45 protein-coding genes (2 of these 45 only partly in view) are annotated in these 57,671 nt (G+C 36.5%); 21 read left to right on the forward strand and 24 right to left on the reverse strand.

All coding sequences use genetic code 11. The annotated features are described in order from the left end of the window. Positions 1-535: the 3' portion of a NifU family protein gene (locus IPI65_10180; protein ID MBK7441879.1), read on the forward strand. It extends 47 nt beyond the left edge of the window; the window shows 535 of its 582 coding nt (coding positions 48-582); its start codon lies beyond the left edge, outside the window; it ends in the stop codon at positions 533-535. Between the two features lie 64 nt (positions 536-599). Here the strand turns inward: IPI65_10180 and IPI65_10185 are convergent, their stop codons facing one another. From IPI65_10185 to rlmN, 5 genes are all read right to left on the reverse strand, one after another. Beyond that, the gene (locus IPI65_10185; protein MBK7441880.1) at positions 600-860 is read right to left on the reverse strand and encodes a hypothetical protein; all 261 of its coding nucleotides are present in this window, start codon (positions 858-860) and stop codon (positions 600-602) included. A 20-nt stretch (positions 861-880) separates the two neighbouring features. After that, positions 881-2,731 (reverse strand): alkaline phosphatase D family protein, encoded by a 1,851-nt coding sequence (locus IPI65_10190; protein MBK7441881.1) that lies wholly within the window; start codon positions 2,729-2,731, stop codon positions 881-883. Continuing rightward, positions 2,728-3,645 carry a DoxX family protein gene (locus IPI65_10195; GenBank protein MBK7441882.1) on the reverse strand — a complete coding sequence of 306 codons (918 nt, stop codon included), beginning with the start codon at positions 3,643-3,645 and terminating at the stop codon, positions 2,728-2,730. Before IPI65_10195 ends, IPI65_10190 begins: the two co-directional genes overlap by 4 nt. A gap of 2 nt (positions 3,646-3,647) precedes the next feature. After that, positions 3,648-3,866 carry a hypothetical protein gene (locus IPI65_10200; GenBank protein MBK7441883.1) on the reverse strand — a complete coding sequence of 73 codons (219 nt, stop codon included), beginning with the start codon at positions 3,864-3,866 and terminating at the stop codon, positions 3,648-3,650. Between the two features lie 69 nt (positions 3,867-3,935). After that, a complete protein-coding gene (gene rlmN, locus IPI65_10205) occupies positions 3,936-4,979 on the reverse strand; it encodes a 23S rRNA (adenine(2503)-C(2))-methyltransferase RlmN (GenBank protein ID MBK7441884.1) in 1,044 nt (347 codons plus the stop codon). A 101-nt stretch (positions 4,980-5,080) separates the two neighbouring features. On the opposite strand from rlmN, the gene IPI65_10210 reads away from it, so the two are divergent. After that, complete coding sequence (locus IPI65_10210; GenBank protein MBK7441885.1) at positions 5,081-6,142, forward strand: PorP/SprF family type IX secretion system membrane protein; 1,062 nt, start codon at positions 5,081-5,083, stop codon at positions 6,140-6,142. Between the two features lie 27 nt (positions 6,143-6,169). Beyond that, positions 6,170-6,838 carry a hypothetical protein gene (locus IPI65_10215; GenBank protein MBK7441886.1) on the forward strand — a complete coding sequence of 223 codons (669 nt, stop codon included), beginning with the start codon at positions 6,170-6,172 and terminating at the stop codon, positions 6,836-6,838. On the opposite strand, the gene IPI65_10220 is transcribed toward IPI65_10215, so the two are convergent. Beyond that, positions 6,835-7,602 (reverse strand): M48 family metallopeptidase, encoded by a 768-nt coding sequence (locus IPI65_10220; protein MBK7441887.1) that lies wholly within the window; start codon positions 7,600-7,602, stop codon positions 6,835-6,837. The two genes, IPI65_10215 and IPI65_10220, sit on opposite strands and share 4 nt — an antisense overlap. Before the next feature lie 81 nt (positions 7,603-7,683). Next, complete coding sequence (locus tag IPI65_10225; GenBank protein ID MBK7441888.1) at positions 7,684-8,370, reverse strand: hypothetical protein; 687 nt, start codon at positions 8,368-8,370, stop codon at positions 7,684-7,686. A gap of 209 nt (positions 8,371-8,579) precedes the next feature. Here IPI65_10225 and IPI65_10230 point away from each other — a divergent pair, with 209 nt between their 5' ends. After that, a complete protein-coding gene (locus tag IPI65_10230; GenBank protein MBK7441889.1) occupies positions 8,580-9,962 on the forward strand; it encodes a hypothetical protein in 1,383 nt (460 codons plus the stop codon). A gap of 625 nt (positions 9,963-10,587) precedes the next feature. Here the strand turns inward: IPI65_10230 and IPI65_10235 are convergent. From IPI65_10235 to IPI65_10250, 4 genes are all read right to left on the reverse strand, one after another. Further along, positions 10,588-11,013 (reverse strand): T9SS type A sorting domain-containing protein, encoded by a 426-nt coding sequence (locus IPI65_10235; GenBank protein ID MBK7441890.1) that lies wholly within the window; start codon positions 11,011-11,013, stop codon positions 10,588-10,590. A gap of 106 nt (positions 11,014-11,119) precedes the next feature. Further along, positions 11,120-11,497, reverse strand: coding sequence for a hypothetical protein (locus IPI65_10240; GenBank protein MBK7441891.1), 378 nt, complete (start codon positions 11,495-11,497; stop codon positions 11,120-11,122). A gap of 552 nt (positions 11,498-12,049) precedes the next feature. Next, the gene (locus tag IPI65_10245) at positions 12,050-12,955 is read right to left on the reverse strand and encodes a T9SS type A sorting domain-containing protein (GenBank protein MBK7441892.1); all 906 of its coding nucleotides are present in this window, start codon (positions 12,953-12,955) and stop codon (positions 12,050-12,052) included. 13 nt (positions 12,956-12,968) lie between these two features. After that, positions 12,969-13,688, reverse strand: a complete 720-nt coding sequence (locus IPI65_10250) for a M15 family metallopeptidase (protein MBK7441893.1) — start codon at positions 13,686-13,688, stop codon at positions 12,969-12,971. 320 nt (positions 13,689-14,008) lie between these two features. Between IPI65_10250 and atpB the strand changes: the two genes are divergently transcribed. The 8 genes from atpB (at position 14,009) to IPI65_10290 (ending at position 22,461) form a co-directional block, all read left to right on the forward strand. Next, a complete protein-coding gene (atpB, locus tag IPI65_10255) occupies positions 14,009-15,103 on the forward strand; it encodes a F0F1 ATP synthase subunit A (GenBank protein ID MBK7441894.1) in 1,095 nt (364 codons plus the stop codon). Between the two features lie 31 nt (positions 15,104-15,134). After that, on the forward strand, positions 15,135-15,377 hold the full coding sequence (gene atpE, locus IPI65_10260) for an ATP synthase F0 subunit C (GenBank protein MBK7441895.1): 243 nt from the start codon (positions 15,135-15,137) through the stop codon (positions 15,375-15,377). Between the two features lie 105 nt (positions 15,378-15,482). Then, positions 15,483-15,995 (forward strand): F0F1 ATP synthase subunit B, encoded by a 513-nt coding sequence (gene atpF, locus IPI65_10265; protein MBK7441896.1) that lies wholly within the window; start codon positions 15,483-15,485, stop codon positions 15,993-15,995. Between the two features lie 39 nt (positions 15,996-16,034). Further along, positions 16,035-16,595: an ATP synthase F1 subunit delta gene (gene atpH / locus IPI65_10270; protein ID MBK7441897.1), complete on the forward strand. Its 561-nt coding sequence runs from the start codon at positions 16,035-16,037 to the stop codon at positions 16,593-16,595. A 62-nt stretch (positions 16,596-16,657) separates the two neighbouring features. Next, positions 16,658-18,238, forward strand: a complete 1,581-nt coding sequence (locus tag IPI65_10275; GenBank protein ID MBK7441898.1) for a F0F1 ATP synthase subunit alpha — start codon at positions 16,658-16,660, stop codon at positions 18,236-18,238. A gap of 45 nt (positions 18,239-18,283) precedes the next feature. Beyond that, a complete protein-coding gene (gene atpG, locus IPI65_10280; GenBank protein MBK7441899.1) occupies positions 18,284-19,168 on the forward strand; it encodes an ATP synthase F1 subunit gamma in 885 nt (294 codons plus the stop codon). 487 nt (positions 19,169-19,655) lie between these two features. Beyond that, positions 19,656-21,563: a TonB-dependent receptor plug domain-containing protein gene (locus tag IPI65_10285; GenBank protein MBK7441900.1), complete on the forward strand. Its 1,908-nt coding sequence runs from the start codon at positions 19,656-19,658 to the stop codon at positions 21,561-21,563. Between the two features lie 10 nt (positions 21,564-21,573). After that, complete coding sequence (locus IPI65_10290; protein ID MBK7441901.1) at positions 21,574-22,461, forward strand: DUF4249 domain-containing protein; 888 nt, start codon at positions 21,574-21,576, stop codon at positions 22,459-22,461. An 8-nt stretch (positions 22,462-22,469) separates the two neighbouring features. Here the strand turns inward: IPI65_10290 and IPI65_10295 are convergent, their stop codons facing one another. After that, a complete protein-coding gene (locus IPI65_10295) occupies positions 22,470-23,642 on the reverse strand; it encodes a thioredoxin family protein (GenBank protein ID MBK7441902.1) in 1,173 nt (390 codons plus the stop codon). 101 nt (positions 23,643-23,743) lie between these two features. Between IPI65_10295 and scpB the strand changes: the two genes are divergently transcribed. The 4 genes from scpB (at position 23,744) to IPI65_10315 (ending at position 29,683) form a co-directional block, all read left to right on the forward strand. Continuing rightward, positions 23,744-24,580: an SMC-Scp complex subunit ScpB gene (scpB, locus tag IPI65_10300; GenBank protein ID MBK7441903.1), complete on the forward strand. Its 837-nt coding sequence runs from the start codon at positions 23,744-23,746 to the stop codon at positions 24,578-24,580. Further along, the gene (locus IPI65_10305) at positions 24,531-25,802 is read left to right on the forward strand and encodes an rRNA pseudouridine synthase (GenBank protein ID MBK7441904.1); all 1,272 of its coding nucleotides are present in this window, start codon (positions 24,531-24,533) and stop codon (positions 25,800-25,802) included. Before scpB ends, IPI65_10305 begins: the two co-directional genes overlap by 50 nt. A gap of 273 nt (positions 25,803-26,075) precedes the next feature. After that, complete coding sequence (locus IPI65_10310) at positions 26,076-28,760, forward strand: T9SS type A sorting domain-containing protein (GenBank protein MBK7441905.1); 2,685 nt, start codon at positions 26,076-26,078, stop codon at positions 28,758-28,760. Next, complete coding sequence (locus IPI65_10315) at positions 28,757-29,683, forward strand: T9SS type A sorting domain-containing protein (GenBank protein MBK7441906.1); 927 nt, start codon at positions 28,757-28,759, stop codon at positions 29,681-29,683. The genes IPI65_10310 and IPI65_10315 overlap by 4 nt, the downstream gene beginning before the upstream one ends. Positions 29,684-29,840: 157 nt before the next feature. On the opposite strand, the gene recA is transcribed toward IPI65_10315, so the two are convergent. After that, positions 29,841-30,854, reverse strand: coding sequence for a recombinase RecA (gene recA / locus IPI65_10320; GenBank protein MBK7441907.1), 1,014 nt, complete (start codon positions 30,852-30,854; stop codon positions 29,841-29,843). 303 nt (positions 30,855-31,157) lie between these two features. On the opposite strand from recA, the gene IPI65_10325 reads away from it, so the two are divergent. Together IPI65_10325 and IPI65_10330 are read left to right on the forward strand one after the other, a co-directional pair. Then, positions 31,158-32,981: a M2 family metallopeptidase gene (locus IPI65_10325; GenBank protein ID MBK7441908.1), complete on the forward strand. Its 1,824-nt coding sequence runs from the start codon at positions 31,158-31,160 to the stop codon at positions 32,979-32,981. A gap of 388 nt (positions 32,982-33,369) precedes the next feature. Next, on the forward strand, positions 33,370-34,203 hold the full coding sequence (locus tag IPI65_10330) for a hypothetical protein (protein MBK7441909.1): 834 nt from the start codon (positions 33,370-33,372) through the stop codon (positions 34,201-34,203). 264 nt (positions 34,204-34,467) lie between these two features. On the opposite strand, the gene IPI65_10335 is transcribed toward IPI65_10330, so the two are convergent. The 7 genes from IPI65_10335 to IPI65_10365 form a co-directional block, all read right to left on the reverse strand. After that, positions 34,468-36,924 carry a thioredoxin family protein gene (locus IPI65_10335; GenBank protein MBK7441910.1) on the reverse strand — a complete coding sequence of 819 codons (2,457 nt, stop codon included), beginning with the start codon at positions 36,922-36,924 and terminating at the stop codon, positions 34,468-34,470. Between the two features lie 71 nt (positions 36,925-36,995). After that, the gene (purQ, locus tag IPI65_10340) at positions 36,996-37,706 is read right to left on the reverse strand and encodes a phosphoribosylformylglycinamidine synthase subunit PurQ (protein MBK7441911.1); all 711 of its coding nucleotides are present in this window, start codon (positions 37,704-37,706) and stop codon (positions 36,996-36,998) included. Positions 37,707-37,721: 15 nt separating this feature from the next. Beyond that, on the reverse strand, positions 37,722-38,714 hold the full coding sequence (locus tag IPI65_10345; protein MBK7441912.1) for a hypothetical protein: 993 nt from the start codon (positions 38,712-38,714) through the stop codon (positions 37,722-37,724). A 3-nt stretch (positions 38,715-38,717) separates the two neighbouring features. Next, complete coding sequence (locus tag IPI65_10350) at positions 38,718-40,193, reverse strand: hypothetical protein (GenBank protein ID MBK7441913.1); 1,476 nt, start codon at positions 40,191-40,193, stop codon at positions 38,718-38,720. Positions 40,194-40,311: 118 nt separating this feature from the next. After that, positions 40,312-41,640 (reverse strand): ABC transporter permease, encoded by a 1,329-nt coding sequence (locus IPI65_10355; GenBank protein MBK7441914.1) that lies wholly within the window; start codon positions 41,638-41,640, stop codon positions 40,312-40,314. Between the two features lie 3 nt (positions 41,641-41,643). Next, positions 41,644-43,143 carry an ABC transporter permease gene (locus IPI65_10360; protein MBK7441915.1) on the reverse strand — a complete coding sequence of 500 codons (1,500 nt, stop codon included), beginning with the start codon at positions 43,141-43,143 and terminating at the stop codon, positions 41,644-41,646. A gap of 59 nt (positions 43,144-43,202) precedes the next feature. Next, complete coding sequence (locus IPI65_10365) at positions 43,203-45,095, reverse strand: hypothetical protein (GenBank protein MBK7441916.1); 1,893 nt, start codon at positions 45,093-45,095, stop codon at positions 43,203-43,205. A 102-nt stretch (positions 45,096-45,197) separates the two neighbouring features. Here IPI65_10365 and IPI65_10370 point away from each other — a divergent pair, with 102 nt between their 5' ends. Next, complete coding sequence (locus tag IPI65_10370) at positions 45,198-46,100, forward strand: TIGR01777 family protein (protein MBK7441917.1); 903 nt, start codon at positions 45,198-45,200, stop codon at positions 46,098-46,100. Between the two features lie 1,072 nt (positions 46,101-47,172). On the opposite strand, the gene IPI65_10375 is transcribed toward IPI65_10370, so the two are convergent. The 4 genes from IPI65_10375 to IPI65_10390 form a co-directional block, all read right to left on the reverse strand. Continuing rightward, entirely contained in the window at positions 47,173-49,128 is a 1,956-nt protein-coding gene (locus IPI65_10375) for a von Willebrand factor type A domain-containing protein (GenBank protein MBK7441918.1), read from the reverse strand. A 157-nt stretch (positions 49,129-49,285) separates the two neighbouring features. Beyond that, complete coding sequence (locus IPI65_10380) at positions 49,286-49,636, reverse strand: hypothetical protein (GenBank protein MBK7441919.1); 351 nt, start codon at positions 49,634-49,636, stop codon at positions 49,286-49,288. A gap of 115 nt (positions 49,637-49,751) precedes the next feature. Further along, the gene (locus IPI65_10385; GenBank protein MBK7441920.1) at positions 49,752-50,693 is read right to left on the reverse strand and encodes a nitronate monooxygenase; all 942 of its coding nucleotides are present in this window, start codon (positions 50,691-50,693) and stop codon (positions 49,752-49,754) included. A gap of 56 nt (positions 50,694-50,749) precedes the next feature. Then, positions 50,750-51,757, reverse strand: a complete 1,008-nt coding sequence (locus IPI65_10390; GenBank protein MBK7441921.1) for an NTP transferase domain-containing protein — start codon at positions 51,755-51,757, stop codon at positions 50,750-50,752. 195 nt (positions 51,758-51,952) lie between these two features. Here IPI65_10390 and IPI65_10395 point away from each other — a divergent pair, with 195 nt between their 5' ends. Both IPI65_10395 and IPI65_10400 read left to right on the forward strand, forming a co-directional pair. Next, entirely contained in the window at positions 51,953-54,718 is a 2,766-nt protein-coding gene (locus tag IPI65_10395; protein MBK7441922.1) for a CotH kinase family protein, read from the forward strand. A gap of 280 nt (positions 54,719-54,998) precedes the next feature. After that, positions 54,999-57,671, forward strand: the 5' portion of a protein-coding gene (locus IPI65_10400; GenBank protein MBK7441923.1) for a hypothetical protein. The gene runs 1,254 nt beyond the window's last position; only the first 2,673 of its 3,927 coding nucleotides appear in the window; it begins with the start codon at positions 54,999-55,001; the stop codon falls past the right edge of the window.

Raw genomic sequence — 57,671 nt, forward strand, 5'->3', positions numbered from 1 at the left:
GGATTCCCTCAAATTTGTGATGAACAAAATGTTGTTAACCGGCCGCAGTGTGGACTTTGAACGCGGTGATGCAGTTGCATTTGCCCCATTGGCAGAAGCCATTTTTAATGAATTCAGTTTTGCGAAGGGCGTTTTTATAATGAACAACTTTGTTACAGTTCGTAAAGACGCTGAAATTGATTGGTTTGAAGTAAAATCATCAATTTCTGATTTTATCAAAAACTGGGTAAGCGAAGGAAAAACCATAGTTGGCGAAATTCCTGAAACCGATAATATCAGCGGTGAAATGGATGGTGATGCAATTGTTGCCAAAATAAAACAGATGCTCGATCAGTATGTAAAACCGGCAGTTGAAATGGACGGTGGTGCAATTCAGTTTAAATCGTTCGACAATGGTATTGTTACTTTAATGATGCAAGGTTCTTGCAGCGGATGTCCTTCTTCAACAGTTACATTAAAATCAGGTATCGAAGGTTTATTACGCCGAATGGTGCCGGAAGTTAAAGAAGTAGTTGCAGAAAGTGTTGAGATTTAAATTTCACGCTAAATAATATTTAAATGTGCTGTTGTATCAATAGCACATTTTTTTTTGCCCGGAATTATTCAACCGTGCAGTTAACGGTGGTAATAATGCCCATTGTTGTATCAACATCGTTAAACTGACTACAATTTCCATCTTCACTAACCATGGTATTATTTGATTTAACACCATTGGTTTCAATTTCACAGTAGCAATTTGTTGTTTTTTCGCAAGCAGTAGTAATTAGTAAAAGAAGCATTACTGAAAACAAAACAAACCGATATTTTACCCATCCAACTTTCATCGGCTCAAATGTAACTGCTTTTAATGGTACCTTCAAAACTATTTTTTTTGGGGAGATTACATTTTTATGATGGCTTTGGAAATTGCGCCCTTATTGGTTTTTAGCGTAAGCTGATAATTTCCGGCGGGTAGATTTTCCAGATTCGATTTATAAATGTGCAAACCGGAAACCTGATTAAATTGGTCAGTGAAAATTAAATTACCACTAATGTCGTATATCGAAATCCAAACGGGTGTATTTTCGAATAAAACATATTGCATCGTTAACACATCTGATAATGGGTTTGGATAAACACCCATTATTATCATATTGAATTGTTGTATGCCAATTGTTGCAGTATCAGGAGCAGCAGGGCATCCCGGAGCAAGTGGAATCATTTTATTTGCGGCGCGAACAGTTGCAGTATCGGCGTGATAGAGCCAGTTGTTTCCATTTAATATCATCCACCCATCATCATAATTGTAATTTGTGTCAAGTGTATTAATGTTATTAATAAAATAATAATCGCCTTGTGTTTTTTCTTTGGTAACATCCAGCATTAAAAATCCGCGATGTTCAATATCAATAAATTTAATGTGTTCGTTCATTAATTGAATTACATCTTCTGCCCAGCCTAATTCCATACTTGGTGATGTTACACTTGGTCCTACAAATTCAACAGCAGCACTTCCTGAATGTGCACCGGCATCGTAACTGGGTGTTGCTACATCATTTGCCCAGCTCGAATGGATATCTCCCGTTAAAATAACTTTATTGTTAGCTATACTGTCGCGCAAAAATTGTAATACTGCTTCCTGATCCTGCGGATATCCATCCCATTGGTCGTCGTTAATTGGGACACCAACTGCCGTAAGCGGCGATAACATCACCTGTTGTCCGATAATTTTCCATTGTGCAGTTGAATTTTTTAATCCTTCAAATAACCAGTTGCGTTGTGTTAAACTAATGATATGACGAGAAGTATCATCCCAATTTGCTGCTAAATAATCTAATTGTTTTGTTCGATCATCAATGCGTGTATCCAACACAAATAAATCAACCAAATTACCCATGTTAAATGAACGATAGGTTTTATTTGGATGTAACGTATCATCACTTCTGCGTACCGGCATCCAGTCAAAATAGGCTGATTCTGCTGCAGCAACACGTTCGTGCCAATCGCCTTCTGCAAGTGGCTGATGATTTACTGCTCCATCGTTGTAGGCATTGTCTGCAAATTCATGATCATCCCACAAACAAATAAATGGAAAATTTTGATGTAACACGCGCAATTGTTCATCCAGTTTATATTGTGAATGACGTGTACGATAATCGCTCAGTGAAATAATTTCCGACTCCGGTTCATAAGGGCGGTCAACAGCACCATTAAAACCATAACCATCCGATTCATATTCATAAATATAATCGCCCAAAAAAATAACCGCATCAAAATCGTTGCGGCGTGTAATAATATCATACACATTAAAATATCCTGCATTTAAACTGGCGCAGGAAATAATAGCAAATCGCAAACTATCGATATCACCAACCGGTAATGTTTTTGTTCTTCCGGTAAGCGAGTAAAATCCGGCATAATTAAAACGATAATAATACCAGGTATTTGCAGCTAAACCACTAACATCGGCGTGTATACAAAAGTCTTGTGCAGCATTGGTTGTTACCATACCAGATGCGACTACAGTAGTGAAAACAGTATCAGTTGCTACTTCCCAGCTTACTTCGGGATTTTCATCATCGGGTAAGGTAATTCTGGTCCATAACAAAACACTGTTTGCCGTTGGATCGCCTGAGGCAACGCCATGGTAAAAAGGAGCTAATAACGAATCTGCCGTGCAGCGGTTTTCAATTTGTGCGAACAGGGAAAATGTTGAGCAACAAATTAAAAATAAAAGTGTGTATGATTTCATTTTTCAAAAAAATCTGCTATCGCTTTTTCATCAATATTGCGGTAATTAAACTGCTGTTTAAATGCACCGTTTTCTGATAAATAAATACTCGGAATGGATGGACCGGCAATATCGAAAAAACTGCGAAATGGTAAAAAGGTATATGTAAAATGTGTTGATTTACTTTTTTCCCAAAATACCGGCAGCTCAGCTTCATCTCCTGCAAAAACATAAATAATTTCATCGTTGAGCTGATGTTTATCTGCAATTACTGAAATTTTATTTGCTGCATGAATGCAATAACCACAATTTACACTCAACATGCAAATCATTTTTTTTCCTTCAGTAGGTTTTAGTGGTTGTAATTCCTGACTATTGGCAGTTCGTTTGGCAGCTATACTTAATGTGTCCTGCGACATTTGCGGCCACTTGAGCATAAAGTCGGGTTGCGATAATAAAACAGGCAATAATAATGCAAATACAATAACAAAAAGCTGAATAGAAGATGCATATTTTATTCGGAATCCGGAATCATTTCGGATAAGCCAAAGTAAAGCAAGCAGTACAATATTTTTAATAAGTGATTCCGCCGGACTCAGTTGTATCATCTCCCCAAAACAAAAACAATTTTCAGTTTTGCCGGAAATGATTTGTATTAATAAAAAAATGGAAAATAAACCTAATACCGCAAATGTGATTTTTTTTACTAAAGAAAAATCTATATTCGTTATGAGCAAAATACCCAATATAAATTCTCCACTAATTACTAAACGTGCAATAATTGATGAAAATGGCAGACCAAATAGCTGTAAACTAAAAATGTAAATTTCAAAAGCATCAATACCAATTAATTTAAATACGGATGATACAATAAATACCAGTCCGATAAAAATTCTGATACAGTGTAGTAATGTTTTATTCCTGATGCTCAACATAATTAATAAGGTTCGCAATTTACGGTTTTGGTAATTCCGAATTCAGTGGTTTCCGAATCAAATGCATCACAAACTTTTTGTGCATCGCGGCCTTCACCAACTAATGTATACGTAGTATCATAACCCATTACATCCTGATAACAATCGCAACTATATGTTTTATCACATCCGGTAGCGAACAGGAGGGCAATAATTACAACCAAATAATATTGAGGTTTCATAAGCCTAAAAATAAACAGCGATTTGGAGTTTGTTTTAAACATTTCAGCTTATGGCAAATTTATTACAATTTATCCTTTGTTGGCTAATTGTCCGCAGGCAGCATCAATATCTTTTCCGCGACTGCGCCTTACTTTGGCAACAACACGATGTGTTTCCAGATAGGCAATAAATCGTTCGCGTTGTTCTTCTTTCGATTTATGAAAATCGGCTTCGCGAATGGTATTGTATTCAATAATATTTACTCTTGCAGGAACTTTACTGCATAATGCAACGAGGTTTTTTGCATCTTCCATACTTTCATTAATACCATCAAAAAGAATGTATTCAAAAGTGATGCGGTTACCTGTTTTATCGAAAAAATAATTGAGCGCTTTTACCAGGTCAGATAAATTATTGGCTTCATTTATTGGCATCAACTTGCTGCGTTTAATATCATCAGCAGCGTGGAGTGATAAGGCAAGATTAAATTTCACATCATCATCGGCTAATTTTTTTATCATTTTCGCTAATCCCGCAGTTGAAACAGTAATACGTTTTGATGAAATATGTAATCCGTTTTCAGAAGTAATTTTTTCGATACCGGCCAATACATTATTGTAATTAAGCAAAGGCTCGCCCATGCCCATAAATACAATATTGGTTAATGGTTGTTTGTGATGCGCTAATGCTGCGCGATTTAATAATACGACCTGATCATAAATTTCGTAAGGTTCGAGGTTGCGTTTTACTTTCATAAAACCGGTTGCACAAAATGTACATCCCAAATTACAGCCCACCTGACTTGAAACACAAGCTGTCATGCGGTATTCAGCCGGAATTAAAACACCTTCCACCAAATGCCCGTCATGCAATTTAAACCGACATTTTATGGTTCCGTCGCTACTTTTTTGTTCAAAATCAATAGTAATCGGATTAATGGTAAATTTTTCTTCCAATAAAGCGCGTAAATTTTTGGAAAGATTGCTCATTTCGGCAAAATCCATTGCACTTTTTTTCCAAAGCCATTCATAAATTTGTTTGGCTCTGAAAGCAGATTCCCCAAAACCTACAATTTTTTCGGTGAGCATTTCGAGGGTTAAATCTCTGATTACAATTTTGTCGTTTGCCTGCATTGATGCAAAGTTAACGTTTAATGCGTGTAAACCACTTACAATATACTGAAGCCCAAACTGTGGCGTCATATTTTGTAATATCCCATAAAACCACGAACTTCATGCTCCGAATAAACCAGGGTTCAGGTATGTTTAAGAAACTCACACTATTTATTGTTGGCTTGGCATCTTTGTCGCTACACGCGCAGGACATCCATTTCAGTCAGTTTTTTTCATCACCTTTAACTTTGAACCCTGCATTAACAGGTGCTTTCAACGGCAATATCCGCGGCATTGTGAATTATCGCAACCAGTGGAATTCATTCGCTCCTTTTAACACTTTTGGTGCCAGTGTTGATGCTAATTTTGGTTCTTCTTTCCTGAAAACTGACCTGATGGGCATTGGTTTGAATGCCTATTCTGACGTTGCCGGAGATACTAGATACAGCAGCACGCAAGTGAATTTAACCTTTGCCTATATCAAAACCATGGGTGATCGTTACCACAGAAGTTATCTTTCTGCCGGATTTCAGGGTGGATATGCACAAAAAAGTATCGACTATCTGGCAATGACATTTGCGAGTCAGTTCGACGGTGTTTATTACGACCCAACCCTGGGAACAGGCGAATCTATTGGATTTGATACGAAAGGTTACCTCGATTTATCAGCAGGTTTAATGTGGTATCTGGTGCCTCGTGAAGATAAAGTAAGTATGTATATCGGTGCTTCCATGTATCATGTGAATCAACCCAACCAGTCGATTGGAGCACAAAACGACAAACTCTACATGCGCACTTCCGCTCATGCTGGCGCTCAAATTCCGGTTGGTGAACTTACCAGTCTGGTGCCTGCAGTAATGGTGGTGTTCCAAGGTCCTTATACTGAATATTTTGGTGGGACTAACCTGAAATTTTATTTGCAAGGCATGAAATGGAGTTCAAATGCCATTTCATTTGGTATTTGGCAGCGTGTGGTTGGAGATGTGGAAGCGGCAACAAAAGCAGAATCCACAGCAATATCAGCACGTCTCGATTATGATAAAATCAGTTTAGGATTGAGTTATGATGTAAATATTTCTTCTTTATCTGAAGCAAGTAAAAATAATGGTGGCCCTGAAATTTCACTTACCTATATTTCAAGTCTGCCACAAAAAGCAAGAAAAATTCCTTGCCCTAAATTTTAATTTTTAGACTATTATTTTTTTAATGGTATGAAAAAAGGGATTACACTGTTTTTTAATTTATGTTTTTTTTATGCAGTGTATTCACAAACACCCATGCTTGATATCAGCATGAGTAAATTACCAAATGGATTTTTTTTGGTGAAAGATTATAATTTAGTGAACGGTGATACGGTATTTAAAAAATTTGAAAAGTATCAAACAGCAATAGAAAAAGGCGACTCGGTATTATATGTGGAAGAATTTAATATTAACCGCAATTGGCTGCTTTCCAGATACCTGATTAGTGGTAAAGAGCGTATCCCTTCGGGTTGGCAGTCGGAGTACGATATTCATGGTTATAAATTATACGACAGGTATTGTGATGTAGCAAGCGGTGATTGCAATTTGTATAAAAAATACAATTATTTTCCGAATGGAAATGTAATGGCGCTATTAACGTATTATAAAAAGAAATTAAATGGCATTAGTTTATTTTATTATAACGATGGCAGGTTAAAACACAGTTTAGAATATGTAAATGGCAAATTATGGAATATTAATGCCTATTACGATCAAAATGGAAATGTACTTGACCCGGGCACATTTTGCGATGGCACCGGTTTGGTTTATGTATATGCCTCAAATGGCAAATTAATTAAAATGAAATGGTATAAAGACGGTAAAGTGCAAAAAGAAAAAAACCTGCGTTTACCTTAAAAAATACACTGACTGCCATTAATATTCAGCCAGTCTTCCGCTAATTGATAACCCGGCATTGCTTTCGCGACTAATTTCCAGAAACGGTCGCTGTGATTGTGTTCTACCAAATGTGCAAGCTCGTGAATTAATACATAGTCGATTACTTCAGGTGGGGCAAATAATAATCGTACACTAATATTAATATTTCCATCCCAACTGCAACTGCCCCAACTCGTAATGCTATCGCGCAGCCTTAATTTTTTAATGGGTTTTTGAAAATGTAAATCATTTAAATATTGAACCCGTTGTGCAATTTGTGGTTGAAATTCATTCCCGATTAAACGGCTTACCAAATATGTTTTGTGTTTTTGGTCTTGTTTGGGCGACATGCCTTCTGAAAGCTGTAAATAAATTACACCATTTTTTAAATGACCGTTAGAAGCATTTTTTTGAGGAACATAATGTAAACGAATTAAAAATTCTTTGCCCATTACTTTAATATAATCGCCATCGCGATATTGGCGGTAAAGGGGTGGTTTTTTGTGTAATTCGTTTTTGGCGATATACTTTTTAGCCCAGTCGAGCAATTCCATTTCCTGGTCGAACCTGTCGTGTTCACTCATACGTTTTGAAAGCCTGATATGAATACCTTTTGTGCCAATACTTGCACGGCAATCATAACGGTTTTCGAGATATACAAAAACAGCAAAATTTTTATCACCAACCGGTAGCGAATATTGTTTGATGATTGTATTTTTTGTTGTTTTTTGAGTAGCTGCCATCTGCAATGTAAAAATAGGAATTTTGTATGCCGCAAAAAAAAAGCGCCTTCGAAAAGACGCTTTTTTTAATAAAAAGTTTCATTAGTACTGTTCATATTCTTTCAACTTTTGCTCAATCGCTTCATTTGCAGCTTTTTGTTTTGCAATTTCCGATTTTTTGCCATCCTGGTCTTTGCCATTTTGTTCTAAATCAGCTTTTGCTTTTGCAATTGTTTCCTCACTTTCTTTAATTAATTCGTTGAGTTGTTTATTCTTTTTTTCTAATGCTGCCTGTTCATCGTTGCGTTTGTCCAATTCTTTTTGTGCAGCAACCAGTTGCTCCTGAACGGCCATTTTTTCTATACGCAAAGCGAAACGGCGCATAAAGTTTTTGCATGGTTCTACTTTATCAGGCAGGGTAGAAGTAGACACAAATGTTAAATTCATTTCAAAAAATCCGGTCACTTTAATGTAGTCGGAATATTCGGTAAATAAAAAGTAAATATTAATTGGGTCGGGACTTAACTGCGCATTTACAAAACTGGTTACTTTAAGTTCATGTTTTGCAGATTCTTCGATGTCTGCTTTTTTCTGCATTTCACCTACCCAGGTTTTTAATGCTTTTATGGTTTCTTTTTCTGATACTTTATCCAGCGTAATGGTAAAACCTGTCCGTTCGCCCAGGCTCATAGTGGCATTGCCTTCTGAAACCATAACTTCTTTTTGCGCAAATAATGCCGTGCCGATAAGCAGGAAGGCCGATAAACAAAGTGTTTTTAGTGATTGCATTGTTTTTTAGTTTTTAGTGGTAACTCAATTGTCAAAAACCATTCCATTTGTATGGCGGTTTCTTACAGGTAAAAGTAATAAATAGATTGGCATTGGGTGATGATATTTGTTTTATTCGAAAATTTAGACAAAACCAATCCCGATTTGTTTATAAACTGTAGTATTAAGTTAAAACAAATCCTATTTTTGAAGCTGTAAAACAACCGGGAATGAAAAAGCTGCTATGTATTCTTATACCTGTCATTTTAGCTACAGGTGCTCAGGCTCAATTGGAACAATCGTCGTTTGGTGCTACAGGAAGAGGAGGAACTGCCACTTCGTTTGTTACTGATTATCAAGCACTTGGAATTAATCCTGCCAACCTTGGGTTTCAAACAAAGTATGCTTTTTCGTTAGGTATTGCCGAGTTGGGTTATGGCATTTATTCTGAAGCACTGGTAAAAGATGATGTGCGGGCTATTTTGTTTAATAATGAAGATTCCATAACTGCTGCTCAGTCGGAAATGTTGGCGCAGGCTTTTTTAAACGAGGGAATACAATTTAATGTGGATGTTATGGCAGTTGGGTTTAGTTTAAGAGTGCCAAAATTTGGTACACTTGCTTTTAGTGTAACCGGACATGCCGCATATAACTCCAAATTTGATGGAGAAGCGGCAAATATCATTTTTGAAGGATATGATTATGCGGGTTATTTTGATACCGTAATTGTTACACCAACAGAAATTTACGGTGTAGCATATGAGCCGTTAAGTTTATCGGAATTATTTGGTGATTCTGAATTTAAATTTGATGTAAATACTTCATTTAATTTCGGTTACGGATTAAAATTATTTGGTTCAGAAGAAACAATAAGTGCTTATGCCGGAATCGGATTTAAATATATTTTAGGATATGGATATCTCGATATGCATTCCGATGGCTCAACTATTACAGGCATTAGTGCATTGGGTTTAGATATTTTAGATTTAGAAGCAGGAATAACATCTCCAATAACAGCAAGTGCAGCAGAACCTGTAGGGCGCGGAACCGGCTGGGATTTCGGCTTTAGTGTAAAAGTTCGTGATGCCCTTACTGCAAGTGCTTCAATTGTAGATATCGGTAAAATGAAATACACTGCCAACGTTTTACAAATAAATGATGTTGTTTTAGATACCGTTTCATTTAGTGGCGTAACATCTACCGACCCGATTCAAATTATCAGCGATATGCTGAATCAACAGGATTTAATTGAATATTCAGGATTAAGCGAATTTGAAGTGAGTTTGCCAACAAAATTGCGTTTAGGGGCTTCATTAAAAATAAATGATTTGTTAGATGTTGGGTTAGATGCCGTTTTTCCTATGAATGAAGTAGCAGGTGCTATTGAAACACCTGTTATCGGCGTAGGTGCACAATTAACCTTGTTCGAAATATTAAATTTATCTGCAGGTTTATCAGCAGGTGGCGGATATGCCTATAATGTTCCTGCAGGTATCGGTCTCGATTTTAAAATTTGGGAAATTGGTGTAGCCACACGCGATGCTTTAACCTGGTTTGGCGAAACAAGTCCGAATGTTTCAATGGCAATTGGTGTACTCCGATTTAAAATTTAATTCAATCACCACCACATATTTAATTTTAGCAGATGTTCGCTAGAACTCATCTCAAAAATAGGTTTGTTTTAGTATTTTCAAGTATTCGCTCTTTAGCCGAGGCGCTTTAAGCAGCCCATACTGGAAGTAGTACGGGCAATTAAAGCAACGAAGGATAAAGAGCGAAGACGCAGAAAAGATGCCAAAGGTATTTTTGAGATGAGTTCTAACAAAAAGTAAACTGCATCATGCAGAAAATAATCGCCTGAAACATGATTTATATAACAAAAATTATGTTACACGATTTCACTTATTAAATTAAACGAATAATAAATTGGAGCAGCAACATTATCCTACTAATTTACTTCAGTACCGGCTATCCATTCCAACTCCTCGTCCGCCCCAATTGCTATCGCGGGCGGAACTGCGGGGTTTCCATTTCTATCCGGGCTACCAGAACATTTTCAGACATAAATAGGCTATTTTTAAAATGCTCAAACATCAACATATCAGTTAAAAAATTAGAACTCATCTCAAAAATAGGTTTGTGTTAGTATTTTCAAGTATTCGCTCTTTAGCCGAGGCGCTTGAAGCAGCCCATACTGGAGGAAATTACTGATAGTATTAATAAAACTAATTTATCAAATTAAAATGAGATTTTCCTAGAATACACTTTTTCATTTTGACGTAATGTTACAATGTAAATCCCATCAGGAAATTGAGCTATATCAATTATTTCAGAATTACTTCCTAGCTGACTTTTGAAAACTATTCTGCCTGTGGCATCATAAATAGATAACAAGGTATTCGAATAGAGTCTAGTCTGAACATACAACTTTTTATCAAAGCTATAAACTACAGCATCTAAAGTGTTTTCGTAATTATTTATTTCAACATAGCTTACTGTATCTCCTGCAACTATTGGATAATTCGGCTGCATTTCGTAAGCGTAATCTTTAACTACTAAAGTTCGACCTTCATCTTTTACATCACACCTAATCCATCCGAAATGCATTTCGTCATCGTTTCCTATAAATTTTATCCCCAAATAATGATCAATAATATCGGGCAAATCAGGACCATACCATTCACAATAAAAACAAGACCTAATATTTGCACCTGAAGTTAAAATAATCTCGGATAGCTAAAATTTGAGACGCCAGTTATGCCATTCTAATTTATCCGAAATGATTGAATTTGAATTTAATGCGGAAGGGAAATACCTTAAAATCCACCGTAATCGTATTTATAATTAATAGATTTTCCAGCAATTGAATTAGTTTCAAATTAATGGCCCAACCAAAATATCCTTGTCGAGACCATGTTGAAGAAAAATATACATGATAAAATGTAAAAGAATTGTTGACTACTGCATAGTCATAGGTGCCACTTATATCAATATCAAAATAAGCTCCCTCTCCAGCTGCATCAAAAATGGTATCTGGATTAACATCGGTATAAACAACTTGAGAATCCAACCTTTGATTCAAAAGTAAAAAAGCCCCAGACAATAAGGAATAATTTCTAAACTTACTTTCTAAATTATCAATTTTCATTTAGCGCTAAATTTTAATTAACGTTTTATGTAAAGTATTACCTCCAGGTAGCATTACATCTATAAAGTAATAACCGCTTGGTATACCCATTATGTTTATTGCTTCATCAAATTTAACATTTTTCACTATACCTTTGTCTACCTTAGGTTACAAAATTAACATGAACTCCATAATTATCGCCTCATATATTAAGCATTTAATTTAATTGCTCAAGTCGAAAATATAGGTTATTGGATTGTAAATCATTTTTGATAGTTTCTTCAACAGAATTAGCATATGGATAATAAATGGTTTGCGAAGAATAATATCCATAATGTTTAAGTCCGGCTAAGGTTAAATTATCATTAACAACAATTGCACATAAATCCTGCAATGTCCAAAACGACTACCATAGAGTAACCTTATAAAAATAAATAGGCTTTTAGTTTTAGATATCTGTTTGGGGTTGTCATAGTTTAATATCGTTTAAATCACTGCATATTTAATTTTCGCTTCTTCCCGCGAGCAGGAATTATAGTGCCACCATTCGGTTGATAATTAACATATGCCGGTTTAATTAATAATAATTTTTTTTGAACGGATATCATTTTCATTTTTAAAAACCACAAGATATGCTCCGGTAGCAACATTTTGCAAATCAAATTCTACTGAACCGGTTTTAACTTCTTTATTTAAAATTATACCGCCATTTAAATTGTAAATACTTACATCACAATTTTTATTTAAATTAGAGATATATACTTTTTTATTTTCACAATACACTACCGGCTCAATTTTTCCCGCCTGTGTCGACAGGCCAACATAATGTGCTGTATCACCGGCTAATATTGGGTTGTCAGGCGTCAGCTCGTATGCGTAATCTTTAATAATCATTGTTCGGCCTTCGTCCAATACATCACAGCGCATCCAACCATAATGGAAATCACCTCCATCATTTTTTAATTTAAATCCAAGGTACTTGTTAACTGATTCGGCTGTAAAATAATTATACCAATAACAATGATTACAAAAGAATAAATTGGTGTGATCTTGATAATAGGTTCGCTCAGCTATTGCCTGAAAAGATGCAGCATTAAATTGCAAGTCATCACCAATTATTTCGCTATTTGATAATGCATAAGGATAATAAAAATTTTGCGACCAGTAATAAACATAATGTTTTAATCCTGCAAGTTCTAATTTTTCATCTGGTAGGTAAACAACTAAATCCTGCCTTGTCCAATACGACCACCAAGGTGTAGCCATATAAAAGTCAAAAGAGGAATTAAAAAAAGAAATATCATCAGCACCATTACCATCAATATCTAAAGTAAATTGTTCTCCGGGTGTGTCGAGAATAATATCCGGGTCAATATCAACGTAAACAACCTGATTAAACCCTGTTGCCCCGTTAAACAAAAAAGCCGTAGAAAAAAGTGAATAGGCTTTTAGTTTTTGATATCTGTTTGGGGTTGTCATAGTTTTATATATTTTAAATTACCGCATATTTAATTTTCGCTTCTTCCCGCGAGCAGGAATTATAATGCCACCATTCGGCAGGTAATTGTCGGAAGCCGGCTTTTTGCATAACGCTGCGTAATATTTTTCTGTTGTCAATTTGTTGTTGTGTAAGCAAACCTTCCTGCAACATTTTATATTCCAGTTGTGGTTCTGCTGCTTCGCCAAAAAAATCAAATGGTGTTCCCATGTCTAAAGGGTTGCCATTTTTTTCAGCCAGCGACATATCAATGGCTGCACCGTAGTTATGTATACTTCCGTTTTTGGGGTTAGATAAATATTTTTCTTTTTGCCCCGGTGGCAGATCCAAAATTTCCCACATTTTATATTGAATACTCAAAGGCCTAACCGCATCATAAATTATAAAGGTGAGGTTGGGATGTGTTTCCTGCAAAAACTGATAAGCTGCTTTTAATTTTTCCACTACATCTTTTTGCAGATAAGCATTCGTTAAATCACCATATACATCGGCATGTAAAAAGTTGTCGGTGGTAGAATATTTTAATTCAACCTGAATTTCGGGTATTACCGACTGCACATTTACCAATCCTGCTGCCTGAAGCGATTTTTCCAAGGTGGAATCGACTCCTTTTGAGGCTTTAATTTCAGGGTTGGACTTTTCCGGTGCAGCATCCTGTTGATTGCACCCAAAAAGTAGAATAACCACCCCTGCCAAAATCGCCGGTAACTTCATCCGGTAAATGTATTAAATATCATTAGAACTCAACCTTTTAACCGAACCGTTTTTTATCGCCGGGATAAAATAATTGCAGATTTTTTAATGTATTTTTAATTAGACAGTTTTTACGAAATTCCACCCGAAATGCGAGTTTTAGCCTACACAAACCAAACCTTTACGCCAGGGGTTAAACTTTTTTGCATTCCGCGTAAGGTTAACCCCTACTTTTTTCTTTTTTTAGTATTGAAGCCTTACCTTTGCGGCGAAATTCAAAATTTATCACTATCGTGAAGTCGTCAAACAAGGTTTTATCGTCGGTTATACTGGGCTTGGTAATGCTAATGGCAGGGCAGGTTTCAGCGGCCTCAGAGGGGGAATATGATGCCAAGGAGTTCGCTATGCACCACGTAGCCGATTCACATGAATGGCATATTGTGGGTGGTTTAACCATTCCGCTGCCTTGTATCGTAATTCACGATGGCTTAAATGTATTTTTAAGCAACAAAATGCCGGCTGCTCACCACGGTGAAGCTACAGAAGTTGCTGAAGATGAGCATGTTACAGATACAATTGTAAGCAATCATACCGACCATGCTGCCGTAGTTAGTCATGACCACGAAACGTATAATGGGTTTTATTACAGCGAAAGCGGACGAATTGTGCATGAAGATGGTGGTTTTACCCTCGATTTATCGATAACCAAAAACGTGGCTACCTTATTAATAGTGTCACTCATTATGTTTTTGGTATTTACCTCTGTTGCTAAAGCTTACAAACGCCGTGAAGGTGAAGCGCCAAAAGGTTTACAGAGTTTTATGGAACCACTTATTTTATTTGTTCGCGACGAGGTTGTGCGACCAAACCTTGGTAAAAAGTCGGATAAATATTTACCTTATTTACTTACCGTTTTCTTTTTTATATGGATTTCGAATATGATGGGTTTAATTCCGCTGATTTCGAATCCGAACTTATCCGGAAATATCGCAGTAACCTGTGCTTTGGCATTGATTACCTTCCTGATAACCAATTTACATGCGAATAAATATTACTGGGGTCATATTTTTAACCCGCCCGGAGTACCTGGTTTTGTGAAAGTGATTTTAGTGCCGATTGAAATTGCAGGTATATTTATTAAGCCTGTTGCCTTAATGATTCGTTTGTTTGCGAACATTACTGCGGGACATATCATTATCATCAGCTTAGTAGGTCTCATTTTCGTATTCGGAAATGCAGGTGAAAACTTAGGTGGTGGTTTAGGCGGTGCAGCAGTTGCTGTTCCATTTGCGTTGTTCATGAGTGTGCTTGAATTGCTGGTAGCATTTTTACAGGCTTTCATTTTCACCATGTTGAGCGCATTATTTATTTCACTTGCTCAGGAAGATCATCATCATGATGACCATGCCGAACATGCAAGTGCAGCACATCATTGATTATTATTATTAACTATTATAAAACAGTAACATGGATTTATTAACTATTATGCAGGCAGCAGCAGAACCTGTTAAAGGTATTGCAGCAATTGGTGCCGGTTTAGCAGCTATTGGAGCTGGTATCGGTGTAGGCCGTATCGGCGGTAGCGCTCTTGAGTCAATGGCTCGTCAACCGGAAGTTCTCGGCGAAATCAGAACTAACATGATTATCGCTGCAGCACTCGTTGAAGGGGTTGCACTCTTCGCAGTAGTTGTTGCCCTTATGCAAGGGTAAAAAAAATTAAAATCAGTAGCAACGGTTGGTTGCTGCTGATTTTTTACAGTGAAAATTAAAAGGTTATTCCTGGAATAACCCATCAAAAAATAGAATATGACAACAATGACACTTTTAGGTGCTTTCGACATTATTACACCGGATCCGGGTTTATTTATCTGGACTGTTTTGGTGTTTCTTATCTTATTATGGTTGTTAAACAAATTTGCATTCGGACCAATAAAAGATGCATTAAAAAAACGTGAAGAAGGTATTTCTGATGCATTACATCAGGCGCAAAAAGCACGTGAAGAAATGGCGAACATGAAAGCCGATAATGAAAAAATTCTGAACGAAGCCCGTGAAGAAAGAAGCAGAATGTTGCGTGAGGCAAAAGATGCCAAAGACCAGATTATCACCGAAGCACGCGAAAAAGCAAATGCTGAATACAATCGTATTGTTGATGAAGCAAAAGGCGCTATCAATAACCAAAAAATGGCCGCTTTAATTGAAATCAAAAATAACGTTGGAAATATGGTGTTGGAAGTTTCTGAAAAAATACTGAGAAGAGAATTAGATAACAAAGCGGATCAGGAACAATACATCAAACAATTAGTAGAAGAAATTAAAGTAAAATAATTATTGCCGGCCTTTGGCTTTCAATAAAAAACTGTATCCATGTCATCAACAAAATTAGCAACACGATACGCAAAATCAATACTCGACTTTGCCAAAGAAAAAGGCAAGATGTCGGAGGTATTGGCTGATATGCGTATGTTAAATACCGCTATCGACAACAATCGTGAATTTTACATGATGTTGAAAAGCCCGATTGTAAATGGCGACAAAAAGATGGCAGTTGTTTTAAATGTGTTTCACGATAAAATTACCGATATCACCGAAAATTTTATCGGCATATTGATGCGTAAAAACCGTGAATCACATTTACCGGAAATTATTGATGCATTTATCGCTCAATACAATGCATTTATGCATATTACTCCGGTTAATATAACAACCGCACATCCTATTTCTGATGATGTTCAAAAAACATTGTTGGCGAAATTAAAATCAACAGTTGGATTAGAACAAATTGAATTAACTACCACAATCGACGAAAGTTTAATTGGTGGTTATATTTTACACTGGGACGATAAAATGATTGATAATTCTATTTCACGTGGCCTGGCTATTTTGAAAGATGAATTTGATAACAACGATTACGTTCGCAAATTTTAAATTGGAATTTTTTACTGCAGCAATGCAGATTTAATAAATAATAAAATTAAAAATACAGAATCATGGTAGACGTAAAACCTGATGAAATAAGCGCGATACTTCGCCAGCAATTAAGCAACTTTAAAACGAGTTCTGATTTAGAAGAAGTTGGAACCGTATTGCAGGTGGGTGATGGTATTGCCCGCATTTACGGATTAAACAATGCTAAATCCGGAGAATTGGTAACATTCGAAAATGGCGTTCGCGCTATCGTATTGAACCTTGAAGAAGACAATGTGGGTGTGGTATTAATGGGTTCATCCGACGAAATTAAAGAAGGTGATACTGTGCGTCGTACAGGTAATATTGCTTCTATTAAAGTAGGCGAAAGTATGTTGGGTCGTGTTGTTAACGCACTCGGCGAACCAATTGATGGAAAAGGTCCTTTATCAGGCGAATTATATGAAATGCCTTTGGAGCGTAAAGCACCGGGCGTAATTTATCGTCAGCCGGTAAACGAACCATTACAAACAGGTTTGAAACCTATCGATGCGATGATTCCTATCGGTCGTGGTCAGCGTGAGTTAATCATCGGCGACCGTCAGACAGGTAAAACTGCGATTGCAATCGATACCATTATCAATCAGCGTGAATTTTATGAAGCCGGCAAACCGGTATTTTGTATATATGTAGCCTGCGGTCAGAAAAACTCTACTGTTGCTCAGGTTGCAAAAACATTAACTGACCACGGTGCAATGGATTACACAATTATTGTTGCAGCTTCTGCATCTGATCCTGCTCCGTTACAGTTTTACGCTCCGTTTGCAGGTGCTGCTATCGGCGAATTTTTCCGCGATACGGGACGTCCTGCATTAATTGTTTATGATGATTTATCTAAACAGGCAGTAGCTTACCGTGAGGTATCATTATTACTCCGTCGCCCACCGGGACGTGAAGCATATCCGGGTGACGTATTTTACTTACACAGCCGTTTATTAGAGCGCGCTGCGAAAGTGATTAACAACGACGAAATTGCAAGTCAAATGAACGACCTTCCTGCATCATTAGTAGGCAAAGTGAAAGGTGGTGGTAGCTTAACAGCATTACCAATTATCGAAACACAAGCAGGTGACGTATCAGCATATATTCCAACCAACGTAATTTCTATTACCGATGGTCAGATATTCCTTGAAACCAACTTGTTTAACTCAGGTGTTCGTCCTGCAATCAACGTGGGTATTTCGGTAAGTCGTGTGGGTGGTAACGCTCAGATTAAATCGATGAAAAAAGTTGCCGGTACATTAAAATTAGACCAGGCACAATATCGCGAGTTGGAAGCATTCTCAAAATTCGGTTCTGATTTGGATGCTGCAACAATGGCAGTATTAAATAAAGGTCAGCGCAACGTGGAAATATTGAAACAAAAACAATATGCGCCAATGTCCGTTGAAAAACAAATTGCTATCATTTACCTCGGAACAAAAGGTATGTTGGGAAGAATTCCGGTTGAAAAAGTTAAAGCATTTGAAGATGCCTATTTAACTTTCCTTGAAACACATCATAAATCAGTACTTGATGGTTTAAAAGCCGGTCAGTTAACAGATGAAATTACCGGTACACTGGAACGTGTAGCTGCTGATATGAGTAAACAATATTCAGCTTAATTAATAATAAATCGTGTTTGAATAAAACACAATATCAAATAAGTAATGGCAGGTAAATTAAAAGAAGTCCGCACCAGAATCACTTCGGTAATCAGCACACAGCAGATTACCAAAGCGATGAAAATGGTATCCGCTGCAAAATTGCGTCGCGCACAAGACAGAATTTTACAGATGCGCCCCTATGCATTAAAAATGGGTGAATTACTTAGCAATATTGCTGATGCTGCCGGACAGGATGTGAAAATAGATTTTGCAGTAAGCCGCGAAGTGAAATCAGTTTTACTCGTTGCAATTACGTCTGATAAAGGTTTGTGCGGAGCCTTTAATGCAAACGTAATGAAGCAAATCAAAAAAACAATTGAAGAAAAATACAGCCATTTGCCAAAAGCGAATGTAAAAATTATGTTCATCGGTAAAAAAGGTTACGATGTGTTTAAACGCAGCGCTTATGCTTTAAATACCGATTTCATGAATTTATTTACTGCAGTAGATTTCGAAAATGTTTCACGCGCTACAACTTATATTAAAGAAGGATTTTTGAAAGGTGAATTTGATGAGGTGCAAGTGGTGTATAATAAATTTAAAAACGCTGCCACACAAATTCTTGAAACCGAACAATTTTTACCGATTAAAAAATTAGAACCTGTTGCAGGTGCTAAAAAAGTAAAACCCGATTACATTTACGATCCTGAAAAGGAACAAATGATTCTCGAATTAGTACCGAAAATATTAAATACTTCATTTTACCGTTATATACTCGACAGTAATGCTTCTGAACATGGTGCACGTATGACTGCCATGGACAAAGCATCTGACAATGCGAATGAGTTATTGAAAGAATTAAAAATTTCATACAACCGCGCACGTCAGGCTGCAATTACCACCGAACTTACAGAAATTGTGAGTGGTGCGGCTGCTTTACAGGGGTAAGAGACTGAAAAATTTCATTTAATCAAGGGGGGGGGTTGGTTTTTTTTTCGGCGGGGGGCTTTTCCTTTTTTTTTTTTTTGTTTTTTTTTTTTTTGGGGCCGGGGGGGGGGGGGGTGGGGCCGTCGGGTCCGGCGGGGGTTTGTTGGGGGGGGGGGGGGGGGGTTTTGGTATGAAATCTCTTAATTTATTTCCTTTTTTTTTTGTATTTATTTTCCAGCCTAAGGACATGGTCAATCATTTTATCTGGTTATGTATACGAAGAAACCGGAAAATCCCTTATTAATTGGTTCAATTGTAAAAATGCGAAAGTAACTACGGAACCGTTACGGATGAATTCGGTTATTTTAAATTAATAGTAGACAGTCTGACCGTTTGTATTAAAGTTTCTTATATCGGCTTTGAACCCAAAACAATTACAATAACAGATAACACACAAACAAAACTGAATATTGAGTTAAAAGGTATAACACTGGCTCCTGTTACTATTTTGGGTTCATCACAAAACCCTGATGAACATATTAATGTTACCAATATTGATATTGAAAAATTAAAAGCTATTCCTTCCATCGCCGGTGAACCGGATTTAATGAAAGCACTTGCTATAGCTCCCGGAATTAGTTTAGCGCAGGAAGGTTCATCTGTTTTGGTAGTACGTGGTGGCAATCCGGAACAAAATTTAATATTATTTGACGGTATACCTCTTTTTAATCCAAATCACCTTTTTGGATTTTTCTCTGCATTTAATCCTTCAGCCATTGGCAATATAAAAGTGTATAAAGGTGATTTTCCTGCGGAATACGGTGGGCGTTTATCTTCAGTAATTGATATCACCACTAAAGAAGGTCCTAAAAAAGGGTATGTAAATAATGAGTTTACTATTGGTACATTAAGTTCAAATGTTTATTCGGAAGGGCCATTATCAAAAAATAACGCGAGTTATGCAATAGGAGGCCGCATTTCTTATCTTGGTTTGATATTGTTACCTCAAATGTTAATTGTAAAGTCGAATGAACGTGGAACCTATACCAATTATTGGTTATACGATGTTAATGCTAACGTAAATACTAATGTAGGTGAAAAAGGAAAACTCAAGCTCAGCTTTTTTCATAATAACGACTATTTTTCTCAGTTTGATGAAACAAAAGATGATATCTCTGAAATAACATTTAAATGGGGCAACACTGCAGCAGGTGCCTTATATCGTTTACCGTTAAATGATACTACTTTTTTAACTGCGAAATTGAATTATAGTGGCTTTAGATTTATAGCCAATCTGGAAAACACTAATACGGTTGATGTTTTAAATGATGTTTATACTAAGCCGAACAAATTGCATTTTGTTTCAAAAATAAATGGCAACATCGAAAACGAGCTGGATACTTTTTCTAATAAATTCATGAGTTTGGTGCCATGGGCTTATATTGATAATGAATTATTCTTAACACGAAAACTCAAAATGCATATTGGAGGTAGAGCAGGATATTTTTATAATGATGGATATAGCGAACTTTTATTAGAACCCAGAATAAGCTTGTCTATAATCCCCAATGACTTTACAGCTTGGAATTTTGCAGTAACCACAATGAGTCAACCCTTTCATTATTTATCACTCAATTCAAGTACACTGCCAAACGAAATATGGCTTCCGGCTACCGAATCCGCACCAGTTGAATCTGCTTCGCAAATGAGTATTGGGTGGTTCAAAAATATTCATAAGGCTGATTTAAAAATTACAGCAGAAGTATATTATAAAAATATGCATAACCTCGTTTCCTTTGTCCCGGGGCAAGCAAGTTTATTTAATGCTTCCAGCGATTGGACAGAGCGCATTATTCCTTACGGATTAGGACAAGCTTATGGTGCAGAATTATTTGTTGAAAAAGATTTTAAATATTTAAATCTCACTTTGGAGTATACTTATGGTAGCAGCAAAAGGCGATTCGGGGGATTAAATAACGGGAACTATTTTCCTTCGAAATATGATATTACTCACGACTTTGGTATAACTGCAGGACTTGTATTGACTGATAAATGGTCGTTGCAAACTTTATTCGTTTATCAAACCGGGAGGCCGGCTACTTTGCCATCTGCTGTATTTATTGATCCAAGTGGTTTGCCATTTTATATTTTTGATGAAATTAATGGAAACCGTTTGCCGGATTATCATCGATTAGATTTTTCATTCATCAGGGAAAAACAAATTTCAACCTATAAATTCAGTAAATGGACGTTTGGAGTGTATAATGTATATGCCAGAAACAACCCAATGTACTTGGAGATAAGTTACACAGGGCTGCCTATAAACGCATATCCACCAATTGGTTATGAATCGTATGTTGCGCAGCAAACCGTTTTCAAATTTGTACCATTTTTAAGTTACAGTTTAAAATTTTAAAATGCGCTATTTGTCAAAATACCTATTTGTCGTTTTTGGTTTATACATGTTAGCTGCTTGCAGTAAGCGGCTGGATAATTATGATTTGGAATATAGTGGCGACCGCCTGGTGGTATTTGGTAATATTTCAAATGAAAATGGTGTGACAATTTATTTAACACATACACTACCTCCAACAGGAACCTATTATTTTGATGATATTGATGTTAATGTGAGTGATGCAATAATCACACTGATTGAAAATTATATTGTTGTTGATACATTAGTGGAAGCTGAGCCGGGTCTTTATATAACATCCTATTTACCGACTCCGGGAAATAGTTATTCCATAAATGTGATTGCAGATGGTTTCGAAACAGCATTTTCCGAAAATGTAATATTTCCTCAACCTGTAAACTTGGAGGAAGTTGTCTATGAGACTGATTTTGAAGATATTAGTGGTGATCCGGCTTTTTCGTTAGAGCCTGTTTTTACCGACGACCCTTCCAATGATAATTTTTATTCTTTCGGCTTTCGTTTTTATATTGAAGATACCGTAATTCTTTATGACGTTTTTGAAAGCCCTGACGATGCACCATTTGGTTGTAGTCCCGGTATTTTTAAATTTAATAATACTTTTCTAAAACTGTATTCGGATAATTGTTTTGCAGGAACTACATTTCCCTTTAAATTTATTTGTTCTAAGGTGTACCACCAAGAGAATATTGTTCCATTTGAAAAATGTGAATTTGACTTTAATGTAACTTCTAAAGAACTATTCGATTATGTTGCCAATATTTCAGAAACAGAAGGTATAGAGCTGTTGTTGAGCGACCCTAAATTAAATTACACCAATATAACAAATGGTTTCGGCGTTTTTTGGGCACAAAGTGATACCACTTTTGTGTATCATTTTTAATCACAGTGTTATCCCCCCAACTCATTCACCATAATCTCCGCTTCATTTACATTCATACCTTTCTTTTTGCCTTCAACAATGGCTTGTTTGGCATATTTTTTTGCTAGGTCGTCGTATCCGGTTTTGTAGTATATTTTTGCTGCACTTAAGTTATTAAAATATTCCGGTTTTAATTCAGCACTGCGGACTGCATAATTGGCACCTTTCATTAATGTGCTTTTATCATCGCTGTGTTCGTAAAAATTATCACTAATGCGGCGCAGGGTATTGGAATCGTTCCACAAATATTTTTCTGCACCCGATTTTGCAGCGTTAATATAATCGGCCCAGCGTTTATTTTTTTCGTACACATTTAAATCATTCACCAAAATAAGCGAATCAATTATAGGCATGCCAAAAGTGGCAGCAATATTGCGCATTTTAAAATAATTGGTGGTGTCGTTATTGCTCGCCGGTGTTTGTAAATTAAATGCAGCCGTGAGATAAAATTTACGGTCTACTTTTTTTGCAGTCATTACTTGTGCAAAATCATTGCGGTGAGCAAGCATAAATTTAAAAACTTCCGATTCCATATCGCTCACACTCATGCTTAATATTTTCCAGTTGGTTGCATTTGTTTCCAGTTGCTTATTATTTGCAGCAAAATATGAATTGGCAACTCCCTGAGTAGCTAAACGACCACGTGATAATACCAGCAAATAATTATAACATGCTGTTGAGTCGGCCATATTTTTTTCAAAGGCAATTCGATTGGTTGGAATTTGATTTTGCGGGTCTAAAGCCAGTTTTCCCTGTTTCACAAATTCACTGCCTTTAAATTCACCAACAAACTGATATAAAGTTTCGCCTTTGCTGTTTAAAATAACAAAGGTGGGAAACGAAGTAATGTAAAATTGTTTGATATACTTTTTTGCCATTGCCTGATCAAGCAGGTCAATTTTTACATTAATATAATTGGCATTGTAGAAATTACTTACTGCAGTATCCGGGAATATTTCGTTGAGCATTTTTTCACAATGTGAACAGGTGCTCTGGTAGGCCATAAATAGTACGGGTTTACCTGTTTTTCCAGATTCTGTCAGCGCATCTTCGAGGCTCATCGGCTCAAAATTGATTGATTGCCCGAAAAGCAAACTTCCGGAGATAAAAACGGTAAAAATGAGTGTTACAATACGATACATAGCTTCAAAGTTATTACTTAAGGGTGAATTGGTGATTTACTGCACAAAAATCTCTCCAAAAATGGCTGTGTGCCCCAACAATTCCTTAGCTTTGCACCGCAATGAACGATCTTCAGAAACTCTTAGAAGCCTTGATATTCAGCAGCGAGCAGCCAATTTCGGCAGCTGAACTGCAAACAATATTGTTCACCTATTCCGGTGAGGAAGTGAGCCTGGAAGCAATTACCGAGCAGGCTGAACTGCTTACCATGAAGTATGAAAGCGACGATTTTATTTTCGAAATCGCTAAAACCGGCGGCGGATACCAGTTTTTATCAAAACCTTATTACCATAAGCCCATTACTACCTTGTTGCAACACCGCGCAAAACGTAAGTTGTCGATTGCAGCATTGGAATGTTTATCTATAATAGCCTACTCGCAACCGGTTACCAAAACCGATTTGGAGCAAATTCGTGGTGTAAATTGCGACCATACCATCCAAAAACTGATGGAGCGCGACCTGATTAAAATTACAGGAAGAGCTGAAACGGCAGGCAGACCGCTGTTATACGGCACTACGCAGTATTTTATGGATTATTTTGGTATTAATGGCTTAGAAGAATTACCACGTTTAAAGGAGTTTGAACAAAAAGACAGCGACTCCAGCATTGGCAGCCCTTCCGACATTATGGAAAATATTAATGAAGAAGATGCCTATAATCAGGTAAATTTACATAACGAGCGTCGCGATGATGCCCAAACCGAACAAAATGAAGAAAACGAACTACAACAAAACGAGCCGGACATCGAAGTCCTCGAACAGCCGGTCGACGAGCAACTCGAGCAGTCGCCAGACGAGCAGATTTCAGAAAGAGGAGACGAGTCAGCCGAAGAGCAACAGGACCTCAGTGAAACTGAAGAACAACAGGACGGAGACGACGAGTCGTCCGACAAGTAACTACACCAAAAAGGATACACCAAAAATTCAGACTGCAGGAAAAAATCCTGAGCAGAAGAGTAATCCTAACCGCAAAACGGAGCGTTTGGAACGTGCTAAAAAGTACGCCAAACAATACACCGAAAAACGCAGCGAATGGGATAAATCGAAAGGTGAGCGCGATGAAAATTATTCAAAACGCGGTGGCCGTACTAATACTTCAGGAAGATACGGTGAAAAAGAAGGCCCTAAAAAAAAGGAACGCGATTTAATGAATAAACTCAATAAAAAACGCGAATTCCAAACCAACCGATTTGATAAAAAGAAGTCAGCCTTCGATAAAAAAGATAAACCCTACGATAAATTCGATAAAAAAGATAAACCCTACGAAAAAAAAGAAGAACGCAGCGAAAGTAAATATACCAAACGTTTAAAAGAAGCTGCTGCACCAAAACCGATTCAGCCCAAACAACGTTTTCAAAAACGTAGTGCACCACCAAAATTAAATATGAAACCGGCAGCATTGCCTGAAACCGGTTCGCGTTTAAATAAATATCTTGCAAACTCAGGTGTTGCTGCAAGAAGAAAATGTGATGAAATAATTGCACAGGGTTTTGTAAAAGTAAATGGAAAAGTAGTGTTGGAAATGGGCCATAAAGTTATGCCCGGCGATAAAGTAAGTTACCGCGATAAAATTGTTAAGCCAACTAATTATATTTATATCCTGTTAAATAAACCAAAAGATTATTTAACAACAGTTGATGATGAAAAAGGCAGAAGAACCGTAATGGAATTAATTGCCAATGCAACTAACGAACGCGTTTATCCTGTTGGTCGCTTAGATAGAAATACGACTGGTTTATTATTACTCACCAACGATGGCGACCTGGCTCAAAAGCTTGCCCACCCGAGTTTTGGGGCGAAGAAAATTTACGAAGTTGAACTCGATAAACCCGTAACGATTCAACACATGAATACTATTCGCGAAGGTGTTGAACTGGAAGACGGACTGGCAGTTGTTGATGGAATTGACTATGCACATGCCACCAAAAAAAATGTTGTGGGTATCGAATTACATATCGGTAAAAATCGAATTGTAAGAAGAATATTTGAACATTTAGGTTATAATGTTGAGCGATTAGACCGCACATTATACGCAGGTTTAACCAAACGCGATTTACCACGTGGTCGTTGGAGAATGCTTACCGAAAGAGAAATAATTAAATTGAAATATTTGAATTGATGATTTAGTTGCAATTGAATTGAAGTAAGTGTAAAATTCAAATTTAGTGTATAAATCTCATCAAAAACCACGCCAAAAAAAATTTCAATTTATTTTAGTTTTAGTGGTAATTTGTTAGATTTACTGTATAAAGTAATTATTCCCACAATTATTAATTTTAATCTAAAATTACTTACCATGAAAAAAATTAAATTTTTGTACTTGATTTCAAAAAATCCAGTGTACAAAAATTGCTAAGCAATTTTTGTATGTTTTCTTATCAATCTAAGCTTAATGGAAGCTTTGAAGGCTGAAAACCCTATGAACCTGAATGTTGCATTTAACGTTAATTTTCTACCTGATTCAATTCCAAATGATTCAATAGAAGAACAAACTTACGAATTTGGGGACACTGTTTCCATTGTTATTGATGGTGCCGACACGGTTTATACAATATACACTGACACATCTAGCAATTTTTGGCTTATTGACCCCTTTGCTATTTACGTTACACCTTCTGGTGAACCAAATGTTGTCAATCCTGATATGTTTGGAGTCAACGTATCTAGTATGTTTCAACATGCACCAGAATCAGAAAATGTTAAATATACGGATACAAAAGATCCCTGGACATTATTAACAGAACTAAAGCCAAAAGTACTTCGGTTTCCGGATGGTTCTGGAGGGAAGTTTTCGAGGCTTCTCGGCTCTCAAAACCTCGACCCGGATAGTGAAGATTACTTGAAATGGAATGGCGGTTATGGGTTTAATCTTGATGAAATTATTTCATATTATGATTATACAGATGGCGTTATGTCTGTGCCCGAAAAAGAGGTTGATGATTTGATTTCCGAATATTTAGCTGGAACTTTAGATTTATCGTGGATTGAAGCACAAGATCAAGAAGACTTCAAGACCCTATTGGTTCAATATTATGAAGAACAACCTACTTACGACCCTTCTTTACCAGCTTTTGATACATATGAAGAACAACCATTATTTATCAATGAGTTTATTCGTCTCGTAAAACAAATTGAAGAACAGGACCCCGAAAATGAGGATGATGACTATAGGTTAGATGTTGTTTTATGCCTCGATATTATAAATGAAACTGCCCAACGCAATTTAGAGATCATTGATTATTTGGTTAATCAGCATGGTATTAATGTTGTAGGAATTGAATTAGGTAATGAGGTTTACTCTAAATTTTATGGCAGGAGTATGGGCTTCAAAAATTCAGGACTTGGTGGCACCCCAAAGTCAGCCTTTTCATTTTATTGGGATTATATTCATGGGTTGGACTACCCAATATATTTTGACCTTACAAATGTTTTGCCACCTGCAATGTTGGCAACAGATGCACATGATTTCATTGGTGTTTTAAATGCTGTTTCCGGATTTGCTGATATAGGCTATGGGATACCAGCAGAAAATTTACATACTTCAGGAGCTCCATTTAAAACAATTGAAGATATTAATGTTACCGGCGGCGGCGGTGGCGCATTACCTGAATGGAATGAAGATTTGTATAATCACTATGAAAGTGACGATGATTTAAATGATGACTTGGATTTTGATGCAGTTATTTTGCACCCTTATTACACGCCAAAATCTAATGGGGTAGGGGCTAATGAAAACTGGCGTGAAATACCATTGTGTCTTGACTATGATCCCGGCACTGTAGGAATTTATGATGATTACACAGACTTATGGAATTATGCAATTTATGATGAAGCTTTAAGATGCGCATTCGATAATATAATAGGTATTGGTGGCGCAACTGGAAACTTCAGAGATTTAATAAAGACTCGACATAAACAAAACTACATAGGGCAAAATTCAGTGTTACATTTTGATGAGTTTGAAGCTAAAGGTAAAAGATTATGGACAACAGAATCTAATTTATTAGATGTAGAAAAAGGTGCAGCAGAAGATTTGCAAATGCGATTAAGTGTTTATACAAATAGCTTTGCACATTCTTTCTTGTTACAGGAATGGAACCTAAAGAATATCAAAATGAATTATTACCCGGAGTTTGTAAATCCCAATTTTTACACTATTTCAACCTGGCAAAATTTTGTTGGAGGTAGTACCATTGATTTCTTATATGCAAGTGATAAGCAGGATCAAATTGAATTAGGCGTGCTACCAAATGAACTGGGAGATTTAACAGGCTGCGATGAGGATAAAATAGATGAATATTTTGTTCAAAGAACTACTTACCATACAATGAAATTGTTAAGTGAAATATCTGCAAATAGTTTAGATTATTTATCTAATTCTGCAACATTGGTAGTAGGAGTAATGAATTTGGCTCCTAGCATTTTTATTGATCAGGAAAGAGAAAACATGTATGTTTATTTTACGAATATAAAATCTACACAGCAAAAATATGTAATTAATCCTGCAAATTTGCTAGCTTTTTATCCATATGCTGATGCGGTTAGGCTTGATTTATATCCAATTGAAATATTTGCAATTGATGCCGAACAATTATATTCTAATTCAGGAAGAAATTCATTGTTTGGAATATCGACAGCTTACGACCCTTGTCAAGAGATTGGTGTTTATGAAAATCGCTATGAAATTATTGATATAAGTTCATCAACTACTACTTCTTCATGTGCAGGTTCTGCCCCACCTGGAGCTGCTTGTGTATTAGTTCCAGGTTATTCGGCTGGATATTTTAAACTCAAGTTATCACCCTTTGAGCTTAAGTTAGGGGAAATGGAAAATGTATTTACTTTGTTTCCTAATCCAACATCAACATCATTTACTTTTATGAGTGATGCATTTCTTGAAATACAAGATTATTATAAAATGACTATACTTGATATAACTGGAAAACTTTTACTAGACCAACAAGTAATGGAGGGTCAGAGTATTGATGTAAGCAATTTCCCGGTTGGTATTTACACTGTATTAATTTACAATGGATACAATAATGTTGAGGTAGAAAAATTAATTAAAATGCAATGAAAAGGAAGCAGTTTAATAAATACAAGCTATCAGACTACAGTGCATTTGCAATTACTTTTTTATGCCTACATTCGGCTGATGCAAAAGTGGTTTATACTGATATAGAACCAGATTATGTTTTAGATAGTGATTGGGATCATGCAGTTTTGGATATAGATGGTAATGGAACGGGAGATTTCTGGTTTTGGAACATTTCATACTATACCTCATTTACGGGTATGAATTATATTGAAAAGCTTTGGGCAGGTGCTATCGGAGATTCTCGAAATGAAATAGCGGGCGAAATGCTTTACCCAGTCACTATGTATTATAAGCCATATGCTATAGAAGAAGGCTTAATTATTAATAGTGCGATGAGTTTCCAGAACTGGGGTTATCAAAGAATGGCGTGGAAAATTACTCATACTAATCATACTTGGGGAGGTGGTTCTGTTTACATAGTGCAGTCAGGTGGTTATTGGTTTCCTGAAAAAACAGACCACTACTTAGGCATTCACTTTGTTGACGGCGATGAAAAATATCATTATGGTTGGATAAGATGCAGTGTTTTGGATTCAGGCAGGACACTAATCATAAAAGATTATGCCTATGAACGATTTGTTGATTCCGCGATTGTTGCAGGGGATTTATTGGGAATTGAGCCAAATGTTACATTTAATCCTGAAGTATTGCAAACTGATATAACAGTTCAGCTTGAAAATAAAACCCTGGTTTATAGTTTTAATAATATGCTTTATTTTAATTTACCACTTTCTATCGGTAATACGGATTATATAATATATAATTTGGCGGGAAGTGCTGTTTTTTCAGGGAAATTTAATGGGCAACATGCAGAAGTTAATGTGAATTTACCGGCTGGTACATACATTGTGGAATTCATATTAAATGGCTATAAACATTCACAAAAAATAATAATCAATTAAATAAATAATTACTGCAAATATTAACATGAAAGTAATTTTAAAAAATGTTTATAGATAAGTTTTTTTCTATTAATTATATTAAATACTACTAGGAATGCAAAATAAAAACGCTGCCTCATTTTGCAATGAGACAGCGTTTTGTTCGTTTGTAAATTTATTAACTTTTAACCTCAACAGGTGGATTCAATTTATCCTTAATTTTTTTCTCAATTTCATTCGCGAGTTCAGGATTATCTTTCAATAATTCTTTTACACCATCACGACCCTGGCCCAATTTTGTGCCTTCGTAACTATACCAGCTTCCGCTTTTTTGAATTACGTTACATTCAGCACCTAAATCGATAATTTCACCTATTTTAGAAATACCTTCTCCGTAAATAATATCAAATTCAGCCTGACGGAAAGGAGGAGCTACTTTATTTTTTACAATTTTAACTTTAACACGGTTACCAATTAATTCCTCTTTATCTTTTAATTGTCCGATACGGCGAATATCGATACGAATACTAGCATAAAATTTTAATGCGTTACCACCGGTGGTTGTTTCCGGGTTACCGAACATAATACCAATTTTTTCACGTAACTGGTTAATAAATATACAGCAACAACCTGTTTTGCTGATGGTACCGGTAAGTTTACGCAAAGCCTGACTCATTAAACGCGCCTGTAAACCCATTTTGCTTTCACCCATTTCACCTTCTAACTCGCCTTTAGGCACCAATGCTGCTACTGAGTCGATAACTACCACATCTAATGCACCCGAACGAATCAAATGATCGGCAATTTCTAAACCCTGCTCACCGTAATCAGGTTGTGAAATCAGCAGGTTTTCTACATCTACCCCTAATTTTTCGGCGTAACCTTTGTCAAATGCATGTTCCGCATCAATAATGGCACAAATTCCGCCTTTTTTCTGCGCTTCCGCAATGATATGGATAGCCAGCGTAGTTTTACCCGAAGCTTCCGGCCCGTAAATTTCAATAATTCTTCCCTTTGGAATTCCACCAATACCCAGTGCTAAGTCAACACCAATTGAACCTGTAGGAATAATTTCTTCACCACGTTCGGGTGAATCCCCAAGCTTCATAATCGTGCCCTTGCCATACAATTTGTTGATGCTGTCAACCGCAAGCCCTAAGGCTTTCACTTTTTCATTTGTTGCTTCTGCCATAATTTTTTTTGTTTTTAAGGTTTATAAATGTTTGCGTTTTGTTTCAGGCATTCCGAACCAAAACATCTGCGAAGCTAAATATTTATTGAGGCATTTTGTATTATTTTTTCACACAATGCACATATTTTATACATGTTAAAAAATCTAAACTATCCCTAAACGCTTAATAGTCCGAAATTACTAGCCAAAGCCGTTTATAACCCAGTTTCCGGTTCATTTCGGTTTTATGTTAAAAGTCAAAGGTTGTTAAAAAATTAACTAGCTCCGGTCAATTTGGGTATTTTAGCATTAAAATTCAACTACATGCGAAAATTACTCTTTTTAGTTATTGCTGTTCCTATGGCGCTGGTTTCCTGTAAGGAAAAGGAAAAAGCACCCGACAACAATGCAATTCAGGCCGAAGTGCAAACTTATCTGGAAGGTTACAATGCTGAGTATCAAAAATTAGCCACTGCTGCCTCCGAAGGCCAATGGGTGTTAAACACACATATTGTAGAAGGCGACTCTACCGCCAGCAAAGCGGCAGCAATTTCAGATGAAGCTTATGCAAAATTTACCGGCAGTAAAACCAATATTGATGCAGCAAAAAAATATCTTGCCGAAAAAGAAAAGTTGACAGCAATTCAGGTAAAACAATTGGAATACATTTTATTTATTGCAGGAAATAATCCTGAAACTGCCGGCGAAATAATTAAAAAAAGAATTGATGCTACCAATGCACAAACAGAAAAATTATTTGGATTTAAATATACCTTAAATGGTAAAGCGGTTACACCAAATGCGATAGATGAAATATTGCGTTCATCTAACGACATGAATCAACGTTTAGCTGCATGGAATTCCAGTAAAGAAGTTGGTAAAACATTAAAAGACGGACTGGCAAATTTACAGGCACTGCGCAATCAAAGTGTTACTCCCCTCGGTTATAAAGATTTTTTTGATTACATGGCCAGCGAATATAGTATGAGCAGCGAAGAAATGCTCGAATTAACACATAGTATGATTAACGATGTTTGGCCGCTGTATCGCGAATTACATACCTGGGCACGTTACGAACTGGCTGCAAAATATAAACAACCCGTTCCGGAATATTTACCTGCACACTGGTTGCCAAATCGTTGGGGGCAAGACTGGACCGCACTCGTAAATGTTGAAGGCATGGATATAGATCCTGAATTAAAAAAACACGATGCCGAATGGGTAGTAAAAAAAGGTGAAGAATTTTGGATGAGTTTAGGTTTCCCTGCTTTACCTGCAAGTTTTTACGAAAAATCATCATTATATCCTGCGCCTCCGGGAGCCGATTATTCAAAAAATAATCACGCAAGTGCATGGCACATGAATTTAGATAAAGATGTGCGTTCATTAATGAGTGTTGAACCAAATACCGAATGGTGGAGCACCGTGTTACATGAACTCGGACATATTTATTATTACATGAGTTATTCAAATCCTGATGTGCCTTTTGTATTACGCACCGGTGCAAACCGTGGTTACCACGAAGCATTCGGAACCATGATCGGTTTAGCCAGTTTACAAAAACCATTATTGGAAAGTCAGGGATTAATTCCTGCCGGCGTAAAAACAGATGAAACAATGAAATTAATGAGCGAAGCATTAGATTATATTGTACATATTCCGTGGGGTAGTGGTGTTATGACAGAATTTGAATATGCATTATATGCTCAAAATTTACCTGAAGACCAATACAATGCAAAATGGTGGGAATTAGTGAAAAAATATCAGGGTATTGTTCCACCAACAACACGTGGCGAAGAATATTGTGATGCTGCAACCAAAACACATATTAATGATGACCCGGGTTCGTATTACGATTATTCTATCAGCAACGTTTTATTATTTCAATTCCACGATTATATTGCAAAAAATATTTTACATCAGGACCCGCACGCAACAAATTATTGGGGCAGCAAAGAAACCGGCGATTTTTTACGTAAAGTAATGAGCCCGGGTGCAACGGTAGACTGGCGTGAACATTTAAAAGCATCAATCGGCAGCGAAATGAGCGCAAAACCAATGTTAGATTATTTTATGCCTTTAATGGAATATTTAAAACAACAAAATAAAGGCAGAGTATACACCCTTCCCGAAAAACCAACATTTTAAATAAATAAAATAAATCGTACTTAAACGTGGTTAGTATTTACTGACCACGTTTTTTTATTTAAAGTAATCCGTTGAAATTAATATTAATTATTTTTTTGGAGCAGCAACATTACGCTCCGCCAAATCATCCACCACCCGCTTTCCACTGCAACAAGCAGTTAATGCTTTATTATAGATAAAACCGGCTGTTCCATTGGTACATCGGTACATTATCACATTGGTACATCAGCTTGTTTCCGTTCCAATCGGGGCTAACTGGACAAACTGAGTTTTTTAAGTAACTTATTTGGTCATCTATTATTTAAATCATATATTACAAAGTGTTCGAGTTGGCTTTAAGCTTTATACAATTAAACAGAAAAATTTCGTTTTATACTTTTAAAAAACTTTGACCTTGTATTTCCGTTGTCTCAGCGTAATAGTTATTGTAAGTTGTGTTCAAATTGTATTTGGCACTAGTTGCATATTACCGAGTGATTCTGTAAGGAATAATTCTGTAGGTAGTTGGCGAATTTCTGAATATACTGCTGATAGTGGATGGATTTTTCAACCCTTGCAATATCAGGGTAAAGAAATGAATACAATTTTTAGAGATTTTGGTTTTAGAATTGATATTTTAAACGACTCTGTTATTTCATTTGACTATATAAAGCCAGGCTCAGGATGCGGGATTAATTTTGAAATTTTTGAAGCTGAATATACGATGAATGCAGATACAATGTATTTGTCAGATAAAAATTATTGGATTCCCGACACTTTTTTTATAGGCGATTTTATCTGTAAGATGATATCAGATACGTTGTTGTATATGAAGAAGATAAGGAATAAACCTTCAGCATATTCTCTACTGTTAAATGATATCTTATACACAGATATAACACAATTTGATGAAAATGCACAAAAAGCAATTTTAAACTTTGATACTATGAGTATCAACTGGTTGGTATATGAAGACTCGCTTATGGAGGGATATTGGGGTGATTACAAGTTAATTCAAATCGGGCTATCAGAAGATAAACAAACCTCCGTTTTATATATAACTAACGATTATAAAATTGAACTTACTGAAATGTATGAGTTGCCTGAATTTAAATCTTGTCCAACTATTATACTTAATAAACCATTGCAGGTGTTTACTTCAGGTTATAATAGGATATTGGCTTGTAAATTAAAAGATTGTGATTCGGTAAAAGATAAATTTATTTATCTGAAACTTTGGTAAAATAAATTGAATTAAATTGTAGTAACTAATTTTTTTAGACGGCAGTATTCTCCAATAATCGCAGTGTTACGCCGGAATAAATAATTTTAGTTGAGGCATGCACCTTGATAGGACTGAAAATAAATGTAATGGTTGCCAATTAATGAAATTTTAGCCCGGATCGGACGGAAACCCCTGTGAGGAACGAACAGGAGTTGGAGGGAGAGCCGGTGCAGCAGTATATTACAAAGCGGGATGTTGCTGCTCCAAATAATTAATGTCGATTTATTTTACTGCCAGCTTATCAATTTGCTCAAAAGTCTCTAATCCACATTCCAAAAACCCACGATATTCATCCACATCAGGCGTATAAGCTCGTGGCTGATTTAATACTTTTCCATCAGGGGCAATTAATACATAATATGGCTGCGCATTAGTGCCAAACTGACTGCTTTGTAAATCGCTCCATTTGTTACCTATTGTGCGCACTTTTTGGCCTGTAGTTGCAGAAATATATTGGTCTTCAAGACGTAGTGCTTCTTTATCGTCAACATATAAACTAATTAAAACATAATCATTGCTGATAAGATTAAATATTTCATCTTTTGGCCAAACATGTTCTTCCATTTTACGACAGTTTACACAGGCGTAACCGGTAAAATCAATTAATATCGGTTTGTTATTTTCTTTCGCAAAAGCAATACCTTCTTCTAAATCATGAAAACAATTTAATCCTAACGGACATTCAGTATCGTATTCATAAATGCTATACCATTGCGGCGGTAAAAATCCACTCAGCATAGGCACATTACCATATTTACGCAAACCTTGTCCGAAGTAAACTGTAGTTACTAAAAACGTTAATGCAAACACAATTCTTCCCGGCGACCATTTCACTTTTTTATCGTCATGCGAAAAACGAATAACACCCGCAATATAAAGTGTAATCAATAAAGCAATCAGTGTCCATGCACCTAAAAATATTTCACGCTTTAAAAAGTCCCAGTGATAAGCAAGGTCAACATTACTTAAAAACTTAACGGCCATTGCTAATTCAATAAAGGCAAAAACAATTTTCACCTCATTTAACCAGCCACCACTTTTTGGCATTTTATTTAATAATTGCGGGAATAAAGCCAGCAATGTGAATGCAAGTGCAAAGGCAGTTCCAAAACCTAACATACCCATGGTTAATGCCACACCGCCATCTTTTAAACTATTGGCAAGCAATGAACCTAAAATAGGTCCAGTACAACTGAACGACACAATACACAATGTAAGTGCCATAAAAAATATTCCTAATAATCCACCAACATCTGACGCGCTGTCGGCTTTGTTTGCCCATTTAGTTGGCAATTTAATTTCGAATAAACCGAATAAGGATAAAGCAAATAAAATAAATACAAAAAAGAAAACCAGGTTCACCACGTTGTTGGTAGAAAAATCGTTGAGTTTATCACCACCCACACCAAAAAATAAAAATGGTAATGATGCTAAAAAATAAACCAATACAATACTAAATCCATAAAACGATGCATTCATAATTCCCTTGCGACGGTTACCTGCATGTTTTGTAAAAAATGAAATGGTAAAAGGAATCATTGGGAATGTACATGGCATTAATAAACCAATTAATCCGCCAATAAAACCAAGAATAAATGTGCTGAATAAACTTTTACCGCTGGCATCAGTTATTTGAGCTGTTACATCACCATCGCAAACAGCATTATTAGCATAAGCCGTATCTACTTCAAAATCGCCAAATTTTACCGGAACTGCAGTATTACCCTGGTCAATTGTATTTTCTATAGTAACAGCTTTTCCGTTCGAAATTTGAATTTTAAAATCTTTAGTTGGAAAAGTACACTGTGTGGCATCGCAGGTTTGATATTCGATATAACCGGTAATGATTGCATTAGCAGAATCCAACACAATTTTTTGCCGCATTTCTGCTTTGTCGTGATAAAAAGTTAATATTTTATTTTCAAATAATGGTTCCGCTTTTGTTTCTGCATGTCCTAATTCTTCAACCTTGCCATCCAAATGATAATTTGTGCCGGCATTTTCAAAATGAAAAACCATTGGTCGCGCGCCACCTTGAGTTGATTTTTGTGAATATAATTTCCAGGTTGGTGCAATTGTGGCATTAAATTTCAACCAGTAAACCGTATCCGATATTTTTTCAGTAGAAATTTCCCATTTTACCGGTTCTTTAACTTTAGAATAATCAATGCCGAGGTAATTATTATTATTCGGATTCGTAATGGCTTCAAGGTTAAATGAAAATTCTTCGCTGAGTGGAATGCAGGATGTACTGCAGGTCATGTAATCAATATATCCTTTTATGGTAACGCTGCTTGTAATTTTTACTTTTTGACGCAGGGTAAGGCGTTTGTGATAAAATTTAATTACCTGATTGTTAAACAAAGGCTCTACTTCTTCTTCCATACGTCCCAACTCTTCGCTTTCGCCCACCAGTTCGACACCTGCGGGTAAATCTTCAAATACTAAAACAGTAGGTAAAGGACCATCTTTAGGCACATCTTTCGAATACACTTTCCAGCCTTCATCAATGGTAGCTTTAAAAATGAGGATATATTCATTTACCCCACCACTTTGTATGGAAGACATTTCCCATTTTACCGGTTGCAATAATTGAGCATGCGCCTGTTGTGCAAATAATAATACGAGCACAAGCCGGAATAAATGTTTACCCATTTGACTGTTGAATTTAGAATGCAAATTTAATTATTTAGCCATGAGCAGTGGTGATACACCAATGCCATGACATAAAAGTGACTGTAAATTTAATCTTAACGAACTGAACTTGCAGCAAGTGCCAAAAATGACTCAAATATCATTCGGCCGTCGGTATTACCCAAAATTTCCTCAGAAGCCCGTTCCGGATGTGGCATCATGCCGAAAACATTGCGGTTTGCGTTACAAATTCCTGCAATATTGTGCATAGAACCATTCGGGTTGGCAGCATCGGTTACTGCTCCGTGTTCATCGCAATAGCTGAAAATCACCTGATTGTTGTCAATTATACCCTTTAAAGTAACGGCATCGGCATAAAAACGGCCTTCGCCATGTGCAATTGGTATTTTTAATATCTGACCTGTTGGAATAGTAGCATTTATGCGGCTTGCATTGTTTTCTGCCTTCAAAAAAACATTTTTACAGATAAACTGCTGATTATTGTTTTCGAGCAAAACACCGGGTAACAGACCGGCCTCACATAAAATCTGGAATCCGTTGCAAATACCCCAGGCATAACCTCCTGCGTTACAATGTTTGATAACGGCCTGCATAATTGGCGAAAAACGGGCAATAGAGCCGGTTCTAAGCGCATCACCATAAGAAAACCCTCCCGGAAGCATCACACAGTCGTTGGTTGTTAAGCCACCTAAATCGTGCTGTTTGTGAAACAATTCAATTACTTCGCAACCCATTACATCGCGTAAAACGTGAATCAGGTCCTGATCGCAATTAGAGCCGGGAAAGGTAACAACGCCAAATTTCATAAGCTGATAGAATTATCAGGCAAAGTTAATATATTGAAAGAGTAAAGTTGCGCCCACAAGGCCTAAATAGATTAATTCGGGTGCAAGTTTGTTTTTGGAGTGATAAAAGTAATAGCTGATAAACACAGATACAGCAATCATTTCAAAATACAAGGCGCCTTCATGTAATGGGATATTCAGGAACAAACAGGCTGTTGAAAAAATGAATAACCATACAAAAGCACTTAAATATTTGCGTACCTGTATCAGGTTGGTAGAAAAACGATTGCCAAAAAACACCAATGCTGTTACAAACGCCGCTCCAATGAGCGAAATTTTAACAATAGTAATAACCCCAAAAGCACCTGAAGCAGGTTGCAACGATTGAGGAATGTGAAATTGTTTTGCTGCAAACTCAGGCAATAAATCGAACCAAAATAAAGCAGTACAGGCCAAAAAATAACTTAAAATGAGCCCGGTCATGTAAATAAAAAATTCTCTAAACGAGGTAGACCGTATTCTGAATAACGACAAAATACCAAACAAACAAAAAACAGATGAGGGGAAGTAAATTAATGACAATACACCGCTTAATAAGCCTACATCAAAATAGGTCATGTCGGCTTTTGATTTATTGTAAACGCCAAATATTTTAAATAAAATAAATACCAGAATTATTCCGCAAATAATTTCAGGTGTGCTGTAAAAAAAATCCGGAAAAAAACTGCATAACGATATAAATACCACTGCCGGAATTAACGATGCCTTAGTGATAATTTTATATTGCTGCATTAAAAAACATAATAACACACCGGTAAATAAAACCAGCGCAATATGTATAACTACAACTATTGATGAAGGCCATGTAGCTGTATGCAGCCAGTTATTAAAAACAATATTACCGATAAAGGAATATTCCTGCAATGAAATATCAACCGGATGTAAAATCCATTTTAAATTAATTAATGCTGTAAATAAAATGAGCAGTAATAAGGTAAGCGGATTTGACTGTTGGAATATACGCAGCACTGGTTAATTTTGAATTTGGAGTTTTACAAATGCCAGGTTCTTTTTATAGATGCTGGGTATGATAATTTCAGTGGAAGAAATTTGTTCTGCCGAAAGCGGACGAATCTGCACCTCTTGCTGATTGGCGTTAAATAAACTTTTTCTATCTAGGGTGCCATCAGCAGTTACTTCATATTGCAGCACATTCGAATTTTGTTCAATATCTTCATTAAAAACAAAAATCAGCCTTTCTTTTCCTTTTATAATGGCATACGATGAATTCACACCGCGGTCTTCACGACTCAATTGTTTTTTTCGGATAACATTATTCCAACTTGGTGATCCATCAGCCTGAATGGAAAACAATAAAATATCATCATACTCATAAAATTCAACCTGGCGGCTGGAAGTGCGGTAGCCATAGTAAGGATCGTAATTGGTGTATTCGTAATTTTCTACGGTTTTGTCGTAATATTCTGCTACCATTAATGCACCACCATCTACCCGCGGAATTATGGTGCTGATTTGATATACCGGCAAATTTTTAATAGACTTTTCTTTTGTTAACCCGGCAATTTCATCCAGTGTTTCTGGTGGAAATAAATAATTGAAATTAATACCAATTCCGGCTGAATTAATATCTATCGTCATATATTTATAACCAACCATGTAATCTTTACTGTCTTCTTTAAGGAAACTAATTGCCGTAATCCGATTATTCATTACATCTAATGCATAATTCATTTCATCTAAACAATAATCACCACCGTTAATATTTGCAGAAACCCAGGTGTTGCCATTTTTTGGGAAAATAAAAGTATACTGGTTGGCAGTTTTATCTTTCTTGCAATTAAATTCATCGTTTTCAAACAAAAATATGGGTTGACCTTCGTCGGTAATCATTTCTGAAATTAATACCGGACTGTAACCGTCATCAGGTAAATTGATATCATTTTTTTGCTGAATTTGTGATTCCACATTCATCACCGATAAAAATAATTTATCAATACGTCCGGCGCTGAGTTCGTATTTGTAAATTAAATAATATGGTGTGGTATTGGCTTTGGCAATTTTAAATTCAGTAAAATTATCGCCCAGTTTTTGCGAAGTGGAATCCACAATCACTAGATCGCCCTTTTTTTCGAGGTCGGAATTATAGTGCTGCACGGCTAAATACAACATTTTATTATCCTTGTAACTGTAAAAATGAAAAATGTGATCGCCTGATTTGTATACTTCTACAGTTTCGTAATCAATATTTTTAATGGTAATTTCTTTTCTGCGTTTAAAGCTCATCTGTTTATCATACACATCAATTTCATCTTTAAACCGATATTTTTTATACACTAAAACATCACCGTTTTTATTTTTACCTAAAATATTATATCCAATTAATTCGGTGCTGATTTTTTGAGGGTCAGAAATAAAAATCTGCTGCGCTCCAACATATTTCAGGCACCCGACACAAAGCAGAAAGAGAATAACAACACGCTTCAGCATTTTTTAAACAGATTAACGACCGTACACTGTTAAATATGTTCAAAAATACATAAAAATTGCTTACTGCGTCAGTATGACACTAAAATGATAAACCGCGAATTGAGCTGCAATAAAGGAATTACTTTTTTTGTTTCGGGTCCAACGCATCACGTAAACCTTCACCAATCAAATTGTAAACCGTTACGGTAATAAAAATGGCTAAACCGGGAAATATTACCAGCCACCAGGCGCTGAATTTTTCTCTGCCATCGTTAACCAGTGAACCCCAGGTAACAACATCAGAGGGAACACCAATGCCCAAAAAGGATAAGCTGGATTCCACAAGAATGGCAGAAGCAATACCAAACGCAATACTCACCAAGGCCGGTGCAATACCATTTGGCAGGGCATGTTTAAGCATAATTTTAACCTCCGAAAATCCCAAACTGCGGGCTGCCTGAATATATTCGAGATTGCGGATGCGCAAAAATTCGGCACGTGTAAGTCGCGCAATACCTGTCCACGACGTTAACCCGATAATAATCATAATATTGGTTAATGATGGTCGTGCAATGGCTGCTATGGTAATGATTAAAATAAAAGTGGGCATGCTGTGAAAAATTTCAATAGTGCGCGAAACCAATCCGTCAACCGGAATAAATACCACTTTATTTAACCATGGTAATTTGCCAATTAATTTTCCTAACAGCGACAGGATATAAATTACAACAACAAAAAGGAGCACGCTGATTAATAATTGTCCAAGCATCGCAATTCCCGATGTTTTTAATGCATCCTGCAAAATAAATTGTCGCGATTGGAATGCATAAAACCAGGCAACAAATACACCAATTACCACAACCCAAAAACGTCCTCTGCTGGTAACTAATTTATTATCACCAAAATAACCTGCCATCGAGCCTAATAATAATCCGATTATAGTGGCAATGGTCATAGAAATAAATCCAATGGTTAATGAAATACGGGCACCGTGAATTAATCCGGCCATTAAATCATCACCCCGGTTTCCGGTGCCTAAAATATGTCTGAAACGCCCCGGCATCGGCACAATTTCACCGTTGGCCGATTTAAACTGCTGTGGCCCTCCGGGTGCGATATAACCTGAATTTAAACGATCACTTTTTCCGGGTGAATATGGTATTGGCGCCCAAATAACTTTATCAAATTGCATTTGTTTCCAATCGGCAATATCTAATTGAATTTTTTCGGTACTGCCATCTGCATTTTTGATGTAATAATTGTTTTTAAACGATAATGCAGGAAAATACGATTCACCTTTGTAATGGATATACAACGGACGTTCATTTGCCAAAACCGGTGCAAGCAAAGCAACTAATGCAAGAAAAGCCAAAATATATACCGATACGTATGCAGGTTTATTATGCTTAAATTGTTTAAAAGCATATTTCCTGAAATTAAAAGTGGTATCGGATTTTTTTTGTTGCATGAATTATTTTGATGAATAAGAAATCCGCGGGTCAGCAACGGCATATAAAATATCGGCAAATAAATATCCCAATAACGTTAGCATTCCGGTAAGTGTAAATACATCAATAATAACCGGATAATCTTTGGTTAAAATTGCATGAAATACCTGCTCGCCCATTCCGGGAATGGTAAAAATGGTTTCCAGAATTACCGAGCCACCTATTGCCAGTGGAAATACATTTGAAAAAACAGTAATAATAGGTAACAACGCATTTCTGAATGCATGTTTGTAAATAACTTTATTTTCTGATAAACCTTTCGCTCTTGCTGTTCTGATATAATCCTGACCAATTATTTCTAAGGTAGATACTCGTGTAATTCTGCTTAAAAATGCCAGTTGCGAATAAGTAAAGGCAACTATAGGTAAAATTAAATAAGGTAAACGCAAACGCATGGCTTCAAACCATCCCGCATCTGCAGGTATGCCGGTTACAGGTTGTATGCCTGAAGCAGGAAATAAATTTAATGCTTCAGTATTTGCAAACGACATCAGCAATAAAGTAGCCACCCAAAAGCCCGGCATTGCATATAAAATAAATAATACTACCGATGATGTTTTATCAAAATTGGAATTTTTATTTGCAGCAGCTTTAATACCAATCGGTAAGCTGATTAAATAGGCGAGCACAACTGAAACCAGTGTAAAAAACATCGACCATCTGATACGCGAACCAATTACATCGCCAACCGGTAATTTTGTTTCATACGAATAACCAAAATCACCACGAATTAATCCTTTGCAATCAGTTGCCGGTTTTCCTTTAAAAATATTACCATCACCAAATATCCAGCGGTGGTATTGATTGTAAGCGTAAAAATGAATTTTTGGTAAGTAGGTTTTTATTTTATTGGGATTATTGCGCATGGCATCAAACTGATTTGCAGCTTGTTGAATGGCAGGTGCAGCATCTTTAAAATAAGGATATATAGCTGCATAATGCTGCAATAATTTTAAGCGACGTTCAATTTGACCGGCATCGTAAGCATATAACAATACACCAACATTTTGTTTAGCCTCAATAATGGTGTCGAGTGCAATACCGTTTCCGGTTTGTTGTAATGTTGTTGAATCGGGTTGTAATTGATTTAATGCTGAATTTAAATTGTGCAGACTATTATTCCATTCGGCAATATAATTCCAGTTGCCATAATTGCCGATTAATCGCTTGAGCGCATTACGTTCATTATCATCGTATACTTTATAAAGCGTATCGGGAGTTGCGGCGTTTGAAAGGCTAATATAAAAAACGGGTAAATCGAGCCCCAGTTTTTTGCGCCATCTTTCTTTTTCTTTAGTTGTGTTAGCGGTTTGCGTGCTAAATTCTCCGCCACTTTCCTGTGCGGTTACCATGCGGTCAAGTGGATCGCCCGGAGCATTTATACTAATAATAAATGCCAGCAACGAAATAATAATAAGTGTCGGAATAAAAAATAAAATTCGTTTTAATAAATACTTCCCCATTACCTTATAACATTTATTTTATTAAATTTTGTAATGGGCACGCATTATTTAAAACTGTTTTATTGACCAACTTCCGTGGCTTTTGTTGATGTTCCGCCCTGTGCACCATATAACGATAATAAGCGCAAGTTGTTCAACAAATTTCCCGGCCTGTCGAAAGTCATAATTTGGTTACCAAAACGTTTGTGAATAATATTTTTACGGTAAGCAGAATACAGGAAAATATACGGCTGCTCATCATAAATTATTTGTTGCATTTTTTGCGACATTGGTATACGTTCCGATTCGGTAATGGTTTGTTTTATTTTGTCGATAAGCGCATCTGTTTCGCTGTTGCCAAAACCTACATAATTACTGCCACCGGTTGCATAAGCTTTAGTATGCCATAATTGAGTAAATTCTTCCGGCATTGCGCCACCCGCCCAGGCACTCATATACATATCGAAATCGTGTTTTTGTAAATGTTCTTTCAGCGTATTGAGTTCAACCGGAACAAGTACTAAATCAACACCACCTCTATACACGGCTTCTTTTATCATAATGGCAGTTTCTTCAACAAATGTTTGTCCGGCCTGATATTTAAATTCAATTTGCATTTTTGTTTTTACACCATCCACCATTTTATCGCGGATATTATCACCATCGGTATCTTTCCAGCCTGCTTCATCTAATAATTTTCCTGCTGCAGCAATGTCATATGGAATGGGTTGTAAATTGGTATTAAATTCATCTTTTAACGGCGAAATAGGGCCTACCTGACGGCGTGCTTTTCCTTTTGATACCACACTGATGATTTCTTCCACCGGAATTAAATACGCCATTGCTTTACGCACTTTCACATCATCAAAAAATTTCTTACGTGTTGCGCCATCCGGTTTCATATTTAATCCGATATAATTATAACTGTAGTTATCGGTAAATTCGATATTGTAATTGGTGCTGAAATTAGTTTCGTTCATCAGCTCCATAACAGTTGCTGTGCTCATCCAAACCGAAGCATCCAGCGATTGTGAACCAAATTCCAGTTTTTGAGCGGTTGGGTCTTTTACAATTTTGAATATTATTTTTTCAGGGAAAGCAGTTTCATATTCATTTGGTTTATCAAGTTTCTTTGTCCAGTGATTTTTTTTGCGTTCAAGTATGAGCGACTGACCTCTGGTCCATTCTGTAACTTTATAAGCGCCTGAATAATTTAATAAACTAATATCGTTGCCATATTTTGCATCATTAAAATTATTTGCCCATGCAGTTAAATCGGCATGTGCATCGGTATTAAAAGCAGGGTCGCCAAATTGTTCGAATGTATAATTACTTAACACATTGGTTGGGTCATAAAATTTGCGTTGAAATACCGGATAATCTGAAAGGAAATTAATATTGTTGATCTCCTCCTGTTTCATCACGATTGTAAATTTATATGCATCACCGGGATAGGTAATGATATTTTTAATATTTGTGAAATACGGTTTAGTGATGGAGTTTGCGGTAAGCGGACATAAACTCGCTTTTAACATAAACACACAATCTTCAGCAGTAATCGGACTACCATCATCCCAGGTTGCATCTTTACGCAACATGTAAGTGTATTCCAGATTGTTTTCAGAAACTGTCGGCATTGCAACGGCTAAATCGGGACAAACATTTAAATTAATTACATCATTTCTTAATATATAATTAGCAGTGAGCTGCATAATCCATGAGCGGCTTGCTGTGGCGCCATTGGTTGGATGTAAATTTTCCGGATCGCCGGGCCAGTGGTTTACTACAATGTTTTCTTTACTCCAGTCAGCCAAAATATTTGTTGCATCAGGAATTCGTTTGTTGCGAACTTTGTCTGATACATTTAAGGTTTGAATGTCGTTTGAATTTTTGCTTCCGCTACCACCACAAGCGGTAAAAGAAATACCGGCAATCAAAGTAACAGCCGTTAGGGTAATAAACCTGCTAGTCATATAAATAATCGCTTTAATCTCCCAAAGTAAGTAAATTATATTGATTTTATTAAACTGTAAATGGTTTGTGTTGTTGTAATTTTAAATGTTAAAGCAATAAGGATGAAAAATGTGCTCATAAGTGGTGGTTCGGGGTTAATTGGCAGGCGGTTAACACAGTTGTTAATGGATAACGGATATGCAGTTGCATGGCTCAGTCGCGGCAATAAGGCGCCAAAGGGGGTTAAGGTTTTTAATTGGGATATTAATAAGGGTTTTATCGACCCGGAAGCCATAACCTGGGCTAATATGCTGGTGCATTTGGCGGGGGAGGGGATTGCAGAAAAACGCTGGTCGAAAAAACGCAAATCGGAGATTATTGAAAGTCGCACTGCCGGTGCTAATATGTTAATTAAGGTGATGCAGGAAAATCCGGGGCATATTAAAACGGTTGTTGCGGCTTCGGCAATCGGATTTTATGGAAATACGGGTAATGTAGCGGTGCATGAAACAGACAATGCAGGTGATGGGTTTTTAAGTGAATCGGTTCAAGTTTGGGAAAAGGCTACGCATCAGTTTGAACTTGCCGGCGCGCGACTGGTGCAATTGCGAATTGGAATTGTTTTGTCGATGGAAGCGGGTGCGCTTAAAGAAATTGTGCAAACTGCTCCAATGCGCATTTTACCGGTTATGGGTTCAGGTAAACAAATTTATTCATGGATTCATATTGATGATGTGGCTGGTATTATTTTTTATGCATTAAATAATCCAATTGGCGGGGTGTTTAATGCTGTTGCTCCAAATCCGGTTACTCAAAAAAATATCTTAATTGCATTCAGAAAAGCTGCGCATAAACAATATTTATTAATGCCTGTTCCGACTTTCGGATTAAAATTGGTATTTGGTGAAATGAGCTCCGCCGTATTAAATAATCAACTGGTAAGTGCTGATAAAATAATTACCGCCGGCTACAAATTTCATTTCCCGGAAATTGAAAATGCGATGAACAATTTATTGCATGAGTAATGAGTTGTTTGCTGCGCTCACATGAGTGATGAGTGGTGACTGCAAACAAAGTTAATAATTATTTAAACTAGTTCAATTTTCGGATAATGTACTGAACGGTCAATTACCACGAAGACTCAAAGGCCGCTAAGTAACGCTAAGTTTATTGTTATTGCATCTTCGTGCTACTTCGTGGCCTTAGCGGCTTTGCGGTTACGGCTGTTAATTACAAATTATAAAACATTCTTAAATGTAATTTAATAAAATAAATTTAATTTGATTTTTCAATTCACATTCCACAACAAACAGCCGAAACCACAGAGTGCACAAAGAAACAGCCCACAAAGAAACACAGAGAAATATTTCGAAAAAATTTAATTACAAAATTTATTGAAAATTAATCGCAATAAATATCAATTTCACTAAAAATTCTCCGTGCACTCTGTGTGTATTTCCTCTGTGTTTCTCCGTGGTTACGGCTGTTAATTACAAATTATAAAACATTCTTAAATGTAATTTAATAAAATAAATTTAATTTGATTTTTCAATTCACATTCCACAACAAACAGCCGAAACCACAGAGTGCACAAAGAAACAGCCCACAAAGAAACACAGAGAAATATTTCGAAAAATTTAATTACAAAATTATTGCACTTGTCGCGTAATCAATTATAATTTTTTTGAAAATTCTCCGTGCACTCTGTGTGTATTTCCTCTGTGTTTCTCCGTGGTTTCGGCTGTTATAAAAATTTCAAATTTTAGAATAATGATAAATAAATAAACCTAATTTCCTCACTGCACCACACCACTCATCACTCATCAAATGAGTGGTGACTGCAAAAAAGTTAATAATTATTTAAACTAGTTCAATTTTAGAATAATTTATTGTATGGTCAATTACCACGAAGGCTCAAAGGCCGCTAAGTAACGCTAAGTAAATTGTATTTAAATCTTAGCGCAACTTTGCGGCCTTCGTTTCTTTGTGGTTACGGCTGTTATAAAAATTTCAAATTTTAGAAAAATGAAAAATAAATAAACCTAATTCCATCATTGCTCTGCATCACTCATTCCTCATCACTAATCACTCATCACTTCATTTGCTCGCAAATCCATTAAACGTTTTTACCAGTTCAATAAATTCTGCGCGATAGCCGTTTACGTCGGCGCCTTTTGCGGAGGATGCTAATTTAATTACTTCATCGTAAGTGGCATCACCTGCAAATTCGGATGTGCGGAGTAACATCCCAAATTCCACCACAGCACTTGCAAAACGATAATTATCGGATGTAGATGCAAATGGAATTATTGTTTTGTATAACGATTTTTCGATGAGCTGACTCACATCACTGTTAGGCGCTTTGTAACGCAATTTCAACGTCATAATTTCATCGGTATTATAAGCAGTATTTTTAATCGTAGTTGTTTGATATTTTAAATCTTCAGTAGTTGATGCAGTGCCCATACCTGTTGGCTGATAAGCAGTTTTGCGCAATTTAATTTCATACATGGCAGTCACCCGATGTCCGGCACCCAATTCACCCGCATCTTTTGTGTCATCATCAAAATCTTCCTTCGCCAACTGACGATTTTCATATCCAATCAAACGATATTCTTCCACCAAAGCAGGATTAAATTCAATTTGAATTTTTACATCTTTTGCAATGGTAAATAATGTTCCGCGCATGTCGGTAGTAAATACTTTTTTAGCTTCTTTTTCGCTGTCGATATAATAATAGGCACCGTTACCGTTATCCGCAATTTTTTCCATTTTGCTGTCTTTGTAATTTCCCAATCCGAATCCACAAATGCTAATGTAAATACCTGTTTTGCGTTTTTCTTCAATTAATCTGGTCATCTCTGCATCGCTGCTTGCACCAACATTAAAATCACCATCGGTACATAAAATCACACGATTGTTACCACCTTTAATTAAATTTTTTGTCGCAATATCATACGCCAGATTTATTCCCGCGCCACCTGCAGTAGAACCACCTGCTTGTAATTTATTTAAAGCTGCTTTAATTACTTGTTTCTGGTTACAAGGGGTAGAAGGTAATACTTCACCCGCTGCACCTGCATATACTACGAGCGCCACTCTGTCTTTTTCATTTAAATTATCCACCAAAGTATTGAGGGATGAAATAACCAATGGTAATTTATTTGCATCACTCATACTTCCGCTCACATCAATTAAAAATACCAAATTAGATGCCTCAGCTTCTGTGTAATCAATATCTTTTCCCTGTAACCCAATCATCACGAGTTTACTTTCCGGATTCCACGGACATTCACTCATTTCATAATTAATAGAAAATGGGTCGCTACCTTTTGGCGCAGCATAGGTGTAATCAAAATAATTCAACATTTCTTCCACGCGAACCGCATCTTTTGGTGGTGTCTGACCATAATTAATAAATCGTCTGATATTGGAATACGAGGCATTGTCAACATCAATTGAAAATGTTGAAAGCGGATTGCCCACAACGGCTTTAAATGTATTTTCATTAATTACATCATAAGCTTCAGTATTGTGTTCAATATCATATTCGCCTTCATAATCCATAGCATAACCATTCATCGACATTTTTGCTGCTGAAGTTGGCGCATAAGCATAATCTGCTTCAGCAACTTCATCATATAACATTATTGCTTTCACCTCTTTCTTATCTGCTGTAACAGTTGTTGCAACGCTGTCGATTTGTATTGACGAAATGTTTATTGAAATATTTAGTTCCTTTATTTCTTTATCCTGCAGATTAAAGGATATGCTTTTGTTTTCATAACCGGATGCAGTTGATTGTAAAGTGTAATTACCTGCTTCCAATTTATTAATTTCAAAATATCCGCTTTCATCGGTATGAAAAATGGTTTTATTATCGAGTGTTAAATCGGCATTGGTAACCGGTGTGCCGTAGGTGTTTTCTGTAACAATACCAAACACTTTAGCTGTTCCGGTAAACGACACTGTAGTAGTCGCCGAATTAGCTGAAATAATTATACCTGTGGCAACAAGCAGTACCATCAGTCCGGGAATAAGTAATTTTTGCATGACAAATAATTTTATGAGTGAATTAAAAATGATTTGCCCTTGTGATGCAATGTTTGGCATTAATCCATAAACCGATAGATTTTTTATTGGGAGCTGTACATAAAAAAACCGCCATCTGAATTAAATCAGCATGGCGGTAATTATTTTCTCAACGAAATTATTCTATTTTACTGGAGCCTAAATCGATATATACTAAAGTTGATCCGGCATCTTTTGCTTTGCGAATGGTATCAATACCATCTTTAACATGAATATGCACTTTTACGTCGTCGCTGCCTTTAGCTAAAAGGAAAACAGGGTCGCCTACAATATCTTCGAGATATACTTTAAAGGTACCCTCACGGTCGTAAATGTATTGATTGGTTCCTGATTGGTCCTTGTAAATCACATCGAACTGTGTACCGGTTACGATGTACGTGATTTTATTCGTGTCAGGAAGGTCGTCCACGTTATAACATGACGATAACATCATGCCAAGGGTGAGTAAAATTACAGTTAGAGTCTTCATACTTTGAAACGTTAGCCGATAAAGATAGATACATTCTAATCACATCGGTTGTACAAAAATAGAAAAAATGTGACATGGTAATGTGGATAAATGTAACTATTTGTAAGGTTTTACGTTATTCGGCCAGAAGTCGCTGTTTTGCAGCCTCGTAGCCGCTTATTATCTCTTGCAAAATTGTTGCAGCGGGCAAGATATTCCTAATAGTAGCGCTCACCTGTCCTATTTCCAGTTCACCTTCATCTAAATCGCCTTCAAACATGCCCTTTTTTGCGCGGCCTCTGCCAAGGAGTTTTTTGAGCTCATCTGCCGTGGCACAACGGTTGTAGGCCTCGGCAACGGCATCGTAAAATTTATTTTTGATTAAGCGTACCGGCGTAATTTCTTTTAGGGTTAGGGTAGTACTTCCCTCGTCGGTTTGGATAATTGTTTGTTTAAAATTGATATGTGCACTGCTCTCCTCACTGGCCGCAAACCTGCTGCCTATCTGCACTCCGTCGGCTCCCAATGCCATACATGCCAGCATTGCCCTGCCATCGCCAATTCCACCTGCAGCAATTAGCGGAATTGTGACAACGTCGCGAACCGCAGGAATCAGGCAAAGGGTGGTAGTTTCTTCCCGCCCGTTGTGACCTCCCGCCTCAAAACCTTCCGCAACAATGGCGTCAACACCCGCTTCCTGGCATTTCAGGGCAAATTTTCGGCTGCTTACCACATGGACTACGGTAATACCATGTTGTTTTAAATGTGACGTCCAGGTTTTTGGATTGCCGGCACTGGTAAATACAATTTTTACCCCTTCTTCAATAATTATGGCAATATGTTTATCAATATCCGGATACAATAAAGGCACATTTACACCAAATGGTTTATCGGTTGCTGCTTTACACTTGCGAATTTGTTCGCGTAAAATATCGGGATACATACTTCCGCTGCCTATTAATCCTAAACCACCTGCATTGGAAACAGCACTTGCCAGTTCCCATCCGCTGCACCAAATCATGCCTGCCTGTATTACAGGATATTGTATATTAAATAAAGAGGTAATACGATTTGCCATAAAACATGAAGACGTTAAATAAAATAATGTTGCTTAAATAATATTTATTGTTTCATTTAATCGAAACTCTGACTCAAATCAATTTCAGTATTGTCGCCAATATTTAAACTCTGACTTAAACCTTTAATAAAAGTATCGCTGCCAATAACCGAATCGTGTAAAACTACATCATCAATAGTGGCATCATTTCCGATAATTGAATTACGTACAATTGCATAATTTACACTGGTATTTTCGCCGAGCGTAACATTAGGTCCTATAATAGAATTTTTAATATCACAATTAGCTGCTATACTCACAGGTTCAATAATAATGGTGTTCTGAAAGCCGCTGTGCTGCTCGTGTGTAAGGTTTGCCTTTTTTAATAAAATGGCATTGGTTTCCAGCAAAATATCTTTTTTTCCGCAATCGTACCAGTTCTGAATTTTAAAACCTTTAAATGCAATTCCCTGCTGTATCATCAACATTAATGCATCGGTTAAATGATATTCACCCTGCGTTTTAAATTCGTGTTTAATAATTTGTTCGAGCGCAGTAAATAATGCATCACTTTCTTTAATTTTATACAAACCAACCAAGGCTAAATTCGATTTCGGAATGGCCGGTTTTTCAATTACACGGGTAATATTAAATGCTTCATCTACTTCTGCAACACCAAAATCGCGCGGATCATCAACACGTTTTAATCCTAATGCAGATCCCGGCATTTGCATTACCGTTTCAATATCTGCTTCAAAAATAGTATCACCTAAAACAATAAAAATATCTTCACCCGGCTTAACAAAATCTTTAGTTAAATAAATGGCATGTCCTAAACCCTCACGTTTATTTTGAATAACAAAACGGGTACTTAAATTCGGGTAAGTTTCTTTTACAAACGACTCAATTTTTTCGCCCAGATAACCAATTACAAACACAAATTCAGTGCAACCGGCTTTAACCAGACGGTCGATAATAAATCCTAATATAGGTTTACCCGCAACCGGTATTAATGGTTTGGGTTGTGAATACGTGTGTGGGCGCAGTCGCGTTCCAACACCCGCAACCGGAATAATCGCTTTCATGCTGCTGAATTAGGGCACTAAGTTAAGGCATCCGTCAAAATATACTACAGTTTGCCTCAGTTTGTGACAAAACTTGAACTTTTTGGTAATAGGATTGTAATTTTAACTTGCAAAACAAGCTGAAAATCAAAATCCTTCGTAAATTTATAGGTTCATTCCCGGAGGCATATTAACCATTAAGAATCAATTACTTGTATGAAAAAAAGTTTACTCCTCTTATCATTAACCGCTTTAATAGCTTGTACATCAGGCTTTTCACAAGTTGTTATCAATGAGTATTCGGCTGCAAACTTCGATGATATTGCCGATAATTACGGCGAGTTTGAAGACTGGATCGAATTATACAATGCAGGCGCAACTAGTGTTGACCTATCGGGTTACCACCTGAGCGACAATGTGGATGACCCTACAAAATATGCGATTCCGGCGGGTGTAACCATTACTGCCGGCGGGTTTTTGCGCTTTTGGTGTTCTAACAGGAATACTGCAGTAGGTACTAACTACCACACTAATTTCAAATTAACCCAAACAACCGGTTCCGAAGAAATCATTTTTGCTGATGCGGCAGGAGTTATCCTCGACCAAATCGACTTAAATGACCCGAACCAGACCAACCAAAGCTGGGGTCGTTCACCAAACGGTTCGGCTAACTGGAAAATATATCTCAACCCAACACCAAATGCCTCCAATGGCGGCGCAAGTAAAATTGCCTACGCCAAAAAACCGAATATGGAGCCAAATGCAGGCAATTACGCGGGTTCTGTAACTGTTGATATTACTGTTGAAGAGCCAAATATGGTTATTAGATACACCTTAGATGGCAGTTTCCCAACAGCAGCAGCTACTGTATATTCAACGCCTATTACCATTACCTCAACAACCGTTTTACGCACAGTTGCTTATCCGGTTTCAACTGATACGTTGTATTCACTTTGTTCAACCAATACCTATTTTATTGATGAAACTACCGTGATGCCGATTATTTCTGTTGCAGGTGAAGAAATTGATGATTTACTGGAAGCAACAGGTTGGGGAATTGAACCGGTTGGCTCATTCGAATTGTTTGATGCTGATTTTAATTTATTGGATGAAGCAGTTGGTACGTTTAATGAACATGGAAACGATTCATGGGCTTACGACCAGCGTGGATTCGACTATATCGTGCGCGATCAGTTTGGATATGATAATGATATTGATCACGATTTATTTGGAGATGTTACCGACAGAACCGGTTATCAGAGAATGATTACAAAAGCTGCTGCAAACGATAATTATCCTTCCAGTGATGGTGGTGCGCATGTGCGCGATGCATTTGTACATCATATTGCACAACTTGACCATTTAGAATTAGATGAACGTTCATCGTTTTTTAATATCATGTATTTAAATGGTGAATACTGGGGTGTTTATGATACACGCGAAAAAGCAGATGATGCCGATTATACTGATTACTATTACGATCAGGGTGAATATGAAATGGATTATATTAAATGCTGGGGCGGAACCTGGGCCGAATATGGCACAATGGCGCCGTGGAGCCCGTTTGTTACATTTGTTACCACAAACGATATGACCATTGCAGCAAACTACACGTATGCAACCGATAATTTAAATACACTGAGTTTAATCGATTATATTTTAGTGAATACATTTTCGGTTTGTTCCGACTGGTTAAACTGGAATACCGAATGGTGGAGAGGTTATGACCCTGCAGGTACACAACAAAAATGGCGTTATGTACTTTGGGATGAAGATGCCACTTTTGGTCACTATATTAATTACACCGGTATACCTGACGATTCACCAACTGCCGATCCATGTGACCCGCTTTCATTAGGTGGTGTTGACCCGAACGGACATATTGATATGGTGAATGCATTAATGGATAATGAAGAATTTATGAGCGATTATATTAATCGTTTTGCAGATATGATTAATACTACTTTCGACTGCGAAGTAATTCTTGGTCGTTTAGATAGTTTCCGCGCAGTTATCGATCCGGAAATGGAACGCCATACCGACAGATGGGGTGGAAGTTATGCAGACTGGAGTTCAAATTTTGATGAACTGCGTGCATTTATTGAAGAACGTTGCGCATTTTTACCAAGTGGTGTTGAAGATTGTTTTGATGTGGAAGCATTTGGTGTTGTAGTTCAAATTGAACCTGCAGGTAGTCCGAATAATGTAAAAGTAAATACATTAATTCCGGGTTATTATCCGTTTCCTGCAACATACTTTAGTGGTACCGATTTAGGATTTAAAGCAATTGCAGATCCAGCTTACACATTTGATCATTGGGAGTTCCAGAATCATACACCATTACCTGGCATCAGCGACGATTCGGTTACCGTATCATTAACTATGGGCGATACCGTTACAGCATGGTTTATGGGAACAGAATTACCATTGTATGATTTTACTTTAGATGTTTATCCTCCGGGTTCAGGTTCAGCAACTGTTGAAGCATTTACTCCCGGAACATATCCGTATGCTACAACCTATACAAGTGGAAATATGATGAATCTTGAAGCAACGCCGGCACCTGGTTTTGCATTCGATTATTGGTCGCTCGAAAATCATACTGCAAATCCTGATCCGTTTGTAACCGATATCTTCTTTACATTATCCGATTTGGAAAATGCAACCGCACATTTCAGAACGGCAAATGCTGTAAATGATAATCAGGTGAATATTGGTTTAGATGTATCACCTTCTGCAACAAGCGGACAGGTTGCTATTAATTATCAATTGAGCAATTATCAGGAAAATATTCGTTTAGAAATATTTGCCGTAACCGGTCAGTTGATTGCAGTAATTAATCAACAGGATGTTTCCGGCGCACAGGGAAAACATACAGTAAATATTAATTTACAGGATTATAAATTAGCAGATGGCATGTATTTTATTAAATTAACTGCCGGAAGCGAATCACGCAATGAACGTGTAATACTTAATTATTAATTGTAATCATAAAATTTTGAAAAGGCTGCCCATAAGGCGGCCTTTTTTTGTATAACAAACTTGTTGTAATTACTAAATTATTTAAGTAAATTTGAATAAATTAATTTAATTACTAAATCCCAAAACTATAAAACTCAAAAATTTAAATGTAAAAAAAAAGGCGTTTTACCAATTAACGTCGTTTTTATTAGTCACTTTCATTACTTCACATGTTTGCATTTTTGCGCAAAGTCCATTAGATGGATCTGGTATTCAGTGGTTTAATTCCCACTGGCTTAATATGGAAACTATCGAAAAAAGTAATTCAGGAGAAGACTGGTATTATGACCTTAAGCCAACTTATGAAGATGTAACTGTAACCGGTTATGTTGGTGCAGGATTCAGTAGTCAGGTTAATTCCTCAACCTCTATGCCGGCTAACTTCTCACCATTTACTTGTTACTTATGTGGACAAGGTGATTTTGATAAAGCTGATTTGGAACATATAGACTATGAAGCCGAGGGAGGACCATTTTATATTCAAAAAGGCTGCCCTTACCCCAAATTATCAAAAATAGATTTAAAAGGTAATGTAAACTGGTATAAAATTTACAACAAAGGAGCCGGCGCTTTCCGGCAAGTAATTCAACTTGCGGATCAATCCGGTTTTATTGCGGTGGGGTATATTAAATTTGACGGCTTAGCTGGATTAATATATAACCCTGGTTTTATTGGTGATGATGATGTTTTACCTGCTTGTAGCGGAACAAATTATCATTTATTATACCTAGCAAAAGTTGATAATAATGGAGTATTAATTGGAGATGCTGTTTATGGCATGTCAAGTTTGGCATCAGCATTATCAAATCGTTCAGAAGGTTATGATATTATTCAAGATGTAAATGATGGCAATATTGTAATTGCCGGTCTAGCTAGTAATGGCGGCGTCCAACAAGGTTTTTTGTTAAAAATCAATAAAGATGATTTATCTGTAATTTTCAAAAAAACAATGGATAATACTGCAACTGAAAAAATTGCACACGCCACTGCAGTAATTGAAAATCAAATTGATAATAAATATTATGTTGCCTATACAATAAATACAAATAATACTTATGCAATGGGGCATATACGAATTCAACGATTTTTGGAAAATGGTAATTTTGATGGCTCAGCACTGGAAATTACAAATGCAATTGATACAGACATACCAACATCGGCTACAGCGATTACAACATGTGTTGCATATAATATGGTATTTAATAATGATGATTTATTAGTCGCTGCAGAAATAAATAGAAATGATAATATTCAGGCAACTGCTACTGAGGCTTTAGTTAAGGTATATAGACTAAATGTAGATGAAGAAATTACGATGTCAAAAATTATAAGCGCTATGCCACCGTTGGATGATGAGCTATTTAGAGCATATGATTTGAAAGTTGGAATAACTAATACCTCTGAAGGTGGTTACGCCATAATTACAACCCAACTCGACCATGAATTATGGGATCATGACACCTATATTGAATACTTCGAAGACAATTACCATACTTTTAATTACGATTTATTGTATTGCTGGAATTCAGATGCTTACATAGCTAAATTTGATGAAAATGATAATATGCTATGGAGGCAAAGATACCCATTTGGTGAATTTTCTTTTAATATGTTCCCTGATGATATTAGAGCCTTGGAATGTTTATATGAAATTGTTGAAACTCAGGATGGAGGACTAACTGTTGCAGGTAACAATTCTGAAAATTTTGATGATGATTTTATATTTAAGATTTATAGCGATTGTAATATCCTTACAACCTACAATGAAGGCGACATCAATCAAGCAGGTATTTTAAATTTATATGGAGCTTCTAATCTTTGGAATTCAAATAAAAAAGTGCGTGGCATTATTCAAATAAACGATGGCGCCACTTTAACAATAAATAATAATGCTACAATTGAATTTGCAGATTCAAAAGCAGATAATTGGCCAACTTATATTTTAGTTAAAAGGGGTGGTCGATTAATTATTGAAGGTGGAGCAAAATTAACTGGAATTGAATCCTGTAATTCGATGTGGGAAGGAATTTACGTTGAAGGCACATACGGGGTCAATCATCCATCGCCCGGCAGTTTAATTACTGGTTCTTTCAATGTATCAGGCGGCCCGCATGGGTTAATAAAACTAGGTGGAGGGTCAACAATAGAAAACTCACGAGTTGGTATCAATTTAGGCTTGCCTCAGCAACTTGGGAACTTCCCAAATTATGGTGGAGGAATAATTATTTCTGAGGATGTTAATTATATTAACAATGCCAATGATATTGTGTTTCACCCTTTTAATAAAACAAATATTGGATTTATTAGGCATTGTGAATTTGTAACAAGTAGTTTGTTATTAGACCCAATCGAAAGCTTAAAAAGCCATATAACATTAACTCAAGTTAAAAATGTTAAAATAAGAGGAAATAGTTTTGAAAACTCAACAGGTATGCATCAATATTACGGTGTTAATCGAGGCGTTGGGATAACAGGATTTATGGCTTCGTTTGTAACAAATGACTATCCTGCCGGATTTGGTGCTACCGCTGCCGGCACAACTACTGGTGACTCGAATTTTTTTACAGGATTATACTACGGCGTTTATGCAACACAAGGTCCGCTTATTTCTGACAATGTAACAATTGATGGTAATGTTTTTACAAATAATAATCGAAGTATTTATTTAGGAAGCACCTTAATGGCTTATGTCAATCGTAATACATTTACTTTTGATGTATTTAGTAATTATGGTATATATTTAAATGGAAGTACTGGATATTCTGTACAGGAAAATACAATTACAGGAGCTGGCGTAAATGAATTAGCAAGTGGCATAATTGTAAATCAAAGCGGTATTTCATCTAATTTGTTATATAGAAATACAATGACAAGTATTAAATACGGTGTTAAAGTTCAAGGTAATAATGGTAAT

It is taken from the genome of Bacteroidota bacterium (genome assembly GCA_016706255.1).
Classification (GTDB): Bacteria; Bacteroidota; Bacteroidia; order Chitinophagales; family BACL12; genus UBA7236.

What these genes read in the sequence shown, in the direction of transcription:
- IPI65_10190 (MBK7441881.1), bottom strand. Translation starts at nt 2,731, where the DNA reads ATGAAATCATACACACTTTTATTTTTAATTTGTTGCTCAACATTTTCC.
- IPI65_10195 (MBK7441882.1), bottom strand. Translation starts at nt 3,645, where the DNA reads ATGTTGAGCATCAGGAATAAAACATTACTACACTGTATCAGAATTTTT.
- IPI65_10200 (MBK7441883.1), bottom strand. Translation starts at nt 3,866, where the DNA reads ATGAAACCTCAATATTATTTGGTTGTAATTATTGCCCTCCTGTTCGCT.
- rlmN (MBK7441884.1), bottom strand. Translation starts at nt 4,979, where the DNA reads ATGCAGGCAAACGACAAAATTGTAATCAGAGATTTAACCCTCGAAATG.
- IPI65_10210 (MBK7441885.1), top strand. Translation starts at nt 5,081, where the DNA reads ATGCTCCGAATAAACCAGGGTTCAGGTATGTTTAAGAAACTCACACTA.
- IPI65_10215 (MBK7441886.1), top strand. Translation starts at nt 6,170, where the DNA reads ATGAAAAAAGGGATTACACTGTTTTTTAATTTATGTTTTTTTTATGCA.
- IPI65_10220 (MBK7441887.1), bottom strand. Translation starts at nt 7,602, where the DNA reads ATGGCAGCTACTCAAAAAACAACAAAAAATACAATCATCAAACAATAT.
- IPI65_10225 (MBK7441888.1), bottom strand. Translation starts at nt 8,370, where the DNA reads ATGCAATCACTAAAAACACTTTGTTTATCGGCCTTCCTGCTTATCGGC.
- IPI65_10230 (MBK7441889.1), top strand. Translation starts at nt 8,580, where the DNA reads ATGAAAAAGCTGCTATGTATTCTTATACCTGTCATTTTAGCTACAGGT.
- IPI65_10240 (MBK7441891.1), bottom strand. Translation starts at nt 11,497, where the DNA reads ATGAAAATTGATAATTTAGAAAGTAAGTTTAGAAATTATTCCTTATTG.
- IPI65_10245 (MBK7441892.1), bottom strand. Translation starts at nt 12,955, where the DNA reads ATGACAACCCCAAACAGATATCAAAAACTAAAAGCCTATTCACTTTTT.
- IPI65_10250 (MBK7441893.1), bottom strand. Translation starts at nt 13,688, where the DNA reads ATGAAGTTACCGGCGATTTTGGCAGGGGTGGTTATTCTACTTTTTGGG.
- atpB (MBK7441894.1), top strand. Translation starts at nt 14,009, where the DNA reads ATGCTAATGGCAGGGCAGGTTTCAGCGGCCTCAGAGGGGGAATATGAT.
- atpE (MBK7441895.1), top strand. Translation starts at nt 15,135, where the DNA reads ATGGATTTATTAACTATTATGCAGGCAGCAGCAGAACCTGTTAAAGGT.
- atpF (MBK7441896.1), top strand. Translation starts at nt 15,483, where the DNA reads ATGACACTTTTAGGTGCTTTCGACATTATTACACCGGATCCGGGTTTA.
- atpH (MBK7441897.1), top strand. Translation starts at nt 16,035, where the DNA reads ATGTCATCAACAAAATTAGCAACACGATACGCAAAATCAATACTCGAC.
- IPI65_10275 (MBK7441898.1), top strand. Translation starts at nt 16,658, where the DNA reads ATGGTAGACGTAAAACCTGATGAAATAAGCGCGATACTTCGCCAGCAA.
- atpG (MBK7441899.1), top strand. Translation starts at nt 18,284, where the DNA reads ATGGCAGGTAAATTAAAAGAAGTCCGCACCAGAATCACTTCGGTAATC.
- IPI65_10295 (MBK7441902.1), bottom strand. Translation starts at nt 23,642, where the DNA reads ATGTATCGTATTGTAACACTCATTTTTACCGTTTTTATCTCCGGAAGT.
- scpB (MBK7441903.1), top strand. Translation starts at nt 23,744, where the DNA reads ATGAACGATCTTCAGAAACTCTTAGAAGCCTTGATATTCAGCAGCGAG.
- IPI65_10310 (MBK7441905.1), top strand. Translation starts at nt 26,076, where the DNA reads ATGGAAGCTTTGAAGGCTGAAAACCCTATGAACCTGAATGTTGCATTT.
- IPI65_10315 (MBK7441906.1), top strand. Translation starts at nt 28,757, where the DNA reads ATGAAAAGGAAGCAGTTTAATAAATACAAGCTATCAGACTACAGTGCA.
- recA (MBK7441907.1), bottom strand. Translation starts at nt 30,854, where the DNA reads ATGGCAGAAGCAACAAATGAAAAAGTGAAAGCCTTAGGGCTTGCGGTT.
- IPI65_10325 (MBK7441908.1), top strand. Translation starts at nt 31,158, where the DNA reads ATGCGAAAATTACTCTTTTTAGTTATTGCTGTTCCTATGGCGCTGGTT.
- purQ (MBK7441911.1), bottom strand. Translation starts at nt 37,706, where the DNA reads ATGAAATTTGGCGTTGTTACCTTTCCCGGCTCTAATTGCGATCAGGAC.
- IPI65_10350 (MBK7441913.1), bottom strand. Translation starts at nt 40,193, where the DNA reads ATGCTGAAGCGTGTTGTTATTCTCTTTCTGCTTTGTGTCGGGTGCCTG.
- IPI65_10355 (MBK7441914.1), bottom strand. Translation starts at nt 41,640, where the DNA reads ATGCAACAAAAAAAATCCGATACCACTTTTAATTTCAGGAAATATGCT.
- IPI65_10360 (MBK7441915.1), bottom strand. Translation starts at nt 43,143, where the DNA reads ATGGGGAAGTATTTATTAAAACGAATTTTATTTTTTATTCCGACACTT.
- IPI65_10365 (MBK7441916.1), bottom strand. Translation starts at nt 45,095, where the DNA reads ATGACTAGCAGGTTTATTACCCTAACGGCTGTTACTTTGATTGCCGGT.
- IPI65_10370 (MBK7441917.1), top strand. Translation starts at nt 45,198, where the DNA reads ATGAAAAATGTGCTCATAAGTGGTGGTTCGGGGTTAATTGGCAGGCGG.
- IPI65_10375 (MBK7441918.1), bottom strand. Translation starts at nt 49,128, where the DNA reads ATGCAAAAATTACTTATTCCCGGACTGATGGTACTGCTTGTTGCCACA.
- IPI65_10380 (MBK7441919.1), bottom strand. Translation starts at nt 49,636, where the DNA reads ATGAAGACTCTAACTGTAATTTTACTCACCCTTGGCATGATGTTATCG.
- IPI65_10385 (MBK7441920.1), bottom strand. Translation starts at nt 50,693, where the DNA reads ATGGCAAATCGTATTACCTCTTTATTTAATATACAATATCCTGTAATA.
- IPI65_10390 (MBK7441921.1), bottom strand. Translation starts at nt 51,757, where the DNA reads ATGAAAGCGATTATTCCGGTTGCGGGTGTTGGAACGCGACTGCGCCCA.
- IPI65_10395 (MBK7441922.1), top strand. Translation starts at nt 51,953, where the DNA reads ATGAAAAAAAGTTTACTCCTCTTATCATTAACCGCTTTAATAGCTTGT.